Below are 44,646 nucleotides of genomic sequence, written 5' to 3'. Positions count from 1 at the left end.
GCCGGCGCCGCGCCGTCTCGCCGCCAAGGCCGCCAAGCCGGCGGCGCCGCGCGCCCGGCCCAAACAGTCCGCCAGCGAACCGGCCAACAGCGACGAGTGGGAAACCTTCTAAGCCAGCCGGGCGGGCTCAGCTCCGGCCGCGCCGTCGTTCCCGCGCATGCGGGAACCCATGCCGCGCCAGACAGCCCGAAGCGGCGGCACGAAGCGGGATCAGGTCCGGCACGAAGCGGGCACGGCACGAAGCGGGGTCAGAAGCGGGGTCAGTGCCGACATTCGTACACGTGCTCAGCAGCGAAGCGGGGTCAGGTCCGACATTCGTACACGTGCTCAGCAGTAGTCTGCTCTTCGAATGGTTCAGTTCGTGTCCGAATGTCGGCACTGACCCCGCAGCTGCGCAGCTGCATCCTGACCCCGCAGCTGACCCCGCAGCTGCGAAGTGCCCTCGCGGCGAGCCGCTAGGCTAGGCCGTGGCGCGCGCGCCAGGCCTTGAGCGCCGCGCGGTAGCTGTCCAGCTCGTCCTGGTACAGATCGTCCACGCAGTAGGTGCAGCCGCTGTGGCAGCAGGCGTCCGGCTCCGGCGACGCGGGTGCTTGCGGCATCGGGTCGTTGGCGTCGGCGGCGCTCGGCACCTGGGCTTGGGGGTCTTGTTGCATGGTACTGTTTCCTGAGTGTGTCAATCCATCGCCGGCAGCGCCAGCAGGGCCATGTTGCGGCCCTTTTCCTTGGCCCGGTACATGGCGCGGTCGGCCTGCCGCACCAGTTGCTCCGGCGTGTTGTGTTCGCTCGGCAGCAGCACCGCCACGCCGATGCTGATCGTCACCACGCCGAACGGCGAGCCGGCGTGCGGCAGTTGCAGCTTGAGCAACTCGGCGCAGATCGCTTCGGCCACGCCGAAGGCGTCGGCGCTGTCGGTGGCCGCCGCCAGCAGGGCGAATTCCTCGCCGCCGTAGCGCGCCACCAGGTCGGTGGTGCGGCGGCCGTGGCTGGTGATCAGCTCGGCGACGGCGCGCAGGCAGGCGTCGCCGGCCAGGTGGCCGTAATGGTCGTTATATTTCTTGAAGTGGTCGACGTCAAGCATGGTCAGCGCCACCGTCTGGCCGGTGCGCTCGGCGCGGCGCCATTCGCGTTCCAGCGCCAGGTCGAAGCCGCGGCGGTTGGCCACGCCGGTCAGGCCGTCGGTGGTGCTGAGCGCGGCCAGCTTGCGGTTCGACTCCTCCAGCTCGCCGGTGCGCTCCTCGACCAGTTGCTTGAGCTCGCGCTGCTGGCGGGTCACCCGCTTCAGGCGCAGGAGGTGCACGCCGAGCAGGGCGCCGACCACCAGCAGGCCGGCCAGCAGGCGGAACCACCAGCGCTGCCAGAACGGCGGCGTGATGGTGATCTGCAGCGTGGCCGGTTCGGCGTTCCACACGCCGCGGTGGTTGGCGGCCTTGACGCGGAACAGGTAGTTGCCGGGGTTGAGGTTGGTGTAACTGGCGACGCGGTGGGCGGCGTCGGCGGCGACCCAGTCGCGGTCGAAGCCCTGCAGCTGGTACAGGTAGCGGTTCTCGCCCGGCTCGGTGTAGTGCAGCGCGGCGAACTCGATGGCGAACACCGAGGCCTGGGCCGACAGGGTCAGCCGGGTCGGCGCCGTCAGCGGGCCTTCGATGGCGACGCCTTCGCCCAGGCCGCCGTCCTGCAGCGAGTGGCTGAACACGCTGATGTCGGTGATCGCCACCTGCGGCGCCACCGAGTCGCTGCGCACCGCCGAGGGGGTGACGGCGGTCATGCCGTGCACGCCGCCGAAGTACAACTGGCCGGCGGCGTCGAGCGTCGAGGAGCCGACGGTGAAGCCTTCGGTCAGGCCGTCCGAGGCGGTGAAGTGGCTGACCTTGCCGCTGCGCGGGTCGAGCCGGTACAGGCCGGCGATGGTGCTGCACCAGATGTTGCCGGCCAGGTCGTCGCGGATCGCCAGGATCTTCGCCGCGTGCATGGCCGCGGCGTAGGAGCGGAAGCCGACGGCGCCGTCCGGCCCGTCGAGCACCAGGTCGAGGCCCTTGCCGGTGCCGATCCAGACGCGGCCGGCGGCGTCCTGGTGCAGGCTGGAGATGTTGTCGTCGCTCAGGCCGGCGGCGGCGCCGTTGCTGTGGCGGAAGTGGCGGAACTTGCCCGTGCGCGGGTCGAGCAGGTCGAGGCCGCCGCCGTTCCACTCCGAGCCGGCCCAGACGCGGCCGGCGCTGTCCTCCAGCACCGCCGAGGTGCCGTTGACGCTGCGGCTGCTCGGGTCCTGCGGGTCGTGGTAGTAGATGCGGCGGGCGTCGCTGCGCGTGTTGTAGCTGACCAGGCTGTTGCCGGTGGCGAGCCACAGCACGTCGCCGGCGCCGGGCGCGATGAAGTTGATGAAGTCGCTGGCGGTGTTGCCGAAGTGGACCACCCGGAAGTCGCCGTCGGGCCGGTCGAGCCGGTTCAGGCCGTTCGAGGTGCCGGCCCACAGCGGCCCGGCGGCGGCGCCGTCGGCGCCGATGCGCTGGTACATGCTGTAGACGATGTTGTGGCTCAGCGCGCCGGGCCGCCGCTCGTCGGCGCGATAGTTCTTCAGCACGCTGCCGCTGGCCGGGTCGAACAGGCTCATGCCGACGTTGCCGCCGATCCAGACGCGGCCGGCCGGCGCCCGCGCCAGGCTGAGCAGGGCGTTGCTGGCCGGCATGGAGCGGCTGTCGATGCGGAACGGCACGTGGCGGGTGAAGCCGCCGCTGCTCAGGTTGGCCAGGCTGATGCCGTCGGTGAAGGAGGCGATCCACAGCATGCCGCCGCGGTCCTGCATGACGGCGCGCAGGTTGTCGCCGGGCAGGCTGTAGGGATCGTCGGCGGCGTGGACGAACTGGTCGAACTTGCCGGCCGCCGCGTTCCAGCGCAGCAGGCCGGCCGACAGGGTGGTGCACCACAGCGTGTCGCCGCTGTCGACGTAGAAGTTGGTGACGCGGCTGTAGGGCGCGGCGACGTTCTGTCGGGTCGACCAGTCGCTCTTGCCGTCCCAGCGCAGCACGCCCGACTCGGTGCCGATCCACAGCGCGCCCTGGCGGTCGAACTGCAGCGCGCGGACGATGTTGACGCGGGCGTCGGGCTTGGCCGCCGCGTCGACCTGGTAGTGGACGAAGCCGCCGGCGCCCGGCGCCAGGTAGTCCAGTCCGCCGGGCCAGGTGGCGGCCCAGATGCCGCCCTTGGCGTCGCGCGCCAGCGCGTTGATGTCGTTGCTGGCCAGGCTGTCGGGCCGGCCGGCGTCGTGGCCGTAGACCTCGAACTTGCCGCTGGCCGGGTCGAAGTGCTGCAGGCCGCCCCAACTGGCCACCCACATGCCGTCGGCGCCGTCGGCGACGATGCTTTTGATGATGCGGTGGTTGTTGGGCGCCTTGGCCGGGGTGAACACGGTGAAGTCGTTGCTGGCCGGGTTGAAGCGGGCCAGGCCGTTCTGCGTGCCGGCCCAGATGCGCCCGCGGCGGTCCTCGAACAGGGCGGAGACGCGGTCGTGCGGCAGGCTGCGCGGATTGGCCGGGTTGTTGCTGTACTTGACGGCGTGGTAGCCGTTATAGCGGTACAGGCCGTTGGTGTGGGTGCCGACCCAGACGTAGCCCTTGCGGTCCTGCATCAGCGACAGCATCGACGGCTCGTCGTCGCCCAGCGGGCCGAGCTTCTTGAAGCGCAGCGACGGCGCCGGCGCGGCCGGGGCGGCCAGCGCGCCCGGCGGCGGCGCGGCCAGCGCCGGGGCGGCCGGCGCCAGCGCCAGCAGCAGTGCCAGCGTCAGCGTCAGCAGCGCCGCCAGCAGCGTCAGCGGCGGCATCGACAATGCCGTCGACAACGCCGTCGACAGCGTCGTCAGCAGCGTCGTCAGCGGCGCGCCCGGCGCGCGGCGCGGCGGCGCGGAACAGGTCGGACAAAAACGGTTCATCTCGGGAACCGGCGGTGGGACGGGCATGGCGGGGGTATCCAATGGCGCAACTGGGCTTGCGGGGTGATTTGCGGGGAAATCTGATGTCGGGAAGGCAATTATAAGGGGCAGAATGACTATTATACATTCCAATCATGCAATGATTTCCATACAAAAAGTGCTGTTTTCGTGTGCAGTTGCGCCGATTTAGGGTATAGTTTACGGCGCTGATATTGTATCCATGTCTGCGCGCGCGATGTCGGCACGGCCGTCGTGGCGCTTCCTGTGTGGCGCCGCCGCCTGCCTTCGCCTCGCTCTCCCCATGTGTCGGTCCACCATCGCCCCGGAGCGCGCAGGTGCCTAGCCAGGCCCGGTTCCGGCCGGGCGCATGCCCTGGCCGCCGCACGCAGAAACTGTTGTTTATTGAAGAAAGCATGGCTGCCCGCTGGACGGAAGCCGACCAAAATCTATGTCCGAAAACGAGATCCAATCCCTGCCTGGCGCCGAGTCCGCCCCTGCCGCCGTCGCGGCGCCGCTCGCCGCCGTTGAAGCCGCCGCCGTCGCGGCCGCACCTGTCGAAGCCGTACCTGTCGAAGCCGTCCCTGTTCCTGTTGTACCTGTCGTCGCTGTCGAAGCCGCCGAAGCCGCCGAAGCCGCGCCCGTCGCCGCCGCACCCGCGCCGGTCGACGCGGCGCCGCTCGCCGCCGCCCCCGTCGCCGATGTCAAATTCGCCGACTTCGGCCTGTCGCCGCTGATCCTGCGCGCGCTGACCGACCAGGGTTATGTCCACCCGACGCCGATCCAGGCCCAGGCCATCCCCGTGCTGCTGCAAGGCCGCGACGTGATGGGCGCGGCGCAGACCGGCACCGGCAAGACCGCCGGCTTCGCCCTGCCGATCATCCAGATGCTGCTGGCCCACGCCAGCGCCAGCATGTCGCCGGCGCGCCACCCGGTGCGCGCGCTGATCCTGACGCCGACCCGCGAGCTGGCCGTGCAGGTGGCCGAGAACGTCAAGGCCTACGCCCAGCACACCCCGCTGCGCTCGACCGTGGTGTTCGGCGGCATGGACATGAAGGGCCAGACCACGATCTTGAAGGGCGGCGTCGAGATCGTCATCGCCACGCCGGGCCGCCTGCTCGACCACATCGAGCAGAAGAACATCTCGCTGGGCCAGGTGCAGATGCTGGTCATGGACGAGGCCGACCGCATGCTCGACATGGGCTTCCTGCCCGACCTGCAACGCATCATCAACCTGCTGCCCAAGCAGCGCCAGAACCTGATGTTCTCGGCCACCTTCTCGCCGGAGATCAAGAAGCTGGCCAACACCTTCCTGAACAATCCGCTGACCATCGAAGTGGCGCGCAGCAACCAGACCGCCGACAAGGTCAGCCAGGTGGTCTACAAGGTCGCCGACGAGCACAAGCGCGACGTCGTCGCCCACCTGCTGCGCCAGCGCGACCTGAAGCAGGTGATCATCTTCTCCAACACCAAGATCGGCGCCTCGCGCCTGGCGCGCAGCCTGGAGCAGGAGGGCATGAAAGCCACCGCGATCCACGGCGACCGCACCCAGCAGGAACGCATGGCCGCGCTCGACGCCTTCAAGAAGGGCGAGATCGACGTGCTGGTGGCCACCGACGTGGCGGCGCGCGGCCTCGACATTTCCGACCTGCCGTGCGTGATCAACTTCGACCTGCCGTACAACGCCGAGGACTATGTCCACCGCATCGGCCGCACCGGCCGCGCCGGCGCCTCCGGCGACGCCATCTCGATCTACTCGGACAAGGACGAGCGCCTGCTGATCGACATCGAGAAGCTGATCAAGCAGAGCATCAAGCGCGGCGAGCTGGTCGGCTTCACGCCGGGCGTCGGCCGCGGCGAGGAGCGCGGCAGCGAGCGCCGTCCGCGGCGCAGCGAAGGCGGCGAACGCGGCGCGCCGGCGGCGCGTCCGTTCGAACGCTCGGCCGAGCGCAGCGGCGGCGAACGCGGCGCCAGCGAGCGCGGCGGCATGGAACGCAGCGGCACCGAGCGCAGCAGCACCGAGCGCAGCAGCAGCAGCAGCGCCGACCGCGGCTTCGAGCGCGGTCCGCGTCCGGGCGGCCCGTCGTCGCGCCGCGACAAGACCGACCCGTGGTTCCTCAAGCCTTACGAGCCGGCCAAGAGCGCCGCGCCGGCGCCGAGCGCCTCGCTGGCCAGCGCCACCAGTGTCGGCGTCAAGCCGAAACAAAAGGTGGCGGCCCTGCTGGGCGGCCTGCCGAAACAGGCCCCGGCGCAGTAAGCGCGCCGTTGCGGCAGACGTGAAAAAAGCAGCCCGGGCTGCTTTTTTTACGTCCCTCGTCCGGGCGGCGGCCGGGCCGGCCGCCCCGGCGGCGCCGTTACAGCGCCTCGTGCAGCGCGCGCACGACGCGCTCCTGCTCCGCCTCCAGGCCGATCCACAGCGGCAGGCGCAGCAGGCGGTCGGACAGTTGGTCGGTCTGCGTCATGTCGCCGTGGAAGCGGCTGCGGACGCGGCCGGCCGGCGCGCTGTGCAGCGGCACGTAGTGGAACACGCTGTTGACGCCCTGGCGTTTCAGGTCGGCGATGACGCCGCCGCGCTGCTCCGGCGAGTCGAGCAGGATGTAGTACATGTGGGCGTTGTGGACGCAGCCCTGCGGCACGATCGGGCGGCGCAGCTTGCCGGCCGCCTCCAGCGGCGCCAGCGCGGCGTGGTAGGTGTCCCACAGCGCCAGGCGGCGCGCCGTGATGCTGTCGGCCTCCTCCATCTGCGCCCACAGGAAGGCGGCGATCACCTCGCCCGGCAGGTAGGACGAGCCGATGTCGACCCAGGTGTACTTGTCCACCTGGCCGCGGAAGAACTGGCTGCGGTTGGTGCCCTTCTCGCGGATGATCTCGGCGCGCTCGGCGAAGCGGGCGTCGTTGACCAGCAGCGCGCCGCCCTCGCCGGCGATGATGTTCTTGGTCTCGTGGAAGGAGTAGGCGCCCATGTGGCCGATGCTGCCCAGCGCGCGCCCCTTGTAGGTCGACATGATGCCCTGGGCGGCGTCCTCGATGACGATCAGATTGTGGCGCCGGGCGATCGCCATGATGGTGTCCATCTCGCAGGCCACGCCGGCGTAGTGGACCGGCAGGATCACCTTGGTGCGCGGCGTGATGGCCGCCTCGATCTTGGTTTCGTCGATGTTCAGCGTGTCGGCGCGGATGTCGACGAAGACCGGCACGGCGCCGCGCATGACGAAGGCGTTGGCGGTCGAGACGAAGGTGTAGGACGGCATGATGATCTCGTCGCCGGCCTCGACCTCGGCCAGCAGCGCGGCCATCTCCAGCGCCGCCGTGCAGGAGTGGGTCAGCAGGGCGCGGGCGGTGCCGGTGTGCTGCTCGAGCCAGCCGTGGCAGCGCTTGGTGAAGCTGCCGTCGCCCGACAGGTGGCCGTTGGTGTGCGCCTGGGCGATGTACCACAGCTCGCGGCCGGTCATGAAGGGTTTGTTGAACGGGATGGTTTGCATGGGGTCTCCGGTTAGCCCTGGGCGGCGACGACGGTGCCGACGCAGATCAGGGTGACGCCGATGAGCCTGGTCATCGACATCGGTTCATGGAACAGCCAGGCGCTCAAGGCGAGCACGATGACGAAATTGAGGCTCATGAAGGGGTAGGCATGGCTCAGCTGGAACTTGGTCATCGCCCCCATCCAGGCGATCGAGGCGAGGAAGGCGGCGGCGAAGGCGCTGACGATCCACGGGTTGAGCAGCAGGCGCAGCAGGAAGGCCAGCTTGCCGCCGCCGTCGGCGGGCAGTTCGCCGGCCTGCAGCACCTGCATCTTGATGGCGATCTGGCCGTACACGGTCAGGGCGATGGTCAGGGCGATATAGAGGTAGTTCATGGCTTTACTTGACGATGCGGTGGTAGATGTCCTGCGGCCGGCCGAACGAGAAGCCGAGCGAGGCGTACAGATTGAGCACGGCGACGTTGGCGGCCGAGATGGAGCTGGTCACGCGCTCGTGGCCGGCGTCGAACAGCTGTAGCGCCACCATGTGCCACCAGTGCTTGGCCAGGCCGCGGCCGCGCCAGGCCGGCGCCACCGCGTGCAGCACCAGGCTGTGGCCGTGGTGGCCGATGAAGCCGGCCAGTTGGCCGTCGGCGTACAGGCCATAGACGGCGTCGGCGGCGATCAGTTGGCTCAGCCAGCCGTCGTAGCGGCGCCGCGCGCCGGCCTGGTCCATGTTCAGGTCGCGCTGGAAGCGGCCGTGCGCAAAGGCGCCGTGGCAGATCGCCAGCGCGGCGGCGGCATTGAAGCCGGGCGCGGCGCAGTGGACCACACTCAGGCCGGCTGGCGCGGCGGTGGCCGGCGTGCGCAGCTGGGCCGCCGTGGCCGCCGTTTCGAGCAGCGTGTCGACGTAGTAGAAGCCGTGCTGCTGCAGCGCGCGTTTGTCGGCCAGCGGCTCGATCTTGGCGGTCTGGATGCCCGGCGTGACATCGGCCAGCGCCAGCGCGGCGGCCGAGTATTCGGCCAGCTCCCAGGCCGGCAGGCCGAAGGCCGCTTGGTCCCAGGGCGCGGGCGTCAGCAGCGCCATGGCAGCCTCAGTGTTCATGCAGCTGCCCGGCGTTGGCGGTGGCGCGGCGCACGATGTACAGCGGCCGCTTCTTGCTCTCGTCGAAGGTCTTGCCCAGGTAGACGCCGAGGATGCCGAGGATGCCGATGATCAGGCCGCCGATGAAGTAGAGCGAGACGATCAGGCTGGCCCAGCCGGGGATCGGCGAGCTGTGCAGCAGCGAGCGGCCGAGGATGAAGCTGCCGAAGCCGAACGATACGGCGGCCATGCTCAGGCCGAGCCGGGCCGCCATGCGCAGCGGCTTGTCGGAGTAGGCGATGATGGTGTCGGCGGCCAGCTTCCACAGCTTGGCGAAGGTGTAGGTCGACTGGCCTTCGAGGCGTTCGTCGTGGCGCACTTGGATGCCGGTGGTGGGGAAACCCATCCACTGCACATGGCCGCCGAAAAAGCGCAGCTGCTCGCGCATGCGGTTGAAGTTGCGTACCACCTGACGAGACATGATGCGAAAATTGCCGCTGTCGCCGTCGAAGTCGATGTCGGCCAGATAGCTGAACAGGCGGTAGAACAGCCACGAGGTGAAGCGCTTGAGCAGCGGGTCCTGACGCGCACCGCGCAGCGCCAGTACCACGTCGTAGCCTTCCTGGGCCTTGGCGTACAGTTGGGGGATTTCCTCCGGCTGGTCTTGCAGGTCGCAGTCCATCACCACCGCCCACTCGCCGCGGCAGTGATCGAGGCCGGCCGTGATGCCATAGTGCTGGCCGAAGTTGCGGCTGAACTGCAGGCCGATAACCCGGCTATCGGCCTGCGCCAAACGTTCGATGACGGACCACGAGCGGTCGCCGCCGCAGTCTTCGACCAGGATGATTTCGAAGTGCGGGCTGATCGTCTCGAGGGCCGTGCGCAGGCGTTGGTATAGTTCGTCGAGCATCTTTTCGGCCTTGTAGACCGGAATGACGACCGAAATGACGGGTACTGTTACTGACATGATGGGCTTTCTGCTTTACTTTCTGCGAAGATGATGGCTCAGTCGGCGCTCAGGTCGCGGCGAAGTTCCACCTCGCTGACCTTGAGCAGGCCGCCGCCTTGTTTGATGACGCGAAACTCTAGCGGATCGAGCGGCTGTTTGGTGTTGAAGCGCAAGGTCAGCTTTTGCCGGCCCGGCTGAGTGATGGCTTGCTGTGCCAGCACATAGCCGCCGGCATTGATGCAGACATCGACGTGGCCGAAAGTTTGTGCCTGGCCGGTGGCCTCGACATCGAAGCTGACCAGGTAGGTGCCGGGCACGACGCCGCTGGTTGGGCCGAACATCAGCGCGCCGCGTTCGGCATCCTGTGCCACCAGTGCGGCCGGCTGGCCCGCTACGCTCTGCAGTGCGCCGATTTGATGCGGGGTGGCGGCGGTCATTTTGCTCTTGCGCGGTGTGCGCGCCTCGAAATCCCAGGACGTTATCGTCGCCGCCAGGTTATCGGCGAAGACATAAATCGTCCAACCATCTTCAAAGCGTAGCGTGCGCAGCGGTTGGCCGGCCAGGCTGAACAGGCGCGGCAGGTCGACATCCTGGAGCTGGGAATCGGGCAGCACCAGGAAGGTTTCGCCCTGCCAGGCTTCCGGACGGTACCAGCGGTTCGACGACAGCGTCCGCATCGGCATCGGCACGCCGGTTTCAAGACTGACCTGGCGCACCTTGACGTGTTGCTGGCTCAGCACCGTCACCTTGCCGGCGTTCCAGAACGTGGCGTAGCCGTAGTGCAGTTTGTTTTCTTCGAGGAAAGCGCCGAGCCGTTTGTGGGCATCCACATACGGGGTCTTGCGCAGCGGGAAGCGGTAATGGTCATCGAAGGCCTTGATGTATACCATGGGCGCGCTGGTGCCCAGCACGGCGATGGCGAACAGGCCGATCACACGGGTGCGCACGGCGATGCCGGGCTGGTCGAATATCGTGCCGGCCAGCAGGATCATCATGAACAGCAGGGTTGGCACCAGATAGCGCACCGACGCTTCCGGCGCCGACATGTCGGCCAGTGAGGTGGTCAGGATCAGCAGCAGGTTGCCGGCCAGCGAGACCAGCGTGAAGACGGCAAAATACATGCGGCTGCGTTGCTGCGCCTGGATGGCGTTGAGTACCGACCAGGGCAGCAGCACCAGCATGGACACCGCCGCCAGCATGCGCAGCAAGGTATACGCGCCGGAGACGGAGATCACTTTGGCTTCCGCCGCGGGCAGGCCGTCGAATAGCGTCAGGATGCCGCGCACGGTGCCCATGGCATTGTTGATGATGCTGTTGGAGGGCAGCCAGTGGATGACGGTCAGGCCGCTGTCGATGTGGACTAGGCGGCGAATATAGCAGTGCAGGGCGATGCCGGTGATCGAGCCTAGCGCCAGAACTAGCAAATGGCGCCCGGACCTGCTCGGCTGGTGGACGCTGGCCGCTGCGCTGCTGCTGCTGCTGCTGCTGCGGTAGTGGTCTAGGCCGTGCAGCGCCAGCGCGGCGGTCAGCAGCGGCAAACCGTAGTACATCAGCGCGCGTTGCGGATTGGCCCAGAACACCAGCAGCGCCATCACAAACGTGGACACGCTCCAGCCCAGTACGGCACGGCCCTGTGCGGCATTCAGCCGCCAGTAGGAATACAGCAGGAAGCAGCCCATGTAGTACATCGAGCCATAGGCGGCCTGACCGAATACGTGCTCGGCGAAGATCACCGACATGCCGCTGCTGATCAGGATGGTGCTGACTAGGCGTGCGGCGCGGCTCTGTTCGAGCATTCCGGTGACGAGCCAGGTCGCCAGCAGGATCAGCGTGGCCGAGACGACGTCGGAAAAAGCGTGCAGAGCGAAGCCGTTCTCGAACCAGCCCAGCAGCGGCACGATGAAGGTTTGTGTGTAGAACACCCACAGGTCGTTGTTGACGTAATTCCAGTCGCGGGGGAAATACTGGCCGGTTTCCCAGATTTCCTGCGCCAGCAAATTTTTGACCGCCGAATCAGAATGGAACATCACCTGATAATCAAAGGTTAGAAAGACGAGTAGTAGCAAAAAATTGATGCCAAGGATTATCGGCAGTACGCGTTGACTCAGGAGGCGATAAACTTGTTGGCGTGGGGGCATGAGAGGTAAGGACAGGAAAAGGAAAGTGGATTATATGTCAGTAATGCAACTCTAGGAGCAATGCCGGCTGATTTCCTAGGTCCTGGCGGCGCAAAAAAACGGACTGGCGTATTGTAGGGTTTATCGCTCTTCACTGTGTCGTCCTGGGGCAGGCAGAATTGGTAAAATTTTGTAGGCGGATCTTATGGCAGCAGGGTCGGCGCCAGTTTGTACCAATCTTGCTCCATTACAATTCGTAACAAATTCTCGCTGCTGGCGCGCCAGGTTTGCCAGGGCAGGGCGCGCGCATCGGGCAGCGTGCCGGCTGCGCGCCGCGCCAGCCACTGATGCAGTGCCGCCGCCAGTTCGACGCCGGCGCCGTCGAAGTAGACGGCGTGCCCGCCGCACACCTCGCGGAACACCGGGATGTCGCGTGCCAGGATGGGCAGGCCGTGCTGGGCCGCCTCGATCAGCGGTAGGCCGAAGCCCTCGCCGGCCGAGGCGGCCAGCAGCGCCGCGCACTGCTGGTACAGCTGCAGCAGCGCGGCGTCGCTGGCGGCGGGCAGCCAGAATAGGCGCTGGCCCAGCTCGGCATGGTCGAGCAAGCGTTGTTGTAGGTGCTCGGTCAGCCAGCCGGGCTTGCCGACGACGACCAGGCTGGCGTCGCCGCCCTGGCGCCATAGCAGCTCGAAGGCGTCGAGCGCCTGGGCGTGCATCTTGCGCGGCTCCAGCGTGCCGACCATCAGGAAGGCCGGCCGCTGCGCCAACCGCGCCAGCACCGCCTGCTCGGCGGCGGCCGGCGCGGCGCCGGCCGGCAGCTCGGCGGCCAGGTCGGCGCCGAGGTGGAAGTAGCCGACCCGCAGCGCGGCCGGACGCACCACGGCGGCCTGTTCCAGCCAGGCCAGCAGTTCGTCGGCGACCGCGCGCGAGATGCACAGCAGGCCGTCGGCCAGCGCGGCGACGGTGTCGAGCCAGCGGCTGAACCAGGGCGCAGCGCCGGGCGCGAACATGGCCGGCAGGGTTAGCGGCAGCAGGTCGTAGACGACGAAGTACAGGCCGACGCCGTGGCGGCGCAGGTCTGCGAAGACGGCGCGGTTGAGCGGCACCTGATCGGGGCAAAGGTCGAGGCCGAGGAAGATGTCGCCGGCGCGCACGCTGATCGGCGCGCCCTCGGCGGCGCTGCCGCCGTGGCATGCCGTGTAGGCATAGTGGCCGCCGGCGTCGTACACCGGGCAGACGCGCAGGCCGGCCGGCGGTGCCGCCAGCAGGGCGCGCAGGGTGTTGCGCACCAGCCGCTGGATGCCGGACTGATCGTCGTGGCGGTGCAGCACCGACAGGTCGACCAGCAACTGCCGTTCGGCGCCAGCGCCTTGTTCCGGGCCGGCCATCCTAGCTTGCCTCTGCCGTTAGCGGAGCGGCCGCCGTCGCGCCGCCCGGCGCCAGCGCTGCCGTTAGTTGCGCCAGGGCGGCCTCGGTGTCGTCGCCGGCCGGCAGCGCCAACTGGCGCACGCCGCGGTTGGCCAGCGTGGCGGCGGCGATGGCCGGCGCGGCAGCGTACGGGCTGAGCAGGTAGTCGCCGGCGCGCAGCTCGGCGGCGCCCTCGTCGAGCACCAGCTCGGGCCGCTCGATCAGCGCCAGCGCGTAGCGCCGCGCGTAGCGGTAGTGGTCGTGCCGCCACAGCACCGGTTCGACCCGGTGGCCGTCCGGCGGTGCCGCCAGCAAGCGCAGCAGCAGCGCCTCCTGGGCCGCCGCGTCGGCCGGCCGGCGCGTCGAGTCGGCCAGCGCGCTGACGTCGACCAGCACCTGCGGCTGGCCGGCGCGCGGCCGGTTGGCGGCGATGCAGCTGGCGGTGGCCAGCAGGTCGGCCTCGTCGGGGCCGACGGCGCCGTCGATGGCGGCCAGTGCCGCCAGCAGCTCGCGCTCGGCGGTGTGGGCGCCGTCGCGGGCGAATTCTTCGATGGCGTCGCGATAGGCCACGCCGATGCGCGCCGGGTGGTGCAGCGCCGCCATGTAGGCGCCGGCTTCGTCCGACAGCAGGGCGCGCAGCGCCGGCTCGCGGCGCAGGCGCAGCAGGGCGGCGGCCAGGTCGTCCCGGCTGAAGCGGTCGGCCAGGCGGATGGCGACGTGAGCCGGCACTTCGGCCGCCGAGCCGTGCGCGTTGATCACCGTCGGCAGGCGGAACGACAGGCAATCGAGCACGGTGGCCGAGGTCTCGCCGCGCGAACGGCTGCGCAGCTGCACGGCGGCGTCGGCCGCTGCCAGGTAGAGGCGGTAGCTGTCCTGGCTGGCGAAGCCGGTGATGCTGACGTTGCTGCCGGCGATGCGCTGTTCGAGCGCGCGGCCGAACTGCAGCGCGTCGTTCTCGCCGACGAACACCAGGCGGGCATCGGTGTCGCTGGCCAGCGCGCTGCCCAGCCAGGCCTCGACGATCTGGTCGTTGCACTTGGTGACGGCCAGCATGCCGAACGAGCAGACCACGAACTGGCCGTCCGGGATCCCCAGCAGGCGCCGCGCGGCGGCCTTGTCGATCCGCTCGGGCAGCATGCGCAGCAGCGGGATCATGCGCCAGTCGGCGGCGCTGCCGGCGCCATACCAGTGCTCGGCCAGCTGGCGCGAGTGCTGCGAGTGGACGATGATGCCGGCGGCATGGTCGAGTACGCTGCGGTTGCATGGGTACTGGTAGATCGAGGCCTCCAGTCCGTCGGCGCGCTCGTCGATCAGGGCGCGGTAGCCGTGCGACAGGTAGAGGGCGCGGCTGTAGGCGTTTGGATAGGGACTGGCGCCGGCGGCGTAGTTGGTGATGCCGCTCATGAAGAAGTCGTGCAGCACCACCACGCCGGGGTGGCGTTCGAGCAGGCCGAACATGTGCTGGTGGAAGGCCGAGTTGCCGAAGTGGTAGACGATGCGGTCGTACTCGCCGGCGTGGCCGTCGAACCACTCGACCGAGCGCTGGGCGAAGTTGGCGTCCAGCCAGGGCTCGCCGACCTTGTCCTGTGCCAGCACCACGTCGATTTCGTAGTAGCGCGCCAGTTCGGGCAGCAGGTCGGCGCTGTAGTCGGCGATGCCGGAGCGTTCAGGCGGCAGCGGCGAGACATAGGCCAGGCGCGGCCGCCGGCCCGTCGCGGCGACGGCGCCGCTGGCGCCCTGGCGGGCGGCGTGGCAGTCCTCGAAGGCGGCCAGCGCGGTCTTGGCGCTGGCGTCCCAGGAGAACAGCTTGGCCTGTTCCAGGCCGTGCGCGGCCAGCGTGGCGGCGAAGCCGGCGTCGTCCAGCACCTGGGCCATCTTGGCGCTGATGGCGGCCACGCTGGTCGGGTCGAACAGCGCGTCGGCGCGCCCGATCACTTCGGGGATGCTGCTCGAATCCGAGCCGATCACCGGCACGCCGCACTGCATCGCCTCCAGCGCCGGCAGGCCGAAGCCCTCCTGCAGCGAGGGGAAGACGAACAGCGCGGTGCTGTTGTAGAGCGAGACCAGGTCGTCGTCGGAGACGAAGCCGGTCAGCACCAGGTCGCCGTCCGGCAGGCCCAGCTTGGTGGCCAGTTGCTGCAGGCGGTGGCGGTCGGTCGGCTGGATGCTGCACACCACGGCCAGTTGGTGGCCGCGCCGCAGCGCCTCGGGCAGCATGGCGTAGGCCTCGATCAGGCCCTCGATATTCTTGCGGTAATCGACGCCGCCGGTGTACATGATGAAGCGGCGACTCAGGCCGTAGCGGGCGCGCAGCGCCGTCGCCGCGTCCTCGCTCAGCTGGCGCGGGCGGAAGATGGGGTCGACCGCCGACGAGATGTTGACGATGCGCTCGGCCGGCAGTTGCAGCGCGGCGAGGCCCTCGCGGCGCGAGTGGCCGGAGATGGCCAGCAGCAGCTCGGCGTTCTTCAGGCCCTGCAGCTTGCGGTAGTACCAGGCGGCGGCGCGCGGCTCGGTCAGGTAGACGTCCTTGCGCAGCAGCGGGATCAGGTCGTACAGCGTGACGGCGCTGGCGAAGCGGCCGCTGCTCGGCGGGCAGGCGGCGACGGCATCGTCGCTGAGGCCCTCGAACAGGCTGGCCAGGTGCACCACGTCCGGCTTCAGGCCGGCCAGGTAGTGCTGGCGCAGGCGCTCGGCGGCGCGGGCGCGCCAGGCGTTGCGCGGGTCGTACTCGGCGACCGGCGCCAGCATGTCGAAGACGTGGATGCGCTCGGCCGGCAGCAGGGTGTCGAAGGCGGCACGCACGGCTGTCGCGCCGGCGTCGAACTGGCCGTTGAGGGCCAGGTGCAGCTCGTGTCCGCCGCATTGGCGCGCCATCGCCTGGGCCAGCGCCATCGAGTAGCGGCCAATGCCGCGGTGCATGCTGGCGGCCTGGCAGGCCTGCAGGTCAAGAATGATACGCATAGGGTTCCGGAACGCTTAGGGGTGGCGGGGGGGCAGGACGCGCTTGAGCTGGTCGTAGACCTGGCGGGCGGCGGCCGGCAACTGCTGCAGCTCGGCGCGCGGCGCCGCGGTCTCGGGCGCTACCGGGCGGGCGCTGGCGCGCATGGCCAGGGTGCGTGCCAGGCCGACCAGGCGCGGGAAGCGGCCGATCTGGCGGCGCAGGAAGTAGGCCAGCGCTGGCCGCGCGGTGACGAAGCCGAGCGCGCCGCGCGCCGCGCCGCGGACGGCGCCGGTCAGCGCGGCGCGCAGGCGCCGGCGCAGGCCGGCCACAGCGTGGCGCAGGCGCCAGCTCAGGTGCTGCCGGCGCCCGCGCAGATACTTGGCCAGCTTGACGGCGCCGCGCAGCGGCTTGGACCAGCGCCAGGCCAGGCTGCCGTAGATGCCGCGCAACTCGGCGTCGACGCGTACGCCGTGGTCGGCCGCGTGGGCGGCACGTGCCTCGGCCAGGGCGGCGCGCGCCTCGGCCTGTTCGGCGCGCGCCAGCGTGCCGGCCAGCCGCACGTTGAGCGCGGCCTCGCTGCGGGCGCTGTCGTCGCGCAGGCGGCTGAATCGGCCCTCGGCCTGCTCGGCGCGCTCGCGCCAGCCGCGCTCGTGGGCGGCGACCCAGGCGTTGGCGTCGGCGGCGGCCTGCTCGGCGGCGGCGGTGCGGCGGCGCCACTCGGTCAGCGGATGGGCGTAGTGGTGGCCCTCGTACAGCTGGAACTGGTCGGCGTCGTGCGGCGCCAGCGTCAGCGCGGCGGCCAGCGCGGCCTGCTCGGCGGCGACGTAGTAATCCTTCTGGCCGTCGCGGTAGGCCAGCGTGTAGCCGGCCGCCGTCAGCGCCGGCGCGGCGTCAGCCGGGGTGCCGCGCAGCAGCACGATCCAGGGCCGCCAGCGGCGCCAGTCCATTCCGGCCAGCACCGCCGCCTCGTCGCCGTTGACGGCGATGTTGAGAAAGTGGATGGCGCCCTCGGCGTGCTCGGCGCAGACCTCGGCCAGCGTGGTCAAGCCGGCTTCGCGCAGTTGCACCGGCTGGCCGTCGGCGCGGCAGGCGCGGGCCTGCTCGGCCAGGAAGCCGGAGCGCTCGCTGTCGGGCGCGTCGTAGAAGGTGGCGGCGGCGCTGGCCGCGGCGGCGGCGCCCAGCGCCAGGTTGACGTCGGCCGGGCGCGCCGCGCGCAGGCGGGCGTGCAGCGCCGGCGCCGGCTCCAGGTTGACGCCGCGCCAGCCGCGCTGGTAGAAGGCCTGGGTCACCGAACCGTGCAGCGGGTCGGCGGCGCCGACGTCCAGGTAGAAGCCGGCCTCGACGTGGCGCAGTGCGCGCCACAGCAGCACGTCCTCGAAGTTCGGCGCATAGGAGATGAAGGGCATGGGGGACCTCAGTGGCGGGTGATGGCCAGCTCGGGCGCCAGCCAGGTGCAGCCCTCGAAATACGGCAGCTGCAGGTTCATGACGTTGAACACCAGCGCCAGGTCGCGCCACTCGTAGTTGTCGACCAGGTGGGTGTCGGCACTGTGCAGGGCGGTGGCCACCGAGTAGCTGCCCGGCCCCAGGTTGAGGGCGAAGCAGAAGTCCACCGTCAGCCGCTCGCCGGCGGTTACCGCCCCGATCGGCCGGCCCAGGTGGTGGGTGTTGGTGCCGAAGATGTTCTGGCCGAGCCGGTCCTTGATGCGGATGCCCAGCGTCAGGTTGGCGATGTCGGCCTGGATTGCCACCGTCACGCGCAGGCGCACCGGGGCGGCGGCGCCGAGCATCTCGGCGCGCTCGCCCTGTTCGTTGAGCATGGTGATGTCGGCCACGGTCGCCTCGCCGGTGCCGGAGATGGTCTGCACCTTGCCGCTGTCGGTGGTCTCCTGGCGGACCGTCTGGTTCTCCTTCTCGGCGATCATGGCGTTGTACAGGTCCATGATTTCCTCGGGCGGGCCTTCCTTGCTGACGCGGCCGCCGTCGAGCAGGATGGCGCGGTCGCACACCGACTGGATCGCCCCCTTGTCGTGCGAAACGATCAGCAGGGTGGTGCCCTCGGCGCGGAAGGCGCGGATGCGCTCAAAGCTCTTGTGCTGGAAGTAGGCGTCGCCGACCGACAGCGCCTCGTCGACGATCAGCACGTCGGGCCGCTTGGCGGTGGCGACGGCGAAGGCCAGGCGCATCTGCATGCCGCTCGAATACACCCGCACCGGCTGGTCGATATAGTCGCCGATCTCGGCGAAGGCTTCGATCTCGGGCATCAGTGCGGCCAGTTCGGCCACCGTCAGGCCGATCAGCTGGCCGGCCATGAAGACGTTCTGCCGGCCGCTGAAGTCGGGATGGAAGCCCATGCCCAGTTCGAGCATGGCGGCGACCCGGCCTTGCATGGCGACGCTGCCGGTGCTGGCGGCGGCGGTGCCGGTGATCAGCTTGAGCAGGGTGCTCTTGCCGGCGCCGTTGACGCCGATGATGCCCAGCGCCTGGCCCGGTTCGACCGAGAAGCTGATGTCGCGCAGCACGTGGATCTGCTGGTGGCGCGGGCCGGCGAACGGCAGCAGCCATTCGAGCAGGCGGGCGCGGTGGTTCGGGTAGCGCTTGTAGGCCTTGCCCAGATTGTTGACTTGTATGCTACCGTTCACAGTTCATCCACCATTTCTCCCGCGCGCAGGCGGAACAGTTGCAGGCCGAGCAGGCACAGCGCGACGGCCAGCAGGGCCACCGGCAGCAGGCCGGCCCAGTGCGGCCAGCGGCCGTTGACCAGGATCTCCTGGCAGGCCAGGATCAGCGGCGCCATCGGATTCCACACCAGCAGCGCACGCGCCTCGGGCGGCAGCACCGTGGCCGGGTAAACCACCGGGGTGAACCAGAACCAGAACTGCAGCGCGATGGTGAAGAACTGGGCGACGTCGCGGAAGAACACGTTGAGTACGCCGAGGATCAGACCCAGGCCGATGGCGAACAGCACCAGCACCAGCAGCACCGGCAGCAGCGCTAAATAGGGCCAGCCGGGGAAGTTGCCCGACAGGACGAGGAAGCCGGTGAACAGGCCGAAGATGATGGCGAAGTTGACGCCGGCGTTGAGCACGACGATGACCGGCAGGCAGATGCGCGGGAAATTGATCTTCTTGATCAGGCCGGCGTGTTCGAGGAACATGTTCTGCGCCCGCCCGGTGATCTCGGCGAACAGGCCCCAGGTCAGCACGCCGGCGCACAGGTAGATGCTGTAGGCGAAGGTCGAGCTGCTGCCCGGCAGGCGCGAGTGCATCACCTGGGCGAACACCACGGTATAGACGACGATCATCGCCAGCGGGCTGAGCACCGTCCAGGCGGCGCCGAGGATGGAGTTGCGGTACTTGATCTGGAATTCGCGCTTGACGCTGCCGCTGATGAAGCCGCGATAGTTGGCCAGGTTGCGCAGGAGCGCCAGCGCCATCATGGGCGCGCTCCGGCGGGAGGGAGGAGAGGAGTCAAAGCGGGTTCTGTCATAGTGGGAATGGGTGGGGCCGGCGGGGCGGCGCAATCGCGCGCATTATACCGCCATTGCTGTGGCCGGCGAGGGGGCCTTACGTGCGCGGCGGCTCGCCGCCGTCGATCAGTTTTTGCAGTGCCTGCGGGTTGACGATGATCAGCCGATGGCTGTCTTTCTGGATGATGCCCTGCTGGCTCAGCGTCAGCAGCGCCCGCGTTACCGTCTCGCGGCTGGTGTTGATCATGTTGGCGATGTCCTGGTGGGTCGGCAGGTTCTCCACCACGTCGGGCGCGCCCGGCTGGCTCTTCTTCTGCAGCGCCAGGAAGGCGTAGATGCGGCGCGCCGTGTTGTTGATGCTCAGCAGGGTGCGGAACTCCGAGTCGCGTTGGATCTTTTCGGCCAGGTGGCGCAGCATGATGTTGGCCACCGACGGCGAGTGCGAGAACAGGTGCAGCGCCGTCGGCGCCGGCAGGAAGGCCACCAGTACCTCGCTCATCGCCACCACCGAGGCGCTGCGGGTCGAGCCGTTGATGACGGCCAGCTCGCCGAAGAAGTCGCCCGGCGTCAGCATGCGCAGGCCGATGGCGCGGCCGTCCTCGGTGACGTCGATCACCTGCAACTGGCCGGCCAGCAGGAACAGCAGGCCGTCGCCGCTGCCACCCTTTTGCAGCACCACGGTGCGCTTGGGATAGACGCGCAGGCGCAGGTCCGGCTTGATGCGCTCGATCTCCTCGTCGCTCAGGTTGGCCAGCAGGGGGATCTTGCGCAGGTGGATTTGCACCGGCTTGGCGGGCGCGCTGCCGCCAGCCTCGGCTGGGGGCGTAGCCGGGGCCGCGGCGCTGGCGGCTGGCGGGGTGTCGTGTTCTGGTGGGCTGGACGTCATGTCGCTATTGTATCCGTGGTATCCGTGGTATCCGTGTTTCGCTGTGGCGCGCTCAGCGGCCGCCGTGCCAGCGCCAGCTCAGCTGCAGCACCTTGTTATCGTATTGGAAAATCGGGATGTTCTCCCGGTTGCGCACCTGGCGCCATTCGAGCTGCAGTGCGCTGCTGGTGCCCAACGGATAGCTGAGCGCGGCGCGCAGCGTGGTGTTGTCCTGGCGGCGCAGCTGGTCGATCAGGCCGGGCGAGTAGACGTTGCTGCCGACCCAGTGCTGGCGCGTCAGGTCCAGTTCGCCCTCGAACTGGCGTCCCAGCGGCAGGCGGCCGTACAGGCCCAGGCTCCAGCCGGCGCGGTTGCCACCCGGTCGGGCGGAGACGGCGTGGTCGTTCAGCCAGCCCAGGCTGAGCTGGGCCTGACGCGCTTCGCGGCGATAGGCCAGCATGCCGCGCAGCTCGCTGATGTTCGAGTCGAAGTCGCTCAGCGTGCGGTAGTTGACGTGCGATAGCCCGCCTAGCACGCTCACCTCCAAGCTGGGCGGCAACGCCAGCGGCAGCGTGACGCGCAGCTGCAACTGGCCCTGCGCCTGGTACAGCCGGCCACCCAGGCTGAGCGCGCCGACCAGCGCGCTGGTGCGCAAACGCCAGTGACGGTAGCGCCACGGGTGGTCGGCGCCGGCGAACAGCGAGATGGTGTTGTATTCATCCATGCGGTCGTAGTGGCGGGCATACAGCTGGACGAAGCCGAGGTCGCCGTTCTGAGTCAGGTCGCTCATCAGGTCCAGCGCCACGGTGGTGTAGCGGTCCGCCTGTGGCCGGTAGCGTGCTTCGAGCTCGTAGTCGCGGCCGTCGCCGCCGATGTTGTAGGTGTCCAGGTTGACGCCCTGGTTGACGTTGCGCTCGTGACCGCGTGCCAGGTTCAGCGACCACTGGCGCTGCGCCCGCCATTGCGCGCATCCCTGCTGGCGCTGCTGGACGATGATGTCGCGGATGCCCTGCGGTGGATCGAAGCGCGTTTCGATGTGCTGGAACAGCTGCTCGGCCTCGTCGGCGTGGCCCAGCGCGCACTGCAGCAGCGCCAGGTCGAGCCACTCGCCGGCGTGGCGCGGGCCGTACGCCAGCATGCGCGCCAGCGTGCTGCTGGCGTCGTTGTTGCGGCCCTCGGCGATCGCCTGCATCGCTTCCAGGTAGAGGTCGGGTTCGAGCTGGCGCGGCGTTTCCGGCGGCGCTGGCGTTGGTGCGGGAGCGGGTGTGGGCACGGGCGGCGTGGGCGCCGACTCGGCGGCGTCGTCGACGCCGCGCTGCGCCTGCGCCGGCGCGGCGGCCAGCGCCAGGGTCAGGGCCAGCGGTGCCAGCAGGGCGGCGACGCGCCTCATGCGGCGGCCGCCGTCGCCAGCGCTGCCAGCGTGTACAGGGTGGTGTGGTGTTCTTTGCCGCGCAAGGTGATGTCGCCTAATCGTATGAGTTGGTGGCGCCGGCAGCGCGCCGCCGTGCCGGGGCCGACGATGACGTCGTAGGGCAGCTCGCGGGCCGCCGATTCCAGTCGCGAGGCGACGTTGACGCTGTCGCCGACCGCCGTGTAGATGCTGCGCGAGGAGGAGCCGAAGTCGCCGGCGATGGCGATGCCGCTCTCGATGCCGATGCGTACCCGCACCGGGCGCAGGCCGGCGCCGGCGCGGCGCCGGTTGAAGGCGGCCACCGCCGCGACGATGCCCAGGGCGGCGTCGAGAGCCTGGTCGGCGTGGTCGGCCACCGGCAGCGGCGCGCCCCAGAAGGTGACCAGGCCGTCGCCGGTGTATTTGTCGAGCGTGCCGCGGGCAGCCAGCACGGGGCCGGTCAGGCAGTCGAGGAAGTCGCGTGTCAACTGCGCCGCCTGTTCGACCGGCAGCGCCTCGACGTGGCCGGTGTAGCCCTCCATGTCGGCGATCAGGGTGGTGACCTCGCCCTGGCGCGGTTGCAGCGGGTCGCCCAGCTTGCTGCGCAGCAGTTCGTCGACGACAGCGTCGGCGACGTATTGGCGCAGCGTGCCGATCAGTTGGCGTGACTGGCGCCAGCTGCCTTGCCAGGCCAGCGGCACGGCCACCGTCAGCAGGAACAGATTGACCAGCAGCGGGCCGGCGCAGTTGAACAGGGCGTCGTGCGGCACGATCAGCCAGGCCAGGCACAGCCAGGCGCCCGAGGCGGCCGCCAACATGGCCATGTTGCGCAGTGCCGACAGGCGCGGCAGCGTGTAGCCGGCCAGCAAGGTCAGCAGGGTCGAATAGGCCAGCGCCATGGCGCGGCCCGGCCAGGGCGCCGGTGCCAGGCCGGCGTCGGCGTCGAGCTCGGCGCTGAGGGCGGCGGCATGCACCAGCAGGCCGCTGGTCTTTGGCGACAGCGGTGTGGCGACGCGGTCGGCCAGGCCCAGCGAGGATGAGCCGATCAGCACCAGCTTGCCCGACAGCAGGGCCGGCGGCCAGCGTTGCGCCAGGATGTCGGCCGCCGACACCACCGTGTAGGCCTCCCAGGAGCGGTTGTAGGGTAGGCGGCGCAGGCCGGCGCCGTCGCGCAGGCCGCCGGTCGGTCCGCGCGCCGCCTGGCCGGCCTGTGCCGGCGCCGCGGCGCAGCAGTCGAGCAGGGCGAGTGATAGCGTCGGGTAGAGCCGGCCGTCGAACCAGGTTTGCATCGGTAGACGGCGGATCATGCCGTCGCCGTCCGGGATGAAGCCGATGTTGCCGATGTGGGCGGCGCCAAGCAGGCCGGCGTGGTTGGCGATGTAGCCGCTGGCGCCGACGGCGTCACCGGCCTTGGCAGCGGTGTGGCCGCCCGTCAGCGCGCCGACGCGCAGCGGCAGCGTGCCGTTGAAGTCGAAGGCCTGCGGCAGCACCAACGGGCCGTGGCGCGCCAGCATTGCCAGGCGCAGGTCGCCTTCCGCGTCGGCCGGCTCCGGCAACACCAGGTCGAGCGCCACGCCGCGCGCGCCGTAGTAGCCCAGCGTCTGCTCGACCAGGCTGGCGATGCGCGCGCGCGGCCACGGCCACGGCCCGGCGGCGGCCAAGCTGGCCTCGTCGATATCGATCAGCGCCAGCCGCGTTTCGGCGGCGTCGCTGGCCTGGGCGCGCACGATGTGGTCGCGCAGCCACTCGTTGCCGTCGTAACCCCGTAGCGCGGCCGGCGGCCACTGCAGCCAGGCGGCCAGCAGCAGCGCGCCGAGCGCGACGGCGGCGCGCAGCACGGTGCTGCGTCCGAAGGGGCGGTGGGCGGCGGCTAAGGTCATCGATGGGGTGGGCGGCTGGGCATGCTGGGGAGGCGCGGAAGGGCGATCGCTAAGTATAGCGTTATGTGGCGAATCGGCAAATGTGCGAGTCTATAGCGCGGACTGGTAAAAAGGCAAACATTTCAAGGGTGCAATTCCAAATTTGAGTAAGCAAATGTTGCAGCTGGCGGCGGCGCGCCGGGCCGGTGGTATAGTCAAAATGTTGAATCTGCTCAATGTGATGACCGTCACAGTATTATCGGCCATAAAGCGGACAATAGGAAATGAAGGAGTGTCATATTATGTCGTCATATAAACCCCGCCAGTTGCTGGCAAGTTGCATGTTGGTCGGTCTGGCCGGCGTGGGCGCTGCCGCCCACGCCGCCGAGGCGGCCCGCATCGTCTTCGTCGCCGGTGCCGTGCACAGCGGCGCCCGCGCGCTGCTCGTCGGCGACGCGGTGCAGGAGGGCGACGAGATCGCCACCGGCGCCCAGGGCTACGTCTACCTGAAAACCGTCGACAACGGCCTGCTGATCCTGCGCCCCGGTAGCCGGGCGCGCATCGTCACCTACCACGTCGACCGCGCCGTGCCGGCCAATACGCAGATCAAGTTCGAGCTGCTGTCTGGCGTGGCGCGCAGCGTCTCGGGCGATGCCGTCAAGCTGGCGCGGCAGAATTTCCGCTTCAACACGCCGGTCGCCGCGATCGGCGTGCGCGGCACCGACTTCACCGTCTCGACCGACCAGGAAACCTCGCGCGTGACCGTCATTTCCGGCGCCATCGTGGTCAGCGGCTTCAACGCCAGCTGCCTGCCCGGTGGCAGCGGTCCTTGCGAGCACCCGGCCAGCCGTGAGCTGGCCGCCAACCAGGCCGGCCAGATGCTGCAGGTGCGCCGCGGCCAGGCGGCGCCGCAACTGATGAACGGCGGCGTGCAGGCGCCCGACGCGGTGGCGCCGCCACGCAGCGACGAGCCGAGCGGCAAGTCGGCCGCCGCCGGCCCGCAGGTCGACGTCGTGCTCGATCCGCAGAAGTCGAACGACCTGCTGCACCGCGCCGAGCAGAACAAGAACAGCAGCATCGTCGGCCCGACGGTCAACCCGGCGCCGAACGAGCCGGTGGTGGTCGAACCGAGCAAGCCGCCGGTGCTGGTGGTCGATCCACCGAAACCGCCTAGCCAGTTAGTCTGGGGCCGCTGGCAGAGCGTGCTCGACCAGGCGCCGCAGAACGATAACGTGGCGCTGACCAAGGCCGGCGGCACTGAAATTGGCCGCAACGCCTATTACACCGTCTACCGCACTGCGGGCGCGCCGTTTGTGGTGCCGACCGAGGGCGTGCTTGGCTTTGTGCTCAAACAGAGCGAGGCGGTGGTCACCAACTCGCAGACCAAGCAGTTGAGCGCGGCCACGCTGGAGAAGGGCGAGCTGGTGGTCAATTTCGGCCAGGCCCGCTTCAACACCAGCTTCGACCTGGTCAACGAGGGGCAGCGCAACAAGATGCAGGCGGCTGGCGCCGTGCAGAGCGACGGCGCCTTGCAGGGCGACCTGCAGTTCTATAAGCCGACGAATATGAACGTCAAGGGCGGCCTGAGCGCCGACGGCACTGCCGCCTACGTCTTCGACGCCCGGCTCGACGAGAAGCGCACGGTGAGCGGTGTGACCGGTTGGAGCAAAGCGGCCAGTAGCGGCGTGAAGTAAACCTCGTCGCGTATATATTAGGCGGGCGCCAGCGGCGCCGGTGATGAACGGCCTGACCGTTCGTCCCGGCGCCGCTTTATATTGTCCGGCGGCGCTCCCGGCGTTGGTGCTTTTTCATCATCTTTAGCGTAAGTTGCTTATTTAATAAGTTACTATTGATTTCCCTTAAATCTTCTCCCATAATGCAGCGCGGAGTAATTTCATGGTTATTTTTTGAAATAAGAGGACTTTTTATTGTTTCGTGTGACGCTCGTCACATAAAACAGTAAATGCCTTCTGCCATCATGGCTTCCGTAGCACTGCACGCAATAAGCTTCAAACATTCCAGTTTGAACTTTTCAACTCAATGAACACTTAGAGGCTCTTAAATGGCAACTTCTCTCGACGATATCCAAGGTCTGTACATCGCTTACTTCAACCGTCCAGCCGACTATCGCGGTCTGAAATTCTGGCAAGACGCGGCTGACAAGGCCGGCGGCATCAACGTCGTTGCTAACGCGTTTGCAGCTTCGAACGAATACACCTCGCTGTTCGCTAACAAGACCAACATCCAGATCATCGACCAGATCTACCTGAACCTGTTCGGCCGTCACGCTGAACTGGACGGTCTGAACTTCTGGTCCGACGCTCTGGACAAGAAAATCCTGGGCGTTGGCAACATCGCTTACCAAATCATGAAGGGTGCTCATGACACCGTTGGCGGCTTCCAAGACGCTACCGCTGTTGCCAGCAAAGTTGCTGCCGCTACCGCCTTCTACAACGCGCTGGACACCGGCGTCGAAGTAACCGCTTATGACGACCCTAAAGCACAAGCTATCGTCAAAACCTGGCTGGCCGGTATCACCGATGCCGCCACCAAAGACGCAGCCACCAGCGCTGATGGCCTGACCGCTATCACCCAAGCTGCTGTTGACGCTTACAACAACGTTGTCAATGAGCCACAAGCCTTCTCGCTGACCACCGGCGCTGATTCCTTCACCGGCAAAGCTGGTAACGACACCTTCACCGCAACCGACATCTCCGGCAATGCAGCTTGGAGCGTTGGCGACAAGCTGGACGGCGGCGCCGGTAACGACACGCTGAACGTCATCTCGGCCGCAGCAATCGCGCTGCCACTGAGCGCAACCGTCAAAAACATCGAAACCGCTAACCTGACCAGCGGCGCCACCGGCAGCAGCATCGACACCTCGACCTGGACCGGCCTGACCTCGCTGAACGTCGCTAGCGTTGGCGACATCACCCTGACCGCTGGTGCTGCCACCGCTGTTGCTGTAGCCCTGTCTACCGCTGGCGCTGGCGTCACCGCCATCAACGGCGGTTCGACCCTGACCCTGACCGAAACCGGCGCCACTGGCGGCACCCTGAACATCGGTGCTACCACCGCAGTTGTTGGTGCAGTCAACGTCACCGTAACCACCGGCACCGCCAACGGCAATGCTGGCGACACCATCAATGTCACCGGTGGTTCGGCCATCAACGTGACCCAAGTGGCTGGTAACTCGGCAGCTATTGGTTTTACCACCGCCGCTGGCGCAGTCAACGTCGTTGGCAACGCTACCACCACTGCCGTCAGCATCAAAGACAGCGCTGCTGGTACCGCTTCGGCTACCGTTGTTGGCCACACCAACAACACCGTCAGCGTTCTGGATAGTGCCAACGCCTCGGCAACCGCCGTTGGTCATATCGCTACCGTTACCCTGGAAAACTTCACCACCGGTACCATCGATTCGAGCGCACTGACTACCGTCAACCTGGCTGGCGGTGCAACCTCGCTGGACATCGGCCGTGGCGCTTTGACCGCAACCCCAACCGCCAACACCCTGACCGTGAACGCCAAGGATCTGGCCATGTCCGGCGCCCTGACCGATACCGAAGCAGCAGCTGACGACGGCTTCACCACCCTGAACATCGTTTCGACCGGCGCTGGTTCGTCGGTTGGTTCGCTGGTCTTCGCTGACGCAACCACCCTGAACATCTCCGGTTCGGCTGCGTTCTCGTCCGGTGCTGAAACCCTGACCTCGTTGACCTCGGTTGTTGTTACCAACACCGCTGGCGCAACCCTGACTACTGCTCTGGCAGTGGGCGCATCGTTCACCGGCGGCGCTGGTGCCGATTCGATCGCTCTGGGTGCTACCACCAAAGCCATCGCCATGGGCGCAGGCGACGACACCGTCACCACCTCCGGCCTGGTTGGTACGGGCGGTGCTGTTGACGGCGGCGCCGGCAACGACACCCTGGTCATGACCGCTGTTGAAGCCGATGCGGCTGATGCTGATGGTACCTTCAACAGCCACTTCACCAGCTTCGAAGCTCTGAACCTGTCGGGCGCTACCGGTACCGTTACTCTGGACATGGCTGGTATCAAGGCCATCAACCAAGTGACCGTTGCAACCGCAACCGCACTGACCCTGAACAACATCACCACCGGCGGTTCGCTGACCATCACTGGCGCCAGCACCCTGGAAACGATCAATGTTGCCAACGCAACGTTCAACAACGCTGACGTGTTCTCGGTCAACGTCAGCAACAGCGGCGCCGCTTTGAACGCTGGTACCGTGGCTATCGCCAACGTCGAAACCGTCAACATCAACACCGTTGACACCGGTACCGGCGCAAGCGTTGCTGCAACCATCGATTCGCTGACGCTGCAAGCTACGTCCGCAACCAAAATCGTTGTTGCAGGTAACAACGGCCTGAACCTGACCAACACCGGCAACGTAGCTGTCACCAGCTTCGACGCATCGGGCGTGGTTGCCAACGGCAGCACCGACACCGCCGCTAACCTGGCAGTGACCTTCGTTTCGGCTAACACCACGACCGCTGTAGCGATCACCGGTGGCGCCGGTAACGATACCCTGACCGGCAATGCCGGTGTTGACACCATCAAAGGCGGCGCAGGTGCTGATGCCCTGAGCGGTCTGGCTGGTAACGACAACCTGGACGGCGGTGCTGGTAACGACACCATCACTGGTGGCGCTGGTTCCGACACGCTGATTGGCGGCGCTGGTAACGACACCTTCGTGTTCGCTACCCGTGCTGACACCCAGAACGCGCTGTACGCTCTGAGCAACACCATCGTTGCTAACATGGATGCGATCACCGACTTCACCGGCAACGGTGCAGCCGCTGGCGACACCATCCAACTGGGCGTTGCGGCTAACGTCTTCGGCGCCGCTCTGCAATTCACCGTTGGTACCGTTGCTAACGTAACGGCCATCACCGTTGCTACCGCAGCTGACCTGACCGCGTTGTTCGCTGGTGCACAACTGGCTGTGCCAGGTACTGCTTCGAGCGCCGTCACCGCGCAAATCTACGACATCACCGTTACCGCCGGCGCACTGGCTGGTCACTACCTGGTCGTCAACGATGACACCGCTGGTCTGGGTGGCGCAGGCGACACCATCATCAACATCGTTGGTGTTACCGGCGCCCTGCACGCTCAGGACTTCACCTTCGCATAATCGCGTTGGCAAGGGAGGGGGCGGCAACGTCCCCTTCAACGGGCCGGTTCGTCGGCCCGTCTCCTGCAAAACCCCTGTCTTCCCCGGAAGGCCGGGGTTTTTTACTTTTGCACCCCATGCGGGCTGCGCTGCATGGCCTGCAGCGGGGTATTATGTGCGCTGTGGAAGCTCCTGGTCTGCCGCCAATCCAAACTATTTCTTTGTAACAAATGTGATGTGCATCACATTTCGTCCGCGTTTTAAGCGATAATGTCACACTCCAGCTAATTTATGCTGTCGCCCTCGTCCGGCGGTGCCGCGCCGCAGGCGATCGCCGCTCCTGGATTTTAGGCTGTCGTCGTTCCCCATGTATTTCTAATTTGCACTGTGATGCATCCAATGAAAAAATTCTTAAAACCGAAAAATGAGATCGAGCAGGCGCTGATCGCGTTCAAGGGCACCTTCATGACGGTGGGCTGCTTCAGCGCCGTCAGCAATTTGCTGATGCTGGTGCCCTCCATCTACATGTTGCAGGTGTATGACCGCGTATTGCCAAGTCGCAACGAAATCACCTTGCTGATGCTGACCTTGATGATGCTGGGCGCCTATCTGATCATGGGCGCGCTGGAACTGATGCGCAGCTTCGTGCTGGTGCGCGTCGGCGCCAGTTTCGACATGGAACTCAATAAACGGGTCTACACCGCTGCCTTCGAGCAGAATCTCAAGCGCACCGGCGCCAATGCCGGCCAGGCGCTGCAGGATCTGACGAATATCCGCCAGTTCCTGACCGGTAATGCGCTGTTCGCTTTCTTCGACGCGCCCTGGTTCCCCTTCTATCTGATCGTCATCTTCCTGTTCGAACCGTCGCTGGGTGTGTTCGCCCTGTGCGGCACGGCGCTGCTGGTGGTGCTGGCCTATGTCAACGAGCGCGTCTCGCACAAGCCGCTGGCCGATGCCAACACGCTGGCCATCGCCTCGTCGCAGCTGGCCACGAACAACTTGCGCAATGCCGAAGTGATCGAATCGATGGGCATGCTGCCGAACATGCTGGGACGTTGGTACAAGATGCACGGCCGCTTCCTGCGCCTGCAGGCCGAAGCGAGCCAGAAGGCCGGTATCGTTGGCGCCATCACCAAGTTCGTCCAGGTGTCGCTGCAGTCGCTGGTGCTGGGCTATGGCGCTTTGCTGGCCGTTGAGGGCAAGATTTCTCCGGGTATGATGATCGCCGCGTCCATTCTGGTGGGCCGCGCCATGTCGCCAGTGCAGCAGGTGATCGGCGTCTGGAAGACCTACAGCAGCACGCGCAGCGCCTATGAGCGTCTGGTTACCCTGCTGGCGAATAACCCGGTACGCCCGGCAGGCATGGAATTGCCTAAACCGACAGGTGCGCTGTCCGTAGAGCAGGTAACCGCAGCGCCGCCGGGTGCCACGGCGGCCGTGCTAAAGGGGGTCAATTTCGCCATCGCCCCCGGCGATGTGCTCGGCGTGGTCGGCCCTAGCGGTTCGGGCAAGTCGACGCTGGCCCGGCTGCTGGTGGGGGTATGGCCGGCGGCGGCCGGCAAGGTGCGCCTGGACGGCGCCGACATTTACCAGTGGAACAAGGCGGAACTGGGGCCGAGCATCGGCTACCTGCCGCAGGAAATCGAACTGTTTGGTGGCACGGTCAGCGAAAACATCGCCCGTTTCGGCGAAATCGATGCCGAGAAAGTGGTGCAGGCGGCCAAGCGCGCCGGCGTCCATGAACTGATCTTGCACCTGCCCAAGGGTTACGACACCATGCTCGGCGACGGCGGCGGCGGCCTGTCCGGCGGCCAGAAGCAGCGCCTGGGCCTGGCCCGCGCCATGTATGACGATCCAGCCGTGCTGGTGCTCGACGAGCCGAACTCCAACCTTGACGATGTTGGCGAAGTGGCCCTGGTGCAGGCCATCAACGACCTGCGCCAGCGCGGCAAGAGCATCGTGCTGATCACCCACCGTACCAGCGTGATCGGCGTGACCAACAAGTTGCTGGTGTTGCGCGACGGTATGGTGGCGATGTTCGGCCCGACCAAGGATGTGCTCAACGCGCTGCAGGAAGCGAACCAGCAAGCCAATCAACAGCAACAGGCGCAGCGCGCAGCGGCGGTCGCGGCGGTGCCGAAGGCCGCGCCGGTACCGGCGGCGACTACGGAATAGGATGAAATTGTATGCGTAATCTGATTGAGAACAAGGCGGCGGCAACCGACGTCGTCACCCATGACGTGACGCCGCTGACGGTCGACACCGATTCCCGCGTGTACAGCCGGCTTGGCTGGCTGGTGGTGTTGGTCGGTGTGTTCGGTTTCCTGTTGTGGGCCATGCTGGCGCCGCTGGACAAGGGCGTGCCGATGCCTGGCACGGTGGTCAAGGAAGGTAACCGCAAGAGTGTGCAGCACCAGCTCGGCGGCACCATCGACGAAATCCTGGTCAAGGATGGCGATGTGGTCAAGGCCGGCCAGGTGCTGGTGCGCATGAACCAAGTGGCGGCCAGCTCGCAGGCCGAAACCACCCGTGGCCAGTATTTCACGGCGCGGGCAATGGAGGCGCGGTTGCTGGCCGAGCGTGATGGCCTGGCCAGCGTCGGCTTCCCGCCGGCGCTGGCCGCCTACAAGGATGATGCGCGGGCGACCGCCGTGTTCGGCTTGCAGGGCCAGCTGTTCAGCTCGCGCCGCATGGCCTTGCAGAGCGAACTGGGCGCCGTCGACGAGAACATCGCCGGCCTGAAGTTGCAGGTCAAGGGTTTGCAGGAAGCGCGCGACAGCAAGCAGGTGCAGCAGACCATCCTCAAGGAACAGCTCGACAGTATGCGCGAGCTGGCCAAGGAAGGCTATGTGGCCCGCAGCCGCCTGCTCGATCTGGAGCGCAGCTATGTGCAACTGGGCGGCGCCATGGCTGAGGACAACGGCAACATTGGCCGCGCCCAGCGCCAGATTCTGGAGCAGGGCCTGCGCCGCATGCAGCGCCAGCAGGAGGTGCAGAAGGAAGTGCGCGGCCAGCTGTCGGATAGTCAGCGCGAGGCCGAGGCGCTGGCCAGCCGCCTGCAAGCGCTCGATTTTGAGTTGTCGAACGTGACGGTGAAGGCGCCGGTCGACGGCGTCGTCGTCGGCATCAGCGTATTTACCAAGGGCGGCGTGGTCGGCTCCGGCGCCAAGATGATGGAGATCGTGCCGAGCGGCGATCCCTTCGTCGTCGAGGGCCAGTTGCCGGTCAATCTGATCGACCGCGTGCACAATGGCTTGCAGGCTGAACTGGTGTTCTCGGCCTTCAACAGCAACCGCACGCCGCACATTCCCGGTGTCGTTACCCAGGTGGCGGCCGATCGCACCGTCGATGAGCGCACCGGTCAGCCCTATTACAAGGTACGCGCCACCGTGTCGCCGGAAGGGGCCAAGCTGATTGCCCAGCACAAGCTCGATATTCAGCCTGGCATGCCGGTCGAGCTGTTCGTCAAAACCGGCGAACGCACCATGATGAGCTACCTGCTCAAGCCGGTGTTCGACCGCGCCAAGTCGTCGATGACGGAGGACTGATATGCGCCTTCACCCACCCTACGCCAAGCGTCGCCTGGCGCGCGCATTGGCGGCCGCGCTGACGGCCGGTGCCCTGCTGCATAGCGGCGGCGCCGCCGCGCTCGGCCTGATGCAGGCCTACGAGGCGGCCGCCGTCAACGATCCGACCTTCCAGAGCGCCTTCCAGGACGCCGAGGCGGGCAAGGAATACAAGGCGCTGGGCCGCTCGGCGCTGCTGCCGAATTTGTCGGCCAACTACTCGGCCAGCCGCAACCACAGCGATCTGACCATCGGCAAGAGCTTCTCGCAGCCGCAATACTACAGCCGCTCGTCCAGCATTTCGCTGCGCCAGCCACTGTTTAACCTGGACGCGCTGGCACGTTATAAGCAGGGCATCGCGCAGAGCGCCTACAACGAGGCGACCTTCAGCGGTCGCACGCAGGAGATGATCCTGCGTGTGACCAGTGCCTACATCGACGCCCTGTTCAGCCAGGAGCAGCTGCGTCTGGCGCAGGCGCAGCGCGACACATTGGTCGAGCAGCGCAAGGTCAACGACCGCCTGTTCGCCGGCGGCGAGGGTACCAAGACCGACTCGCTGGAAACCCAGGCCCGGCTCGACCTGTCCGAAGCGCAGGTGCTTGAGGCGCAGGACAATCTGCAGACCCAGCGTGCCACGCTGGCCGCCCTGATCGGCGCTGAAGTCGACACGCTCGATGGCCTCAAGCCTGAGTTCCGCTTCCTTGCCATGCCCGAGGGCGGCTTCGAGGGCTGGCGTCAACTGGCGCTGGAGCGCAACCCGGAGCTGCTGGCGCAGAACTTCGCCATCGATTCGGCCAGGCAAGAGGTCAACAAGAGCCGCGCCGGCCACCTGCCGCGGGTCGACTTCGTCGGCACCTACAGCAAAGGCAATTCGGAGACGCTCAACACCTACAACCAGGAGTCGACTACCCGCGCCATCGGTATCCAGGTGTCGGTGCCGCTGTACTCCGGCGGCCAGGTTAGCGCCAGTTCGCGCCAGGCCGTGGCCAGTCTGGAGAAGGCACGCGCCGAGCTGCAGGCCAAGATAGACAAGACCTTGGTGGACCTGCGCAAGCAGTACGCGGCGGTCAGCAGCGGCATGGCGCGCATTCAGGCGCTGGACAAGGCGGTCTCCTCGGGCAAGCTGCTGGTAACGGCCACAGAGCAGAGCATCAAGGGCGGCGTGCGCATCAACCTGGACCTGCTCAACGCCCAGCAGCAGCTCTACACCAGCACGCGCGACCTAGCCCAGGCTCGCTACACCTACCTGCTCGGCATGCTCAAGCTGCGCGCGGGCGCTGGCATTCTCGGTGCCGGCGACGTGAGCGAAGTGGCGGAGTACTTCGTCAAGCGATGAGGTCGGTGGCACTGCCGCGTGATCGATGGGACGGCGCCGCATGCAGATGCGGCGCCGTTTTTTGTGCCGGGACGGAACGCTCAGCCCGGCTGGCGCGGCAGTACGCCGCCGCGCTGCGCCAACGCCGCCGCCAGGCGCTTGCCGTAGGCGCTGCTGCCGGCCTCGATGCCCTTGTGCAGCAGCCAGGCCAGAGCGAGCACCAGCGCCAGCACCAGCATGACGGCGGGGCCGAAGCCCAGACCGCGCTCCATCAACAGCTTGAGCAGGGTGTAGCCGACCAGCGCGTGCACGGCGTACAACGGATAGCTGATGTCGGCCAGGAAGTCGAGCAGGCGTTGCCGGCGGAAGCGCGCGCGCAGCAGGTAGCCCAGGCTGAACGTGGCCAGCGCGTACACATAGTAGATGCCGATCACCGGCACTTGATCGGCCTGCGGGCCGAGGCGCCAGGCGGCCAGGAAGCCGGCCAGCAGCACGGCGACGCCGCCAGCCAGCCAGGGGGCCGTCAGGATGCCGCGGTGGTGTTGGTGGAACAGCACGCCGATCAGCATGAACAGCAGATAGTTGAGGTCGCTGACCAGCGCCGCCAGGCCGGCCTGCCAGCCCTGCAGCGCGGGCAGCGCCTGCAGTGCCGGCAGCGCCAGGTCGCAGCCGATCACCAGCGCGATCACGGCCAGGAAGAAGGCCGGCGTGAAGCGCAGGAAGGCGGCCGAGCACCCCGCCGCCAGCAGGTAGAACTTGAGCTCGATGGCCAAGGTCCAGTTGATCGCGTCCAGGCTGGGCGCACCGGCCAGGTTGTGCACCAGCAGGGCGTTGAGCAGCAGGTCGTGGCCGCTGGCGCCGAACGGCTGGCCCCAGTGGCGCGCGGCGGCGTAGGCCGCCAGCATGCCCAGCGCCAGGCTGGCGATGTAGGTCGGGTAGATGCGCCAGGCACGCGCCAGCAGGAAGGAGCCGGCCGTGTTGTGACGCAGGCTGAACGGGATGACGAAGCCGCTGATCAGGAAGAACACGGCGACACCGAACGGTCCCTTGAAGAAGGGGAAGTCCCAGTACGGTACCCAGGACGGCGCGACGAAGTGCAAGTCCGGTGAAAAGGTCAGCGCCGCGACCACCTGCGGCGCGCCGAAATACACGCCGAAATAGTGGGTGATGACGATTAGCAGTGCGGCGACGCCCCTCAGTTGGTGTGCAAAGACGAGTTTGTCCATGGATTCTGCCTGGTCGGATGGCGGTAGACTTACTTTTTGCCGTGGCAATGCGGACAGGATACCTCATAGACATACTCGGGCGCCAATTGCTGGCGCGGCGTGACGATGGCGCGGCAGACGAAGCATTGCACCGTCTCGGTCGGCTCGAGCTGCGGGTTGAGCGCGGTGCGGTAGTCGAAGACGAAGCAATCGCCCGTGTAGTGGGCGCCGCCGACTTCCTCGAAGTACTTGAGGATGCCGCCTTCGAGCTGGTAGACGCTGTCGTAGCCGATGTTCTGCATGTGGATCGCCGCCTTCTCGCAGCGGATGCCGCCGGTGCAGAAGGTGACCACGGTCTTGCCGGCGAAGTCGTCCTTGTGCTCGGCGATCACCTGCGGGAACTCGGTGAACTTGGCGATGCGGTAGTCGACCGTGTTGTCGAAGGTGCCGACATCGACCTCGAAGTCGTTGCGCGTGTCGACCATCACCACCGGCTTGCCGTGGTCGTCGACGCCGTTGTCGAGCCAGCGCTTGAGCGTCTTGGCCTCGACGAAGGGGGCGCGGCCGTCCTCCGGCTTGATCAGCGGCATGCGCATGGTGATGATCTCTTTTTTGATCTTCACCAGCATGCGCTTGTGCGACTGCTCGGCCGACAAGCTCTCTTTGACTTCCAGATCGGCGAAGCGGGCGTCGCTGCGCACCCAGGCCAGGTAGCGGTCGATTTGGCCGCGCGGGCCGGAGACGAACATGTTGATGCCCTCGGGCGTCAGCAGGATGGTGCCCTTCAGGCCCAGCTCGGCGCAAATGGCCTGGTACTGCGGGCGCATCGCCTCGGTGTCGTCGAAGGTGATGAACTTGTAGGCGGAGATGTTGACGTGCAGGGCGGCTGCGGCTGCGGCTTCGGCGCCGGCCTGGTCGGCGGCGCTGGGGGTATGAGCTTGCATGGTGCGTAGGAGGTAAAAAGCGGGACAGGCGACATTATAAGCGCTAACGCCGGCGCGGGCGCCGATGGCGGGGCGGAGCGCCGGGCCGGGCGCTGGCGGCTCGCTTGCCGCGCGGGCGCTTGAACTTCATGTTCGCCACGGGTCGATGACGGACACGCCGGCCGCCGCAAATGGGGCCGCGTCGCGCGAGGCTACGATGAAGCCCCGCGACGCCGCGATCGCGGCGATGTAGCCGTCCGGCATCGGGAAACCTCGCCCGCTGGTCCTGGCCGTCACGGCCAATTCGGCATAACGTCGTGCCGCATCGGTGTCGAATGGCAGCACCCGGTCCTTGAACAGCCCCATCAAGCCGTCGAGCGCATGCGCCAGCAGGTCCTTGCGCTTGCCGGCGGGGAGCGCCGCGATGCCAAACAATAGCTCGGCCAGCGTCACGCTGGACAGGTATAGCGTTTCGGCGGCTTGGCCGTTCAGCCAGGCGCGCACGGCCGGGTGCGGCTCGGGCCTCATCGCCTCGGAAACGACATTGGTGTCGAGGACGATCATTCAAACCTCAGCGGTTCGGCCGGCGTTTTGTCGTCCAGCCGGTCGACGATCTCAAAGTCCTCGTTCGTCAGGCCGATTTGACGGCCCAATGCCGCCAGGGCGTCGCCCATGCGAACGCGTGCCTCCGGCTTGACCGCATTGGCCAGAATCTCGCGGACCTCGGCCTCGGTGCTGCGCCCGTGTTGGGCGGCGCGTACCCGCAAGGCGCGGTGCACCTCGTCGGGCAGGTTGCGTACAGTTAACATCGCCATGGCATCACCTCATCACAATGCATTCCATGCATTCATTTTATATATTTGAATGCGACGCCACAAGAGACATTCGCCATGTCACTAGACCGTCAGCATGCGCCGGGCGATGAAGCCCGAGCGCGATTCGCCGGCGGCCTGCGCCGCCCTGTCGATGCGCCGCAAGACGCGCGAGGGCAGGGTGATGTTGATGCGTTCGCTCTTGTCCGACAGGCTGGCCAAGTCGATCTCCACCACCGCCCAAATCCAGCCGGCGAACTCGGGATCGGTGTAGTGCTGCGCGATGGGGCGCGGCGCGGGCACCGGGCCGCCATCGTCTATCACCGTCTCCAGCCACAGATCGATGGCCTCGCGGGCGTTGTCGATCGCCTCGTCCAAGGTGTCGCCGGCGGAAAAACAGCCGGGCAGGTCGGGAACCACCACGCCGAAGGCCTGCTGATCATTGCCGGGTTCAATTGCTACGGGATACTTCATCTGTCTCTCCTACTTCAAGCCGGCCTGCTTCAACAATGTGCTCACCAAGCCGACGCCAAGATCTTTTTTGGGATGGGGGATGCTGATATGGCCACCTTGGCCAGGGTGGGTGTAGACGTGGTGCGAGCCCTTGACGCCTCGAAGCACCCAGCCCGATTGTTCAAGCAGCTTGATCAGTTCAGCGTTATTCATGTGTGTATGATACACACAAAGCCTGGTCCCGCAAGTGCGCCCCACAATGGTTTGCGCCCCATCATTCAAACCCGGCTGTCGCGTCCGACGCGGTAAAATAGCGCGATATTGATCCAGCGGGTAGCAGCGAATGAACATGGTAGCAAACGAACAAGACAACGCGGCCTCCGCCCCTCCCGCCGCCGCCGTCGGCCCGGCCTTCGTGCACCTGCGGGTGCACTCGGAATACTCGATCGTCGACGGCCTGGTGCGCATCGACGACCTGATCTCGGCCGCCGCCAAGGACAAGCAGGCGGCGCTGGCGATGACCGACCTGTCCAACCTGTTCGGCATGGTCAAGTTCTACAAGTCGGCGCGCGGCAAGGGCATCAAGCCGGTGGTCGGCGTCGACGTCTGGATCAGCAACGACGACAACCGCGACAAGCCGAGCCGCCTGCTGCTGCTGGCGAAGAACCGCATGGGTTATCTGCAGCTGTGCGAGCTGTTGTCGAGCGCCTTCCTGACCAACCAATACAAGGGCCGCGCCGAAGTGCGCACCGAGTGGTTGCAGGCGCTGACGACCAACACCTACGAGCTGCTGCCCGGCGAGAATCCGGCCGACGGCCTGATCGCGCTGTCCGGCGCCCATTTCGGCGACGTCGGCATCGCCATCGAGAACGGCAACCTGGCGCTGGCCGAGCGCCACGCGCAGAAGTGGGCGGCGATCTTCCCCGGCCATTTCTATGTCGAGATCCAGCGCGCCGGCCAGGCCAACCAGGAGGCCCAGGTGCGCCACGCCGTGGCGCTGGCGGCCAAGTTGGGCCTGCCGGTGGTGGCGACCCATCCGGTGCAGTTCATCTCGCCCGACGAATACATCGCCCACGAGGCGCGCACCTGTATCGCCGAGGGCGAGATGCTGGCCAACGCCAAGCGGGTGCGCCGCTTCAACGAGTCGATGCGCTTCCAGACGCAGGCGGAAATGGCCGAGCGTTTCGCCGACCTGCCGGCGGCGCTGGCCAATTCGGTGGAAATCGCCAAGCGCTGCAACCTGACGCTCACGCTGGGCAAGCCGCAGTTGCCGAACTTCCCCACGCCGCCCGGCATGACGATCGACGAATTCCTCGTCGCCGAGTCGCGGGCCGGCCTGGAGAAGCGCCTGCTCGAGCTGTACGCCGACCCGGAGCGGCGCGAGAAGGAGCGGCCGCGTTACGAGGCGCGCCTGAAGTTCGAGACCGACACCATCTGCAACATGAAATTCCCCGGCTACTTCCTGATCGTGGCGGAGTTCATCCAGTGGGCCAAGGAGAACGGCGTGCCGGTCGGACCGGGCCGCGGTTCCGGCGCCGGCTCGCTGGTCGCCTACTCGCTGCTGATCACCGATCTGGACCCGCTCAAATACAACCTGCTGTTCGAGCGCTTCCTCAACCCCGAGCGGGTTTCGATGCCCGACTTCGATATCGACTTCTGCCAGGAAGGGCGCGACCGCGTCATCCAGCACGTCAAGGACCTGTACGGCAAGGAGGCGGTGTCGCAGATCGCCACCTTCGGCACCATGGCGGCCAAGGGCGCGATCCGCGACGTCGGCCGCGTCATGGACTTCGGCTACAACTTCTGCGACGGCATCTCCAAGCTGATCCCGTTCAAGCCGGGCAAGCCGGTGTCGATTGCCGAGGCGATCGAGGAAGAGCCGATGCTCAAGGAGCGCCAGCAGAACGAGGAGGAGGTGAGCCAGCTGCTCGATCTGGCGCAGCAGGTCGAGGGCATCACCCGCAACATCGGCATGCACGCCGGCGGCGTGTTGATCGCGCCCGGCAAGCTGACCGACTTCTGCCCGCTGTACACCCAGGGCGGCGACGGCGGCGTGGTGTCGCAGTACGACAAGGACGACGTCGAGGCCGTCGGCCTGGTCAAGTTCGACTTTTTGGGTCTGACCACGCTGACCATCCTCGACCGCGCGGTGCGCTACATCAAGATGCTCGATCCGAAGGAGGCCGAGTTCGACCTGGCCCGCCTGCCGCTCAACGACCGCCCGTCCTACGAGCTGCTGACCAAGGCCAAGACCGTCGCCGTGTTCCAGCTGGAGTCGCGCGGCATGCAGGGCATGCTGAAGGACGCCCGGCCCGACCGCTTCGAGGACATCATCGCGCTGGTGGCGCTGTACCGTCCGGGCCCGATGGACCTGATCCCCGACTTCTGCAAGCGCAAGCACGGCGAGAAGTTCGACTATCCCGACCCGCGCACCGAATCGATCCTGTCCGAGACCTACGGCATCATGGTCTACCAGGAGCAGGTGATGCAGATGGCGCAGATCGTCGGCGGCTACTCGCTGGGCGGCGCCGACATGCTGCGCCGCGCGATGGGTAAGAAGAAGGCCGAGGAAATGGCCGAGCACCGCCAGATCTTCCGCGACGGCGCGGCCAAGGACGGCCTGAGCAACGCCAAGGCCGACGAGATCTTCGACTTGATGGAGAAGTTCGCCGGCTACGGTTTCAACAAATCGCACGCCGCCGCCTACGCGCTGCTGTCCTACCACACCGCCTACCTGAAGGCGCACCACCCGGCCGCGTTCATGGCGGCGAATATGTCGCTGGCCATGGACGACACCGACAAGGTGAAGATCCTGGTCGAGGACTGCCTCGACATCTGCGGCCTGACCCTGCTGCCGCCGGACATCAACAAGTCCGACTACCGCTTCATGCCGGACGGTCCGCCGCCCTCGGTGACGGGCAAGAAGGTCACGCAGATCCGCTACGGCCTGGGCGCGGTGAAGGGCTCGGGGCAGGGCGCGATCGAGGCGATCATCGCCGCGCGCACCGCCGGCGGGCCGTTCACCAGCCTGTTCGACTTCTGCAAGCGGGTCGACAAGAAGCAGATCAACCGCCGCACCATCGAGTCCTTGATCCGCAGCGGCGCCTTCGACTGCCTCGGCATCGACCGCGCCATCCTGCTCGCCAGCGTGGCCTTCGCCATGGAGTGCGCCGACCAGGAACTGAAGGCGGCCAATCAGGTCAGCCTGTTCGGCGGCGACGACAGCGATTTGGTGGCGCCGCCCGAGTACGTCAAGTGCGCCCCCTTCACCGACCGGCAAAAGCTGGCCGAGGAAAAGATCGCGCTGGGCTTCTACCTGTCGGGCCACATGTTCGACTCGTTCGCGCCGGAGGCGAGGCGCTTCTCGCGCACCAAGCTGGCCGAGCTGGAGCCGTCGCGCGAGCCGCGCATGCTGTGCGGCGTGATCACCGGCATCCGGCCGCAGATGACGCAGCGCGGCAAGCTGTTGATCGTCACCCTGGACGACAAGAGCGCGGTGGTCGAGGTGACCATCTACTCCGAGGTGTACGAGGAGAACAAGAAGATGATCAAGGAGGACGAGTTCCTCGCCGTGGTCGGCAAGGTGTCGGAGGACCGCTTCTCGGGCGGCCTGCGCATCTCGGCCGAGAAGGTGTTCGACATCGTCGCCGCGCGCATCCAGTACGGCCGCCAGCTCGGCCTGGCGCTGCCGGCCACGCTCGATAGCCGCAAGATCGCCGAGGTGCTGGCGCCGCACCGCTCCGAGTCCGGCCTGCCGGTGCAGGCGCGCGTCAACACGCAGGGCGTGGCCTGCGTGCTGCAACTGGGCGAGGCCTGGTGCGTGGCGCCGTCCGACGAGCTGACCTTGGCCTTGCAGCAGCAACTGGGCGCCACCGAGGTGGCGATTGAGTACTAGCCGGCCGCCGGCGCCGCCGGCCGCCGCCGCGCGCCTGCCCGCGCCGCGCAAGGTGCTGTTCTTTTCGCAGGACGGCAAGCTGGGCGACGCGGTGGTCAACACCGCCTTCGTCGCCGCTTTGCGCGCCCGCGCGCCCGACTGCGAGATCCACGCCACCGTGGCCGGCGCGACGGCGGCCTTCTGGGGCCAGGACGCGCGCCTGGCGCGGCTGTGGAACGTGCAGCGGCCCGGTTGGATCGAGACGGTGCGCACCGCGCTGGCGCTGCGCCGCGAGCGTTACGACTACATCGTCACCTGGCAGCGGCTGCGCAAGGAGAAGAGCAAGTTGCTGTTGTGGTTGGCGCGGCCGGGCCGGGTGATCGACCTGCGCGGCTTCAACGGCGGGCCGTTGACGCACAAGGTGGCGGCATGCGCCGCCGCGCTTGAGCAGATGGGCCTGCCCGGCGAGGCCGAGCTGGCCTACGACATCGGCATGCCGCCCTGTTGTCCCGAGATCGACCAACTGTTCGCGGCGGGACGCGAGGTGGTGGTGGTGAACCTGTTCGCCGCCGACGTCTGGCGCAACATCGGCGCGGCGCAGGCGGTCGAGCTGTTGCGCGGCCTGGGGACGTTGGCGCCGCAGGCGGCGCTGTGCCTGGTCTGCACCGACGCGACGCAGGCGGCGGCGGCGGCCGTGCTGGCCGAGGCCGGCGGCGCGGCGGCCGGCCAGCTGGTCAACTGCCAGGGCAATCTGCCGCGCCTGCTGCGGCTGTGCCAGCGCGCCGACCTGGTGATCAGCCCGGACACGGCGCTGATCCACATCGCCTCGGCCTACGACACGGCGGTGGTCGGCATCTACCAGAACAACGGCGTCAAGGAGGTCGAGTGGGGGCCGCGCTCGCGCCTGAGCGCGCGCGTGCTGTCGGATTGCCCCGACAGCCTGGACGGCTTCGCCGTGACCGATGTGCTGGCCAAGGCGGCGGCGTTGCGCGCGGCCTATCTGGCCGCGCCGCGGCGCGCCTAGCCCATGTCCTTGAGCGCCGTGATGGCGTAGCCCTTGCTGCGGATCTGTTCCAGCGGCTGGTCGATGTGGTAGGTGGGCAGGCCGGCGGCCTGCTCGTCGACCTCCAGCGCGCTGGTCTCGCGTTGCCAGTCGGTGTTGATGGCCTCGGCGGGAATCGGCTTGCCCTCGGGCACGGCCAGGTAGGAAAAGACGCCGTCGTGTTCGGCCCTGCGGTAAATATCCATACGCATCGTGCTTGCTCCCTTGTGCCAACGTGAGCCCACAGCGGGGTGAGCGGCGTCGCCGATGGCGGCGCCAGGTCCGATTCTACGCCTTGCGCGCTGTGGCATGGCGCGCCGCTGCTTGTGCCGCTGCCTGTGCCACTGCTTGTGCCACTTGCCGGGCGCCTACGAGGCCGCGCTGGCGTAGTCCAGATGGCCGGCGTCGGCCGCCATGGCGTTGACCGCCACGGCATTGGTCGCGGCGGCATCGGCCGCCGCGGCATCGGCCGTCGTCGAGAAGTCGTGCGCCGCCGTCACGCCGTTGGCCACCGCGCCGATGCGCGGCGCCTGCAGGCCGCTGCGCACCGCGTCGGCCAGCGCCAGCAGGGTGTCGAAACGCTTGCGCGCCTCCGAGCGTTTCTTCGATGCGATCTCGGCCATGTCCGGCGGGCACAGCGGCTCGCACGGCAGTTGGTAGTCGCCGTCCAGCCGTGGCCGCGCTTCCATTTCCTGCCACAGCGCGTCGTAGTCGGCGAACACGCGGCCCTTGCGGGCGGCGGTGCGCACGGCGCGGTTCGGGTTGCCCACCAACAGCATGTGGCGGCAGCCGTAGTCGTGGCCCAGCTGGGCCAGCAGGCGCACCATCAGGTTCTTCGGCCGCAGGCCGTGCAGTTCGCGGGTCGCTTCGCGGATCAGGCCGAGGCCGTGCTCGCCCTGCGGACCCTGCAGGCAGCCGATGCCCAGCGCCATGTGCGGGCCGTCGCGGAAGAAGGAGAAGGCCACCGAGTAGACCAGATCGCTTCCCTGCACCAGGCGCAGCACCAGCTCGCCCTCGCGCTCAAGCGGCTCGACGGCGCACAACTCGACGCCGTAGGGCACCCCGTTCTTGCCGTCGACCTGGCCCAGCAGCACCGGCTGCTGCGCCGCGCGCACCACCAGCGCGCCCAAGCCCTGGCGGAAGATGAAGCGGTAGTGCGCCTGCAGCAGCGCCAGCCGCTCGGCGCAGTCGAGGGTGTTGCTCAGATAGGGGCGGTAGATCTTGTAGATCAGCCGCGGCCGCGCCTTGACCAGCTCGTGGAACAGCGGGTGGGAGTTGAGCAGTTGCAACCAGCCGTAGGTGGCTTGGCGGTTGAGGAAGGCGCGCAGCGACAGCTTGATGGTTTCGCGCACGTGCGACAGGCCGTCGGTGCCGAGCAGGCCGGAGCGTAGGGTGATCAATGGCGGCATCGTGTGGTATCTCGGGTGACGGGTGGCAAGTGGGCGGGGTGAATCTGGCACGGGCGCCGGGCGGAAATGCCTGGACGCAATGAGCAATATTGGATGGTAACTCTTTATGTAACGTACTGTAAATTGGAGGATTAGCTTACGGTAATCCCGTAATGGCCGGCGCCGCGCCGTCGCGGCATTTGCCCGCCAAATCAGTGGAGATGAAGTGATAACTAAGTGAAACGCGTACGTGTAATTAGCAATGCGCCGACGCGTTCATCCATGCATAATGCAACATAACGATACAAATCCCAGCCTATGCGCCCCACCTTCCTCCGTCTGCTGCAGTACCCCGCCTTCGTCGCGCTGTATCTGTTGTTCGACTGGGCCACCTACATCGAGCCGCTGTACGGCCTGAACATCACCCCCTGGAACCCCGATCCGGCGCTCGGCCTGGTGTTCTGGCTGCTGCACGGCCGGCGCGCCGCGCTGCCGCTGTTCCTGGCGCTGCTGGGCGGCGAGGTGCTGGTGCGCGGCATGCCGGCCGGTCCCTGGGTCACGCTGCTCGGCTCGCTCTGGCTGACCGCCGGCTATGGCCTGATCGGCGCCGCGCTGCGCCGCCGCTTCTCCAGCGCCGCGCTGTTCGACCGCCGCCGCCGCCTGTTCCGCTGGGGCGGCATCGTCGCCGTCGGCACGCTGCTCAATGCCCTGGTCTACATCACGCTGCTGTGCGGCGCCGGCCTGGTGCCGCCGGCGCAGTGGGGCCTGGCGCTGCTGCGCTTCGGCGTCGGCGACATGGTCGGCGTGCTGGTGTCGATGCCGCTGATCTGGATGCTGGCCAGCGCCGCCGGCCGCGCCGGCCTGCGCGCCATCCTCTGGCGCGGCGAGACGCTGGCCTACCTGGCGCTGGGCATCGGCGTGCTGTACGCGGTGTTCGGCGCGGTCGCCAACGCCGAGTTCAAATACCTGTACTTCCTGTTCCTGCCGGTGATCTGGGCCGCCTCGCGCCAGGGCCTGTACGGCGCCGCGCTGATGGTCTTCGGGCTGCAGGCCGGCATCATCGGCCTGGTCAAATGGACCACCGCCGTGGAGATCGCCGGCAGCGAGCTGCAGACGCTCGACGCCATGCTGGCGCTGGTCGGCTTCTTCATCGGCGCCGTCGTCGACGAGCTGCGCCAGGTCTCGGCCGAGCTGAAACAGACGCTGCGCCTGGCCGCCGCCGGCGAGATGGCGGCGGCGCTGGCGCACGAGTTGAACCAGCCGATGACGGCGCTGTCGGCCTACGGCAAGGCCTGCGAATACCTGCTGGAGCGGGGCGAGACGGGGCCGGTGCTGAAGGACGCCATCGGCCGCATGATCGTCGAGTCGGGCCGTGCCGCCGAGGTGGTGGTGCGGCTGCGCGACTTCTTCCGCACCGGCGCGATGCGTCTTGAGGCGCTGGAGATCGGCGCCCTGCTGGGCGCCGTCTGCGCCCA

32 protein-coding genes are annotated in these 44,646 nt (G+C 67.4%); 9 read left to right on the top strand and 23 right to left on the bottom strand.

The features are described from left to right. Nucleotides 1-455: 455 nt before the first annotated feature. Complete coding sequence (locus H7U20_RS24420) at nt 456-653, bottom strand: oxidoreductase-like domain-containing protein (RefSeq protein WP_199761740.1); 198 nt, start codon at nt 651-653, stop codon at nt 456-458. Nucleotides 654-673: 20 nt separating this feature from the next. Beyond that, nucleotides 674-3,949 carry a ligand-binding sensor domain-containing diguanylate cyclase gene (locus H7U20_RS24415; protein ID WP_233411049.1) on the bottom strand — a complete coding sequence of 1,092 codons (3,276 nt, stop codon included), beginning with the start codon at nt 3,947-3,949 and terminating at the stop codon, nt 674-676. A gap of 421 nt (nt 3,950-4,370) precedes the next feature. On the opposite strand from H7U20_RS24415, the gene H7U20_RS24410 reads away from it, so the two are divergent. After that, complete coding sequence (locus tag H7U20_RS24410) at nt 4,371-6,176, top strand: DEAD/DEAH box helicase (protein WP_233411048.1); 1,806 nt, start codon at nt 4,371-4,373, stop codon at nt 6,174-6,176. Nucleotides 6,177-6,273: 97 nt separating this feature from the next. Here the strand turns inward: H7U20_RS24410 and rffA are convergent, their stop codons facing one another. From rffA to H7U20_RS24345, 13 genes are all read right to left on the bottom strand, one after another. After that, complete coding sequence (gene rffA, locus H7U20_RS24405; RefSeq protein WP_199761739.1) at nt 6,274-7,401, bottom strand: dTDP-4-amino-4,6-dideoxygalactose transaminase; 1,128 nt, start codon at nt 7,399-7,401, stop codon at nt 6,274-6,276. 11 nt (nt 7,402-7,412) lie between these two features. Further along, nucleotides 7,413-7,775: a DMT family transporter gene (locus H7U20_RS24400; RefSeq protein WP_199761738.1), complete on the bottom strand. Its 363-nt coding sequence runs from the start codon at nt 7,773-7,775 to the stop codon at nt 7,413-7,415. A gap of 4 nt (nt 7,776-7,779) precedes the next feature. After that, the gene (locus H7U20_RS24395; RefSeq protein ID WP_199761737.1) at nt 7,780-8,484 is read right to left on the bottom strand and encodes a GNAT family N-acetyltransferase; all 705 of its coding nucleotides are present in this window, start codon (nt 8,482-8,484) and stop codon (nt 7,780-7,782) included. Beyond that, nucleotides 8,474-9,430, bottom strand: a complete 957-nt coding sequence (locus H7U20_RS24390) for a glycosyltransferase family 2 protein (protein WP_199761736.1) — start codon at nt 9,428-9,430, stop codon at nt 8,474-8,476. The genes H7U20_RS24395 and H7U20_RS24390 overlap by 11 nt, the downstream gene beginning before the upstream one ends. Before the next feature lie 38 nt (nt 9,431-9,468). Further along, the gene (locus H7U20_RS24385; RefSeq protein ID WP_199761735.1) at nt 9,469-11,439 is read right to left on the bottom strand and encodes a hypothetical protein; all 1,971 of its coding nucleotides are present in this window, start codon (nt 11,437-11,439) and stop codon (nt 9,469-9,471) included. Nucleotides 11,440-11,732: 293 nt separating this feature from the next. Continuing rightward, nucleotides 11,733-12,917 (bottom strand): glycosyltransferase family 4 protein, encoded by a 1,185-nt coding sequence (locus tag H7U20_RS24380; protein ID WP_199761734.1) that lies wholly within the window; start codon nt 12,915-12,917, stop codon nt 11,733-11,735. 1 nt (nt 12,918) lies between these two features. Then, nucleotides 12,919-15,897, bottom strand: a complete 2,979-nt coding sequence (locus H7U20_RS24375) for a glycosyltransferase (protein ID WP_199761733.1) — start codon at nt 15,895-15,897, stop codon at nt 12,919-12,921. A gap of 15 nt (nt 15,898-15,912) precedes the next feature. Next, nucleotides 15,913-17,283 carry an FkbM family methyltransferase gene (locus H7U20_RS24370; protein ID WP_199761732.1) on the bottom strand — a complete coding sequence of 457 codons (1,371 nt, stop codon included), beginning with the start codon at nt 17,281-17,283 and terminating at the stop codon, nt 15,913-15,915. An 8-nt stretch (nt 17,284-17,291) separates the two neighbouring features. Next, nucleotides 17,292-18,518, bottom strand: coding sequence for an ABC transporter ATP-binding protein (locus H7U20_RS24365; protein WP_199761731.1), 1,227 nt, complete (start codon nt 18,516-18,518; stop codon nt 17,292-17,294). Next, a complete protein-coding gene (locus tag H7U20_RS24360) occupies nt 18,515-19,315 on the bottom strand; it encodes an ABC transporter permease (protein ID WP_199761730.1) in 801 nt (266 codons plus the stop codon). Before H7U20_RS24360 ends, H7U20_RS24365 begins: the two co-directional genes overlap by 4 nt. A 127-nt stretch (nt 19,316-19,442) precedes the next feature. Next, nucleotides 19,443-20,231: a Crp/Fnr family transcriptional regulator gene (locus H7U20_RS24355; RefSeq protein WP_199761729.1), complete on the bottom strand. Its 789-nt coding sequence runs from the start codon at nt 20,229-20,231 to the stop codon at nt 19,443-19,445. Nucleotides 20,232-20,283: 52 nt separating this feature from the next. Next, nucleotides 20,284-21,600 (bottom strand): tetratricopeptide repeat protein, encoded by a 1,317-nt coding sequence (locus H7U20_RS24350; RefSeq protein ID WP_199761728.1) that lies wholly within the window; start codon nt 21,598-21,600, stop codon nt 20,284-20,286. Continuing rightward, the gene (locus tag H7U20_RS24345) at nt 21,597-23,480 is read right to left on the bottom strand and encodes a CHASE2 domain-containing protein (protein ID WP_199761727.1); all 1,884 of its coding nucleotides are present in this window, start codon (nt 23,478-23,480) and stop codon (nt 21,597-21,599) included. The genes H7U20_RS24350 and H7U20_RS24345 overlap by 4 nt, the downstream gene beginning before the upstream one ends. 281 nt (nt 23,481-23,761) lie before the next feature. Between H7U20_RS24345 and H7U20_RS24340 the strand changes: the two genes are divergently transcribed. The 5 genes from H7U20_RS24340 (at nt 23,762) to H7U20_RS24320 (ending at nt 33,495) form a co-directional block, all read left to right on the top strand. Next, nucleotides 23,762-25,153 carry a FecR family protein gene (locus tag H7U20_RS24340; protein WP_233411047.1) on the top strand — a complete coding sequence of 464 codons (1,392 nt, stop codon included), beginning with the start codon at nt 23,762-23,764 and terminating at the stop codon, nt 25,151-25,153. Nucleotides 25,154-25,521: 368 nt separating this feature from the next. After that, nucleotides 25,522-28,614 (top strand): DUF4214 domain-containing protein, encoded by a 3,093-nt coding sequence (locus H7U20_RS24335; protein ID WP_199761726.1) that lies wholly within the window; start codon nt 25,522-25,524, stop codon nt 28,612-28,614. Between the two features lie 378 nt (nt 28,615-28,992). Next, the gene (locus H7U20_RS24330; RefSeq protein WP_199761725.1) at nt 28,993-30,768 is read left to right on the top strand and encodes a type I secretion system permease/ATPase; all 1,776 of its coding nucleotides are present in this window, start codon (nt 28,993-28,995) and stop codon (nt 30,766-30,768) included. 11 nt (nt 30,769-30,779) lie between these two features. Beyond that, complete coding sequence (locus tag H7U20_RS24325) at nt 30,780-32,141, top strand: HlyD family type I secretion periplasmic adaptor subunit (RefSeq protein WP_199761724.1); 1,362 nt, start codon at nt 30,780-30,782, stop codon at nt 32,139-32,141. A 1-nt stretch (nt 32,142) separates the two neighbouring features. Continuing rightward, entirely contained in the window at nt 32,143-33,495 is a 1,353-nt protein-coding gene (locus H7U20_RS24320; RefSeq protein WP_199761723.1) for a TolC family outer membrane protein, read from the top strand. An 80-nt stretch (nt 33,496-33,575) separates the two neighbouring features. Here the strand turns inward: H7U20_RS24320 and H7U20_RS24315 are convergent, their stop codons facing one another. The 6 genes from H7U20_RS24315 to H7U20_RS24290 all read right to left on the bottom strand — a co-directional run bounded on the left by H7U20_RS24315 (nt 33,576) and on the right by H7U20_RS24290 (nt 37,080). After that, the gene (locus H7U20_RS24315) at nt 33,576-34,700 is read right to left on the bottom strand and encodes an acyltransferase family protein (protein ID WP_199761722.1); all 1,125 of its coding nucleotides are present in this window, start codon (nt 34,698-34,700) and stop codon (nt 33,576-33,578) included. 29 nt (nt 34,701-34,729) lie between these two features. Next, nucleotides 34,730-35,623, bottom strand: a complete 894-nt coding sequence (locus tag H7U20_RS24310; protein WP_199761721.1) for a sulfurtransferase — start codon at nt 35,621-35,623, stop codon at nt 34,730-34,732. Nucleotides 35,624-35,749: 126 nt separating this feature from the next. Further along, nucleotides 35,750-36,166 (bottom strand): type II toxin-antitoxin system VapC family toxin, encoded by a 417-nt coding sequence (locus H7U20_RS24305; RefSeq protein ID WP_199761720.1) that lies wholly within the window; start codon nt 36,164-36,166, stop codon nt 35,750-35,752. Next, nucleotides 36,163-36,417 carry a FitA-like ribbon-helix-helix domain-containing protein gene (locus H7U20_RS24300; RefSeq protein WP_199761719.1) on the bottom strand — a complete coding sequence of 85 codons (255 nt, stop codon included), beginning with the start codon at nt 36,415-36,417 and terminating at the stop codon, nt 36,163-36,165. The genes H7U20_RS24305 and H7U20_RS24300 overlap by 4 nt, the downstream gene beginning before the upstream one ends. A gap of 81 nt (nt 36,418-36,498) precedes the next feature. Next, nucleotides 36,499-36,888 (bottom strand): type II toxin-antitoxin system HicB family antitoxin, encoded by a 390-nt coding sequence (locus H7U20_RS24295; protein WP_199761718.1) that lies wholly within the window; start codon nt 36,886-36,888, stop codon nt 36,499-36,501. A gap of 9 nt (nt 36,889-36,897) precedes the next feature. Beyond that, entirely contained in the window at nt 36,898-37,080 is a 183-nt protein-coding gene (locus H7U20_RS24290) for a type II toxin-antitoxin system HicA family toxin (protein ID WP_199761717.1), read from the bottom strand. A 130-nt stretch (nt 37,081-37,210) separates the two neighbouring features. On the opposite strand from H7U20_RS24290, the gene dnaE reads away from it, so the two are divergent. Both dnaE and H7U20_RS24280 read left to right on the top strand, forming a co-directional pair. Continuing rightward, complete coding sequence (gene dnaE / locus H7U20_RS24285; protein WP_199761716.1) at nt 37,211-40,762, top strand: DNA polymerase III subunit alpha; 3,552 nt, start codon at nt 37,211-37,213, stop codon at nt 40,760-40,762. Further along, nucleotides 40,752-41,765, top strand: a complete 1,014-nt coding sequence (locus H7U20_RS24280) for a glycosyltransferase family 9 protein (RefSeq protein WP_199761715.1) — start codon at nt 40,752-40,754, stop codon at nt 41,763-41,765. Before dnaE ends, H7U20_RS24280 begins: the two co-directional genes overlap by 11 nt. Here H7U20_RS24280 and H7U20_RS24275 read toward each other — a convergent pair. Together H7U20_RS24275 and H7U20_RS24270 are read right to left on the bottom strand one after the other, a co-directional pair. Beyond that, nucleotides 41,762-41,995 (bottom strand): DUF6139 family protein, encoded by a 234-nt coding sequence (locus H7U20_RS24275; protein ID WP_199761714.1) that lies wholly within the window; start codon nt 41,993-41,995, stop codon nt 41,762-41,764. The genes H7U20_RS24280 and H7U20_RS24275 overlap by 4 nt on opposite strands. Before the next feature lie 156 nt (nt 41,996-42,151). Next, a complete protein-coding gene (locus H7U20_RS24270; RefSeq protein ID WP_199761713.1) occupies nt 42,152-43,192 on the bottom strand; it encodes a VirK/YbjX family protein in 1,041 nt (346 codons plus the stop codon). A gap of 297 nt (nt 43,193-43,489) precedes the next feature. Here H7U20_RS24270 and H7U20_RS24265 point away from each other — a divergent pair. Continuing rightward, nucleotides 43,490-44,646: histidine kinase dimerization/phospho-acceptor domain-containing protein (locus H7U20_RS24265; protein WP_233411046.1), on the top strand; the 1,157-nt coding region annotated here is incomplete at its 3' end.

The organism is Rugamonas violacea (assembly GCF_016461825.1).
Classification (GTDB): domain Bacteria; phylum Pseudomonadota; class Gammaproteobacteria; order Burkholderiales; family Burkholderiaceae_D; genus Rugamonas.
This window is presented reverse-complemented; position numbering and strand designations above follow the sequence as displayed.

Coding starts and splice junctions, on each gene's coding strand:
- H7U20_RS24355 (WP_199761729.1), bottom strand. CDS start 20,231: ATGACGTCCAGCCCACCAGAACACGACACCCCGCCAGCCGCCAGCGCC.
- rffA (WP_199761739.1), bottom strand. CDS start 7,401: ATGCAAACCATCCCGTTCAACAAACCCTTCATGACCGGCCGCGAGCTG.
- H7U20_RS24275 (WP_199761714.1), bottom strand. CDS start 41,995: ATGCGTATGGATATTTACCGCAGGGCCGAACACGACGGCGTCTTTTCC.
- H7U20_RS24415 (WP_233411049.1), bottom strand. CDS start 3,949: ATGCCCGTCCCACCGCCGGTTCCCGAGATGAACCGTTTTTGTCCGACC.
- H7U20_RS24340 (WP_233411047.1), top strand. CDS start 23,762: ATGTCGTCATATAAACCCCGCCAGTTGCTGGCAAGTTGCATGTTGGTC.
- H7U20_RS24420 (WP_199761740.1), bottom strand. CDS start 653: ATGCAACAAGACCCCCAAGCCCAGGTGCCGAGCGCCGCCGACGCCAAC.
- H7U20_RS24270 (WP_199761713.1), bottom strand. CDS start 43,192: ATGCCGCCATTGATCACCCTACGCTCCGGCCTGCTCGGCACCGACGGC.
- dnaE (WP_199761716.1), top strand. CDS start 37,211: ATGAACATGGTAGCAAACGAACAAGACAACGCGGCCTCCGCCCCTCCC.
- H7U20_RS24390 (WP_199761736.1), bottom strand. CDS start 9,430: ATGTCAGTAACAGTACCCGTCATTTCGGTCGTCATTCCGGTCTACAAG.
- H7U20_RS24300 (WP_199761719.1), bottom strand. CDS start 36,417: ATGGCGATGTTAACTGTACGCAACCTGCCCGACGAGGTGCACCGCGCC.
- H7U20_RS24370 (WP_199761732.1), bottom strand. CDS start 17,283: ATGCCCTTCATCTCCTATGCGCCGAACTTCGAGGACGTGCTGCTGTGG.
- H7U20_RS24410 (WP_233411048.1), top strand. CDS start 4,371: ATGTCCGAAAACGAGATCCAATCCCTGCCTGGCGCCGAGTCCGCCCCT.
- H7U20_RS24295 (WP_199761718.1), bottom strand. CDS start 36,888: ATGAAGTATCCCGTAGCAATTGAACCCGGCAATGATCAGCAGGCCTTC.
- H7U20_RS24335 (WP_199761726.1), top strand. CDS start 25,522: ATGGCAACTTCTCTCGACGATATCCAAGGTCTGTACATCGCTTACTTC.
- H7U20_RS24375 (WP_199761733.1), bottom strand. CDS start 15,897: ATGCGTATCATTCTTGACCTGCAGGCCTGCCAGGCCGCCAGCATGCAC.
- H7U20_RS24320 (WP_199761723.1), top strand. CDS start 32,143: ATGCGCCTTCACCCACCCTACGCCAAGCGTCGCCTGGCGCGCGCATTG.
- H7U20_RS24380 (WP_199761734.1), bottom strand. CDS start 12,917: ATGGCCGGCCCGGAACAAGGCGCTGGCGCCGAACGGCAGTTGCTGGTC.
- H7U20_RS24330 (WP_199761725.1), top strand. CDS start 28,993: ATGAAAAAATTCTTAAAACCGAAAAATGAGATCGAGCAGGCGCTGATC.
- H7U20_RS24360 (WP_199761730.1), bottom strand. CDS start 19,315: ATGATGGCGCTGGCGCTCCTGCGCAACCTGGCCAACTATCGCGGCTTC.
- H7U20_RS24395 (WP_199761737.1), bottom strand. CDS start 8,484: ATGAACACTGAGGCTGCCATGGCGCTGCTGACGCCCGCGCCCTGGGAC.
- H7U20_RS24385 (WP_199761735.1), bottom strand. CDS start 11,439: ATGTTCCATTCTGATTCGGCGGTCAAAAATTTGCTGGCGCAGGAAATC.
- H7U20_RS24315 (WP_199761722.1), bottom strand. CDS start 34,700: ATGGACAAACTCGTCTTTGCACACCAACTGAGGGGCGTCGCCGCACTG.
- H7U20_RS24305 (WP_199761720.1), bottom strand. CDS start 36,166: ATGATCGTCCTCGACACCAATGTCGTTTCCGAGGCGATGAGGCCCGAG.
- H7U20_RS24345 (WP_199761727.1), bottom strand. CDS start 23,480: ATGACCTTAGCCGCCGCCCACCGCCCCTTCGGACGCAGCACCGTGCTG.
- H7U20_RS24310 (WP_199761721.1), bottom strand. CDS start 35,623: ATGCAAGCTCATACCCCCAGCGCCGCCGACCAGGCCGGCGCCGAAGCC.
- H7U20_RS24350 (WP_199761728.1), bottom strand. CDS start 21,600: ATGAGGCGCGTCGCCGCCCTGCTGGCACCGCTGGCCCTGACCCTGGCG.
- H7U20_RS24400 (WP_199761738.1), bottom strand. CDS start 7,775: ATGAACTACCTCTATATCGCCCTGACCATCGCCCTGACCGTGTACGGC.
- H7U20_RS24290 (WP_199761717.1), bottom strand. CDS start 37,080: ATGAATAACGCTGAACTGATCAAGCTGCTTGAACAATCGGGCTGGGTG.
- H7U20_RS24325 (WP_199761724.1), top strand. CDS start 30,780: ATGCGTAATCTGATTGAGAACAAGGCGGCGGCAACCGACGTCGTCACC.